This is a genomic window from Dongia deserti (assembly GCF_003574735.1).
Classification (GTDB): domain Bacteria; phylum Pseudomonadota; class Alphaproteobacteria; order Dongiales; family Dongiaceae; genus Dongia_A; species Dongia_A deserti.
The window spans coordinates 114,837-170,151 of sequence record NZ_QORW01000010.1; the positions used below are offsets into that span (position 1 = coordinate 114,837).

General features: G+C 64.7%; 58 protein-coding genes (2 of these 58 only partly in view). 34 read left to right on the plus strand and 24 right to left on the minus strand.

The features are described from left to right. The 8 genes from DTX69_RS16960 to DTX69_RS17000 form a co-directional block, all read left to right on the plus strand. Positions 1 to 387, plus strand: the 3' end of a protein-coding gene (locus tag DTX69_RS16960; protein ID WP_119302742.1) for an ABC transporter ATP-binding protein. It extends 390 nt beyond the left edge of the window; only the last 387 of its 777 coding nucleotides appear in the window; the start codon falls outside the window, past its left edge; it ends in the stop codon at positions 385 to 387. 34 nt (positions 388 to 421) lie between these two features. Next, positions 422 to 1,840 carry a DNA repair protein RadA gene (radA, locus tag DTX69_RS16965; RefSeq protein ID WP_119302743.1) on the plus strand — a complete coding sequence of 473 codons (1,419 nt, stop codon included), beginning with the start codon at positions 422 to 424 and terminating at the stop codon, positions 1,838 to 1,840. Between the two features lie 40 nt (positions 1,841 to 1,880). Beyond that, positions 1,881 to 2,618 (plus strand): CvpA family protein, encoded by a 738-nt coding sequence (locus tag DTX69_RS16970; protein ID WP_162917293.1) that lies wholly within the window; start codon positions 1,881 to 1,883, stop codon positions 2,616 to 2,618. Between the two features lie 22 nt (positions 2,619 to 2,640). Continuing rightward, positions 2,641 to 4,095 carry an amidophosphoribosyltransferase gene (gene purF / locus DTX69_RS16975; protein WP_119302745.1) on the plus strand — a complete coding sequence of 485 codons (1,455 nt, stop codon included), beginning with the start codon at positions 2,641 to 2,643 and terminating at the stop codon, positions 4,093 to 4,095. After that, on the plus strand, positions 4,092 to 4,814 hold the full coding sequence (locus DTX69_RS16980; RefSeq protein WP_119302746.1) for an SDR family NAD(P)-dependent oxidoreductase: 723 nt from the start codon (positions 4,092 to 4,094) through the stop codon (positions 4,812 to 4,814). Before purF ends, DTX69_RS16980 begins: the two co-directional genes overlap by 4 nt. Positions 4,815 to 4,821: 7 nt before the next feature. After that, positions 4,822 to 5,379, plus strand: a complete 558-nt coding sequence (locus DTX69_RS16985; RefSeq protein WP_119302747.1) for a cysteine hydrolase family protein — start codon at positions 4,822 to 4,824, stop codon at positions 5,377 to 5,379. Positions 5,380 to 5,508: 129 nt separating this feature from the next. Next, on the plus strand, positions 5,509 to 6,522 hold the full coding sequence (locus DTX69_RS30710; protein ID WP_284735839.1) for a cupin domain-containing protein: 1,014 nt from the start codon (positions 5,509 to 5,511) through the stop codon (positions 6,520 to 6,522). A 330-nt stretch (positions 6,523 to 6,852) separates the two neighbouring features. Beyond that, a complete protein-coding gene (locus DTX69_RS17000; RefSeq protein ID WP_284735840.1) occupies positions 6,853 to 7,914 on the plus strand; it encodes a class I SAM-dependent methyltransferase in 1,062 nt (353 codons plus the stop codon). A 39-nt stretch (positions 7,915 to 7,953) separates the two neighbouring features. Here the strand turns inward: DTX69_RS17000 and DTX69_RS17005 are convergent, their stop codons facing one another. From DTX69_RS17005 to DTX69_RS17030, 4 genes are all read right to left on the minus strand, one after another. Beyond that, positions 7,954 to 8,469, minus strand: coding sequence for a BON domain-containing protein (locus DTX69_RS17005; RefSeq protein ID WP_284735841.1), 516 nt, complete (start codon positions 8,467 to 8,469; stop codon positions 7,954 to 7,956). 174 nt (positions 8,470 to 8,643) lie between these two features. Then, positions 8,644 to 9,777, minus strand: a complete 1,134-nt coding sequence (locus DTX69_RS17010; protein WP_119302749.1) for a fructose-1,6-bisphosphatase — start codon at positions 9,775 to 9,777, stop codon at positions 8,644 to 8,646. A gap of 995 nt (positions 9,778 to 10,772) precedes the next feature. Then, a complete protein-coding gene (locus DTX69_RS17025) occupies positions 10,773 to 11,756 on the minus strand; it encodes a haloalkane dehalogenase (protein ID WP_162917294.1) in 984 nt (327 codons plus the stop codon). Between the two features lie 80 nt (positions 11,757 to 11,836). Further along, complete coding sequence (locus DTX69_RS17030) at positions 11,837 to 12,124, minus strand: DUF1330 domain-containing protein (RefSeq protein ID WP_162917295.1); 288 nt, start codon at positions 12,122 to 12,124, stop codon at positions 11,837 to 11,839. A gap of 153 nt (positions 12,125 to 12,277) precedes the next feature. Between DTX69_RS17030 and DTX69_RS17035 the strand changes: the two genes are divergently transcribed. The 3 genes from DTX69_RS17035 (at position 12,278) to DTX69_RS17045 (ending at position 14,471) form a co-directional block, all read left to right on the plus strand. Continuing rightward, a complete protein-coding gene (locus DTX69_RS17035) occupies positions 12,278 to 12,841 on the plus strand; it encodes a TetR/AcrR family transcriptional regulator (RefSeq protein ID WP_162917296.1) in 564 nt (187 codons plus the stop codon). Further along, positions 12,828 to 13,493 (plus strand): DNA-3-methyladenine glycosylase I, encoded by a 666-nt coding sequence (locus tag DTX69_RS17040; protein ID WP_119302753.1) that lies wholly within the window; start codon positions 12,828 to 12,830, stop codon positions 13,491 to 13,493. Before DTX69_RS17035 ends, DTX69_RS17040 begins: the two co-directional genes overlap by 14 nt. A 192-nt stretch (positions 13,494 to 13,685) precedes the next feature. Next, entirely contained in the window at positions 13,686 to 14,471 is a 786-nt protein-coding gene (locus DTX69_RS17045; RefSeq protein WP_284735842.1) for an agmatinase, read from the plus strand. A 124-nt stretch (positions 14,472 to 14,595) separates the two neighbouring features. Here the strand turns inward: DTX69_RS17045 and der are convergent, their stop codons facing one another. Genes der through DTX69_RS17060 form a run of 3 tightly spaced genes read right to left on the minus strand, consistent with a single transcriptional unit; the run spans position 14,596 to position 18,007 of the window. Continuing rightward, positions 14,596 to 15,984, minus strand: a complete 1,389-nt coding sequence (der, locus tag DTX69_RS17050; protein ID WP_119302754.1) for a ribosome biogenesis GTPase Der — start codon at positions 15,982 to 15,984, stop codon at positions 14,596 to 14,598. 8 nt (positions 15,985 to 15,992) lie between these two features. Continuing rightward, complete coding sequence (locus tag DTX69_RS17055) at positions 15,993 to 17,345, minus strand: PQQ-like beta-propeller repeat protein (RefSeq protein WP_119302755.1); 1,353 nt, start codon at positions 17,343 to 17,345, stop codon at positions 15,993 to 15,995. 17 nt (positions 17,346 to 17,362) lie between these two features. Then, positions 17,363 to 18,007, minus strand: a complete 645-nt coding sequence (locus DTX69_RS17060; protein WP_162917297.1) for a tetratricopeptide repeat protein — start codon at positions 18,005 to 18,007, stop codon at positions 17,363 to 17,365. Positions 18,008 to 18,218: 211 nt separating this feature from the next. Between DTX69_RS17060 and DTX69_RS17065 the strand changes: the two genes are divergently transcribed. The 4 genes from DTX69_RS17065 to DTX69_RS17080 all read left to right on the plus strand — a co-directional run bounded on the left by DTX69_RS17065 (position 18,219) and on the right by DTX69_RS17080 (position 20,366). Further along, positions 18,219 to 18,590: a hypothetical protein gene (locus DTX69_RS17065; RefSeq protein WP_162917298.1), complete on the plus strand. Its 372-nt coding sequence runs from the start codon at positions 18,219 to 18,221 to the stop codon at positions 18,588 to 18,590. A gap of 120 nt (positions 18,591 to 18,710) precedes the next feature. Further along, complete coding sequence (locus tag DTX69_RS17070) at positions 18,711 to 19,046, plus strand: DUF2794 domain-containing protein (protein ID WP_119302758.1); 336 nt, start codon at positions 18,711 to 18,713, stop codon at positions 19,044 to 19,046. Between the two features lie 199 nt (positions 19,047 to 19,245). After that, positions 19,246 to 19,737 carry a GcrA family cell cycle regulator gene (locus DTX69_RS17075; protein ID WP_119302759.1) on the plus strand — a complete coding sequence of 164 codons (492 nt, stop codon included), beginning with the start codon at positions 19,246 to 19,248 and terminating at the stop codon, positions 19,735 to 19,737. Positions 19,738 to 19,814: 77 nt separating this feature from the next. Further along, positions 19,815 to 20,366 carry a GNAT family N-acetyltransferase gene (locus tag DTX69_RS17080; RefSeq protein WP_119302760.1) on the plus strand — a complete coding sequence of 184 codons (552 nt, stop codon included), beginning with the start codon at positions 19,815 to 19,817 and terminating at the stop codon, positions 20,364 to 20,366. Between the two features lie 6 nt (positions 20,367 to 20,372). Here DTX69_RS17080 and DTX69_RS17085 read toward each other — a convergent pair whose 3' ends face one another. Then, positions 20,373 to 21,728: a class I SAM-dependent methyltransferase gene (locus DTX69_RS17085; RefSeq protein ID WP_162917299.1), complete on the minus strand. Its 1,356-nt coding sequence runs from the start codon at positions 21,726 to 21,728 to the stop codon at positions 20,373 to 20,375. Positions 21,729 to 21,883: 155 nt separating this feature from the next. On the opposite strand from DTX69_RS17085, the gene DTX69_RS17090 reads away from it, so the two are divergent. From DTX69_RS17090 to DTX69_RS17105, 4 genes are read left to right on the plus strand one after another with little or no spacing between them, the layout of a single operon-like run. After that, positions 21,884 to 22,234, plus strand: a complete 351-nt coding sequence (locus DTX69_RS17090) for an ArsR/SmtB family transcription factor (protein ID WP_119302867.1) — start codon at positions 21,884 to 21,886, stop codon at positions 22,232 to 22,234. A gap of 29 nt (positions 22,235 to 22,263) precedes the next feature. Beyond that, positions 22,264 to 22,914, plus strand: a complete 651-nt coding sequence (locus DTX69_RS17095) for a glutathione S-transferase family protein (RefSeq protein ID WP_284735843.1) — start codon at positions 22,264 to 22,266, stop codon at positions 22,912 to 22,914. A 39-nt stretch (positions 22,915 to 22,953) separates the two neighbouring features. After that, complete coding sequence (locus DTX69_RS17100; protein WP_119302762.1) at positions 22,954 to 23,412, plus strand: SRPBCC family protein; 459 nt, start codon at positions 22,954 to 22,956, stop codon at positions 23,410 to 23,412. Continuing rightward, positions 23,409 to 23,867 carry an SRPBCC family protein gene (locus tag DTX69_RS17105; RefSeq protein WP_119302763.1) on the plus strand — a complete coding sequence of 153 codons (459 nt, stop codon included), beginning with the start codon at positions 23,409 to 23,411 and terminating at the stop codon, positions 23,865 to 23,867. Before DTX69_RS17100 ends, DTX69_RS17105 begins: the two co-directional genes overlap by 4 nt. On the opposite strand, the gene DTX69_RS17110 is transcribed toward DTX69_RS17105, so the two are convergent. From DTX69_RS17110 to DTX69_RS17120, 3 genes are read right to left on the minus strand one after another with little or no spacing between them, the layout of a single operon-like run. Continuing rightward, positions 23,864 to 24,730, minus strand: a complete 867-nt coding sequence (locus tag DTX69_RS17110) for an NAD(P)H-binding protein (RefSeq protein ID WP_119302764.1) — start codon at positions 24,728 to 24,730, stop codon at positions 23,864 to 23,866. The two genes, DTX69_RS17105 and DTX69_RS17110, sit on opposite strands and share 4 nt — an antisense overlap. Before the next feature lie 2 nt (positions 24,731 to 24,732). Next, positions 24,733 to 25,602, minus strand: coding sequence for an SDR family oxidoreductase (locus tag DTX69_RS17115; protein WP_119302765.1), 870 nt, complete (start codon positions 25,600 to 25,602; stop codon positions 24,733 to 24,735). Between the two features lie 11 nt (positions 25,603 to 25,613). Beyond that, positions 25,614 to 26,360: an SDR family oxidoreductase gene (locus DTX69_RS17120; protein WP_119302766.1), complete on the minus strand. Its 747-nt coding sequence runs from the start codon at positions 26,358 to 26,360 to the stop codon at positions 25,614 to 25,616. Here DTX69_RS17120 and DTX69_RS17125 point away from each other — a divergent pair. Continuing rightward, positions 26,359 to 27,081 carry a TetR/AcrR family transcriptional regulator gene (locus DTX69_RS17125; RefSeq protein WP_284735844.1) on the plus strand — a complete coding sequence of 241 codons (723 nt, stop codon included), beginning with the start codon at positions 26,359 to 26,361 and terminating at the stop codon, positions 27,079 to 27,081. The genes DTX69_RS17120 and DTX69_RS17125 overlap by 2 nt on opposite strands. A 119-nt stretch (positions 27,082 to 27,200) precedes the next feature. Beyond that, entirely contained in the window at positions 27,201 to 27,566 is a 366-nt protein-coding gene (locus DTX69_RS17130; protein ID WP_119302768.1) for a YciI family protein, read from the plus strand. A gap of 211 nt (positions 27,567 to 27,777) precedes the next feature. Here the strand turns inward: DTX69_RS17130 and DTX69_RS17135 are convergent, their stop codons facing one another. Together DTX69_RS17135 and DTX69_RS17140 are read right to left on the minus strand one after the other, a co-directional pair. Then, a complete protein-coding gene (locus DTX69_RS17135) occupies positions 27,778 to 28,356 on the minus strand; it encodes a 2'-5' RNA ligase family protein (protein ID WP_119302769.1) in 579 nt (192 codons plus the stop codon). Positions 28,357 to 28,416: 60 nt separating this feature from the next. After that, entirely contained in the window at positions 28,417 to 28,863 is a 447-nt protein-coding gene (locus tag DTX69_RS17140) for a MarR family winged helix-turn-helix transcriptional regulator (RefSeq protein ID WP_284735845.1), read from the minus strand. Between the two features lie 57 nt (positions 28,864 to 28,920). Between DTX69_RS17140 and DTX69_RS17145 the strand changes: the two genes are divergently transcribed. Both DTX69_RS17145 and DTX69_RS17150 read left to right on the plus strand, forming a co-directional pair. Then, on the plus strand, positions 28,921 to 29,304 hold the full coding sequence (locus DTX69_RS17145; protein ID WP_119302771.1) for a DUF488 domain-containing protein: 384 nt from the start codon (positions 28,921 to 28,923) through the stop codon (positions 29,302 to 29,304). A 2-nt stretch (positions 29,305 to 29,306) separates the two neighbouring features. After that, the gene (locus tag DTX69_RS17150; protein WP_119302772.1) at positions 29,307 to 30,251 is read left to right on the plus strand and encodes a PLP-dependent cysteine synthase family protein; all 945 of its coding nucleotides are present in this window, start codon (positions 29,307 to 29,309) and stop codon (positions 30,249 to 30,251) included. A gap of 60 nt (positions 30,252 to 30,311) precedes the next feature. On the opposite strand, the gene DTX69_RS17155 is transcribed toward DTX69_RS17150, so the two are convergent. Beyond that, complete coding sequence (locus DTX69_RS17155) at positions 30,312 to 31,694, minus strand: FAD-binding oxidoreductase (RefSeq protein WP_119302773.1); 1,383 nt, start codon at positions 31,692 to 31,694, stop codon at positions 30,312 to 30,314. A 220-nt stretch (positions 31,695 to 31,914) separates the two neighbouring features. Between DTX69_RS17155 and DTX69_RS17160 the strand changes: the two genes are divergently transcribed. The 6 genes from DTX69_RS17160 (at position 31,915) to DTX69_RS17185 (ending at position 40,345) form a co-directional block, all read left to right on the plus strand. Next, positions 31,915 to 32,856, plus strand: a complete 942-nt coding sequence (locus DTX69_RS17160) for an AraC family transcriptional regulator (protein ID WP_119302774.1) — start codon at positions 31,915 to 31,917, stop codon at positions 32,854 to 32,856. A gap of 216 nt (positions 32,857 to 33,072) precedes the next feature. Beyond that, a complete protein-coding gene (locus DTX69_RS17165) occupies positions 33,073 to 34,437 on the plus strand; it encodes an SWIM zinc finger family protein (RefSeq protein WP_119302775.1) in 1,365 nt (454 codons plus the stop codon). Between the two features lie 37 nt (positions 34,438 to 34,474). Then, positions 34,475 to 35,854: a DUF5691 domain-containing protein gene (locus DTX69_RS17170; protein ID WP_119302776.1), complete on the plus strand. Its 1,380-nt coding sequence runs from the start codon at positions 34,475 to 34,477 to the stop codon at positions 35,852 to 35,854. Further along, the gene (locus DTX69_RS17175; protein WP_119302777.1) at positions 35,851 to 36,930 is read left to right on the plus strand and encodes an ATP-binding protein; all 1,080 of its coding nucleotides are present in this window, start codon (positions 35,851 to 35,853) and stop codon (positions 36,928 to 36,930) included. Before DTX69_RS17170 ends, DTX69_RS17175 begins: the two co-directional genes overlap by 4 nt. Positions 36,931 to 36,933: 3 nt before the next feature. Further along, on the plus strand, positions 36,934 to 39,195 hold the full coding sequence (locus DTX69_RS17180) for a DUF5682 family protein (RefSeq protein ID WP_119302778.1): 2,262 nt from the start codon (positions 36,934 to 36,936) through the stop codon (positions 39,193 to 39,195). Then, on the plus strand, positions 39,188 to 40,345 hold the full coding sequence (locus DTX69_RS17185; RefSeq protein ID WP_119302779.1) for a VWA domain-containing protein: 1,158 nt from the start codon (positions 39,188 to 39,190) through the stop codon (positions 40,343 to 40,345). Before DTX69_RS17180 ends, DTX69_RS17185 begins: the two co-directional genes overlap by 8 nt. On the opposite strand, the gene DTX69_RS17190 is transcribed toward DTX69_RS17185, so the two are convergent. The 10 genes from DTX69_RS17190 to DTX69_RS17240 form a co-directional block, all read right to left on the minus strand. Beyond that, positions 40,320 to 40,682 (minus strand): YdhR family protein, encoded by a 363-nt coding sequence (locus DTX69_RS17190; protein ID WP_162917300.1) that lies wholly within the window; start codon positions 40,680 to 40,682, stop codon positions 40,320 to 40,322. The two genes, DTX69_RS17185 and DTX69_RS17190, sit on opposite strands and share 26 nt — an antisense overlap. A gap of 127 nt (positions 40,683 to 40,809) precedes the next feature. Beyond that, positions 40,810 to 41,733 carry a DMT family transporter gene (locus tag DTX69_RS17195; protein WP_119302869.1) on the minus strand — a complete coding sequence of 308 codons (924 nt, stop codon included), beginning with the start codon at positions 41,731 to 41,733 and terminating at the stop codon, positions 40,810 to 40,812. Positions 41,734 to 41,857: 124 nt separating this feature from the next. Next, complete coding sequence (locus tag DTX69_RS17200; RefSeq protein WP_119302781.1) at positions 41,858 to 42,775, minus strand: LysR family transcriptional regulator; 918 nt, start codon at positions 42,773 to 42,775, stop codon at positions 41,858 to 41,860. Positions 42,776 to 43,279: 504 nt separating this feature from the next. Continuing rightward, positions 43,280 to 44,536 (minus strand): DUF445 domain-containing protein, encoded by a 1,257-nt coding sequence (locus DTX69_RS17210; protein ID WP_162917301.1) that lies wholly within the window; start codon positions 44,534 to 44,536, stop codon positions 43,280 to 43,282. Between the two features lie 141 nt (positions 44,537 to 44,677). After that, positions 44,678 to 45,703, minus strand: a complete 1,026-nt coding sequence (locus DTX69_RS17215) for a DMT family transporter (protein WP_119302784.1) — start codon at positions 45,701 to 45,703, stop codon at positions 44,678 to 44,680. Between the two features lie 122 nt (positions 45,704 to 45,825). After that, on the minus strand, positions 45,826 to 46,308 hold the full coding sequence (locus DTX69_RS17220) for a GNAT family N-acetyltransferase (RefSeq protein ID WP_119302870.1): 483 nt from the start codon (positions 46,306 to 46,308) through the stop codon (positions 45,826 to 45,828). 15 nt (positions 46,309 to 46,323) lie between these two features. Further along, a complete protein-coding gene (locus tag DTX69_RS17225) occupies positions 46,324 to 46,995 on the minus strand; it encodes an RraA family protein (RefSeq protein WP_119302785.1) in 672 nt (223 codons plus the stop codon). A 34-nt stretch (positions 46,996 to 47,029) separates the two neighbouring features. After that, positions 47,030 to 47,260, minus strand: coding sequence for a hypothetical protein (locus tag DTX69_RS17230; RefSeq protein ID WP_162917303.1), 231 nt, complete (start codon positions 47,258 to 47,260; stop codon positions 47,030 to 47,032). Positions 47,261 to 47,284: 24 nt separating this feature from the next. Next, a complete protein-coding gene (locus tag DTX69_RS17235) occupies positions 47,285 to 48,271 on the minus strand; it encodes an aminotransferase-like domain-containing protein (protein WP_162917304.1) in 987 nt (328 codons plus the stop codon). Positions 48,272 to 48,353: 82 nt separating this feature from the next. Beyond that, the gene (locus DTX69_RS17240) at positions 48,354 to 49,985 is read right to left on the minus strand and encodes an AMP-binding protein (protein WP_119302788.1); all 1,632 of its coding nucleotides are present in this window, start codon (positions 49,983 to 49,985) and stop codon (positions 48,354 to 48,356) included. A gap of 89 nt (positions 49,986 to 50,074) precedes the next feature. On the opposite strand from DTX69_RS17240, the gene DTX69_RS17245 reads away from it, so the two are divergent. The 5 genes from DTX69_RS17245 to DTX69_RS17265 form a co-directional block, all read left to right on the plus strand. Further along, positions 50,075 to 50,605 (plus strand): MarR family winged helix-turn-helix transcriptional regulator, encoded by a 531-nt coding sequence (locus DTX69_RS17245; RefSeq protein WP_119302789.1) that lies wholly within the window; start codon positions 50,075 to 50,077, stop codon positions 50,603 to 50,605. A gap of 4 nt (positions 50,606 to 50,609) precedes the next feature. After that, positions 50,610 to 51,431 carry an alpha/beta hydrolase gene (locus DTX69_RS17250; RefSeq protein WP_119302790.1) on the plus strand — a complete coding sequence of 274 codons (822 nt, stop codon included), beginning with the start codon at positions 50,610 to 50,612 and terminating at the stop codon, positions 51,429 to 51,431. A gap of 79 nt (positions 51,432 to 51,510) precedes the next feature. Beyond that, complete coding sequence (locus tag DTX69_RS17255; RefSeq protein ID WP_119302791.1) at positions 51,511 to 53,835, plus strand: bifunctional salicylyl-CoA 5-hydroxylase/oxidoreductase; 2,325 nt, start codon at positions 51,511 to 51,513, stop codon at positions 53,833 to 53,835. Continuing rightward, a complete protein-coding gene (locus tag DTX69_RS17260; RefSeq protein WP_119302792.1) occupies positions 53,832 to 54,614 on the plus strand; it encodes an SDR family NAD(P)-dependent oxidoreductase in 783 nt (260 codons plus the stop codon). The genes DTX69_RS17255 and DTX69_RS17260 overlap by 4 nt, the downstream gene beginning before the upstream one ends. After that, positions 54,611 to 55,315, plus strand: partial view of an enoyl-CoA hydratase family protein gene (locus tag DTX69_RS17265; protein ID WP_119302793.1) — the 5' portion only. Its footprint extends 129 nt past the window's final position; the window shows 705 of its 834 coding nt (coding positions 1-705); it begins with the start codon at positions 54,611 to 54,613; its stop codon lies beyond the right edge, outside the window. The genes DTX69_RS17260 and DTX69_RS17265 overlap by 4 nt, the downstream gene beginning before the upstream one ends.

Consider the following 55,315-nt stretch of genomic DNA (forward strand, 5'->3'; position numbering starts at 1 on the left):
GGCCTCGGCTCTGACGTCGCGCAGCTTTACCCTTCGGAGCTTTCTGGCGGCATGCAGAAGCGCGTATCGCTTGCCCGCGCCATCGCGACCGAGCCGGAGATCATCTTCTTCGACGAGCCGACCACCGGGCTCGACCCGATCATGAGCCAGGTGATCAACGAGCTGATCAAGAAGTGCGTCGAGGATCTGGGCGCCACGGCGTTGTCCATCACCCATGACATGCATTCGCTCAGGGTGATCGGCGATAACGCCGCCATGATCTATGATGGGCGAATCATCTGGAACGGCGCGGCCCAGGACATCGACCGGTCCGGCAATTCCCTCGTCGACCAATTCGTGCAGGGGAAGGCCGAAGGGCCGATCAAGATGCCGGTTCGGCCGCTTTAGAGGCTGACCGCTCCGACAGCGGAGACCATCGCTGATGGCGAAGTCGAATACGCGCTATGTCTGCCAGAGTTGCGGCGCCAGCTTTCCCCGCTGGATGGGACGCTGCGAGTCCTGCAGCGCCTGGAACAGCATCGTCGAAGAAGCGGCGCGCGAGGAGATGCCCAAGGGCCTCTCCCGCGGCAAGGGCAAGTCGATCGAGTTCGTCGCTTTGGACGGCCACGCGCCGGAGGCGTTGCGGCGCGCTACCGGCAATGCCGAGTTTGACCGCGTCACCGGCGGCGGTCTGGTGCGCGGCTCCGCCATCCTGATCGGCGGCGACCCGGGCATCGGCAAGTCGACCCTGCTGCTGCAGATCGTGACCGCCGTCGCGGGTGGTGCAAAACCGATGCGCTCTGCCTACATCTCCGGCGAAGAAGCAGTCGAGCAGGTGCAGCTGCGCGCCAAGCGGCTTGGCCAGCAGTCTCATGCGGTGCAGATCGCCGCCGCGACCAACGTGCGCGACATCATCGCCAGCCTGGACAAATCGGATCCGCCCGACTTGGTGGTGATCGACTCCATCCAGACCATGTATCTCGACAATCTGGATTCCGCTCCCGGTACCGTGGCGCAGGTGAGGAGCGCTGCCGCCGAGCTGATCCGCCTTGCCAAGCAGCGCGGCTTCGTCCTGATGCTGGTCGGGCACGTCACCAAGGAGGGCCAGATCGCCGGCCCGCGCGTGCTGGAGCACATGGTCGATACCGTGCTCTATTTCGAGGGCGAGCGCGGCCACCATTTCCGCCTGCTGCGCGCGGTGAAGAACCGCTTCGGCCCGGCCAACGAGATTGGCGTGTTCGAGATGACGGAGAGCGGGCTGCAGGAAGTGCCGAACCCCTCTGCTCTCTTCCTGGCCGAGCGCCGCGGCAGCGTCAGCGGGACTACCGTGTTCGCCGGCATCGAGGGCACGCGGCCGGTCCTGGTCGAGATCCAGGCCCTGGTCTCCCCCTCCCCGCTCGCCACGCCGCGGCGCGCCGTCGTCGGTTGGGACTCCAGCCGCCTTGCCATGCTGCTCGCGGTCCTCGAAACGCGCTGTGAGCTGGCATTTGCCGGCAACGAGGTCTATCTGAACGTCGCCGGCGGCTTGCGCATCGGGGAGCCCGCCGCCGATCTTGCGGTGGCGCTGGCGCTCATCAGCGCCCTCACCGATCGGCCGGTGCCGGAAGATGTGGCTGCGTTCGGCGAGATCGGCTTGAGCGGCGAAGTGCGCATGGTTTCGCAGCCGGAACTGCGCCTGCGCGAGGCCGGCAAGCTCGGCTTCCGCCGGGTGCTGATGCCGCGCCGACGGGATTCCAAAAAGGAACGCGGCAGCGTTTCGGGTATAGAGGTCCTCGAAATCGGCCACCTGCAGGACGTCCTGGATTGGCTGTATAATGAAGTGCGTTCGTTGAGCGCCGGCAAACGAGTCCTATCGCAATAGTTTATCGGAGCACAGTTCAGTGAATTTTGTCGACATCGTGGTGCTGGCGATCATCGCGCTCTCCACGCTGCTGGCCCTGGGCCGCGGATTCGTGAAAGAGGTGCTGTCGATCTTCGGCTGGATCGGCGCCGCCATCGGCACGTTCGTCATCTTCTTCTATGTCCCGCAGGTGCGCCAATTCGCCAACCAGCAGATTGCCGAGCCGCTGCTGGCGGACATCGCCGCTGCTGTCAGCCTGTTCGTGATCCTGCTGATCGTCCTCGGCTTCTTTAATCACGCCATTTCCTCACGTGTGCATGCAAGCTCGCTCGGGCCGCTCGACAAGTCGCTAGGGCTGGTGTTCGGGCTGGCGCGCGGCATCGTGCTGGTTGCGCTTGCCCATATGGCGATGGCCGACTGGCTGTTGCCCAGCGCGCAGCAACGGCCTGAGGTGATCAGACAAGCCCGCACTGAACCCTATGTGGCGATGGCCGCCACCTTCATCAAAGACCTGATCCCGCAGGACCTGAAGGACCGCGCCAGCGCCATCCTGGATGAGGGGTCCAAGGCGGTGGAACAGGGCCAGCAGCTCAACGACACCATTCAGAAACTCAGCCCGCAGGTGCCCCAGCCAGGCGGCCAGCCAGCCGGCGAATCGCCGGGCGACTCGAGGCAGAACGGCGGGCAGGGAACGCAACGCAGCCCTGCTGGAAATCAAGATGGACAAGGAGAACAATCCGGGTATAAGGACGCCGAGCGCAAGGACCTGGAACGGCTGATTCAGGGCCAGTCGCAATAACTCAAAAGGAAAAACGGGGCCGATGCTGACGACCCATCCTTTCGATGACGATCATCTGAAGGAGGAGTGCGGCGTTGTTGGAATCTACGGCGTCGAGGAAGCCGCAACCCGCTGCGTGCTGGGACTTCACGCCCTGCAACATCGCGGCCAGGAGGCGGCCGGTATCGTCTCATTCGACGGCAGCCGGTTCAACGCCCACCGCGCCCAAGGTTATGTTGCCGACAATTTCTCGCAGCACTCCGTCGTCGGTAAGCTGACCGGCCACGCCGCGATCGGCCATACCCGGTACTCCACCACCGGCGAGAATTCTCTGCGCAACGTGCAGCCGCTGTTCGGCGATCTGCATTTCGGCGGGTTCGCGGTCGGCCATAACGGCAACCTCACCAACGCGCAGATGGTCCGGCAGGAGCTGGTGAAGCGTGGCTCGATGTTCCAGTCGACCAGCGACACCGAAGTCATCCTGCATCTGATGGCGACGCATCTGCGCGGCAGCGTGATCGATCGCCTGATCAACGCGCTGCACCAGGTCGAAGGCGCCTATTCGCTCGTCTGCATCGCAAAGGACATGGTGATCGGCGTGCGCGATCCGCTCGGTGTGCGTCCGCTGGTGCTGGGCAAGCTCGGCGACGGCTGGATGCTCGCCTCCGAGACCTGCGCGCTCGATATCGTCGGTGCGGATTATGTGCGCGATGTCGAAGCCGGTGAACTCATCATCCTCGACAAGCGCGGCGTCACCTCCATGAAGCCGTTCGGCGCGCAGCCGAAGCGTTTCTGCATCTTCGAGTATGTGTATTTCGCCCGGCCCGACAGCGTGGTGGACGGCAAGAGCGTCTACGAATCGCGCAAGCTCATCGGCGCGGAGCTGGCGAAGGAAGCACCGGCCGGCGCCGACGTCGTGATTCCGGTGCCGGATTCCGGCGTTCCGGCCGCGCTCGGCTACGCCGCCGCCTCCGGCATTCCGTTCGAATATGGCATCATCCGCAACCACTATGTCGGCCGCACCTTCATCGAGCCGACCGATCAGATCCGCCATCTCGGCGTCAAGCTGAAGCACAATGCCAACCGCGCCTATGTCGCGGGCAAGCGCATCGTGCTGGTGGATGACAGCATCGTGCGCGGCACCACCTCCAAAAAGATCGTGGAGATGATGCGCAACGCCGGCGCGACCGAGGTGCATATGCGCATCTCCTCGCCCCCGACCGCGCACCCCTGCTTCTATGGCATCGACACCCCGGAACGGAAAAAGCTGCTCGCCGCCAACTACAGCGTCGACGAGATGCGGGACTTCATCGGCGCGGACTCGCTCGCCTTCATCTCGATCGACGGCCTCTATCGCGCGGTGGGCCTCCCCGCGCGCGACAGTCGCCGGCCGCAATATTGCGATGCCTGCTTCACCGGCGATTATCCGACCGCACTCAGTGACCAGGAGGGCGGCATGGTCTCGGCCCAGCTGTCTTTGCTGGCCCAGCCGGCATGAGCGCAACGACCGGAGTTCTCGCCGGCCGCATCGCCCTTGTGACCGGAGCCAGCCGCGGCATTGGCCGCGCCATCGCGAAGCGCTACGCGCAGGAAGGCGCCGACCTCATCCTCTCCGCCCGCACCGTCGGCGCGCTCGAGGAGCTGGACGACGAAATCCGCGCCATCAACGGCAAGACCTCGCTGCTGGTGCCAATGGACCTGCGCAACTTCGACACCATCGACCAACTGGGCGCCGGACTCTACGAGCGCTACGGCAAGCTCGACGTGCTGGTGGCCAATGCCGGCGTGCTCGGCCAGATGTCGCCCCTCGCGCATATCGATCCGAAGGCGTGGCAGGAAGTCATCGACGTCAACCTCACCGCCAACTGGCGCCTGATCCGCAGCCTCGATCCGCTGCTGCGCCAGTCCGCCGCCGGCCGGGCGATGTTCGTCTCGAGCGGCGTCGCGCGCGACGTGCGGGCCTATTGGGGCGCCTATGCCGTCAGCAAGGCCGCGCTCGAGATGCTGGTCGGCATCTACGCCAAGGAGATCCAGCAGAGTAACGTGCGCGCCAACCTGATCGATCCAGGCCGCACCCGCACCCGCATGCGCGCCACCGCCTATCCCGGCGAAGACCCGCAGACCCTGCGCACGCCGGAGGAGATCACCGAACCCTTCGTGCGCCTCGCGTGCGCGGACTACATGGGCAACGGCGAGACGATCAAGGCCCAAGGCTAGGCCAGCCATGTCGATGGCGCTTGTCATTATCGACGTCCAGAACGCCATCCTGCACGGCAAGGGCACGGCTGCGCGCCAAGCGGCGATCGACGCAGCCCTGGATGAGGCGGTGGCGCGGCTCGCCGCGCTCCACCGCCTCGCGCGCAGCAAGGACGTTCCGGCCATCCCGGTGCAGCATGACGGCGATCCATCGCACCGCCTGGCGTGCGGCAGCGAGGGCTGGCAGATCCGCGCCGAGCTGGCGCCGGCTGCTGGCGATGTCGTTGTACACAAGACCAGCTGCGACTCCTTCTTCGAAACCGATCTCCAGGACCGCCTCGCAGAGCGAGGCGTGAACAGCCTGGTGGTGGGCGGCTGCATGACCCAGTTCTGCGTCGACACCATGTGCCGCCGTGCGGTGTCGCTGGGCTACGACGTCACGCTGATCGCCGACGGCCACATGACGGCGGACATGGGGGATTTGACCTTCTCCCAGATCATCGCCCACCACAACGCCGTGCTCGACGGCTTCGATGCCGGACGCGCCACGATCAAAGTGACGGCCGCGCGTGACGTTCGGTTCTAGGCCCGTTCCGGCGGAACATCGCAGACGGCTCCCCGTTCATGGGTGAAGCTCACCACGGTTCATGCTCCTGTCATCGCTTGGCAGCGGCATGAACAATGCTGACGACGAGAGCCTGCGAGGAGCACCAGGATGCCGAGCCAACAGCCCCGCCCCGATTTCATCCGCCACTGGACCGAGCTCGAAGGGCCGGATGATTCGCACTATACGAACAGCGACGAACTCCTGAGCATCGGCGCACCGTTGGCGCGCAGCCTCGGCCTCAAGGCAATCGGCATTCATCACGAACGGTTGCTGCCCGGCCGGCGAACCTCCTACCCGCACGCCGAGAGCATGGAGGAGGAGTTCGTGTTCGTCATCGAAGGCGAGCCGGATGTCTGGATCGACGGGCATCTGCATCGCCTGGAGCCGGGCGATGCGGTCGGTTTCTCGGCCGGCACCGGGCTCTGCCACACCTTCCTCAACAACACCACCGACGCGGTGCGGCTGCTGGTGGTGGGCGAAACGCCGAAGGTGGACAACAAGGTCTATTACCCTTGCAATCCGGAGCTGATGGCGATCCGGAAGGATTGGTGGCACGACGTGCCGCACCGCCCGAGGGGCCCGCACCACGGCAGGCCCGGCGAGCGCACCACCGGACCCACGATGGCGGAGCATCGCCCCGATTGCATCCTCCACTATCGCAGCCAGGAGGGCGAGCCGGACTGCCCCTATGACGGCGATCCCGAGCCGATGAAGATCGGCGTCGATTTCAGCACGCTCTTCGGATTGACGCGCATCGGCATCCATCACCAGAGGCTGCTGCCCGGCCATCGCTCCTGCTATCCGCACGCGGAGAGCAAGGAAGAGGAGTTCGTCTTCATCCTCGAAGGCGAGGCCGACGCCTGGATCGATGGCTGGTTGCACCGCGTGAAAGAGGGCGAGGCCGTCGGTTTTCCCGCCGGCACCGGCGTTTGCCACAATCTCATCAACAACGGCGACGCCGATGTCCGCCTGATGGTGATCGGCCAGAGGAGTGTGCCGGGCAACCAGCTCTTCTATCCGCGCCACGTGCAGTACTGCGCACGCTGGGGCGACGATTGGTGGGCGGATGCGCCGCAGCGCCCGCTGGGGCCGCATGATGGTTTGCCGGATCGGCGGCGCTGATCACCGGGCGGGTCGGAGCACTGGCGCGCCCGCCTAGCGACCGCTTTCCGCCATCATGCGGTGGGCAGACCTGCCCGGATGCAGGACGGTTTGGAATCATCGCGGATAGGGCGCAGGCATACGCGGGTGTCTTCGTGCCGGCTCGTCCTTGCACCTCCCATCATGATGATGTTCCGCCGTCGATCCTGTGAGCCGCTTCACATGCTGGCTCAAAAGACCCGGTTATGTCCCATCTGCCACTCGCGGCTGCCGTCGGAATTTGGGCAGTTTCGGCGGCTAACGCAGATAGGAAGAGGAGGTTGGTCATGTCCTTGTCGCTAGCCCGGAACGATGCATTCGACCAGCAGGCGGCCGAAGCCTTCCGGACGCGCTGGCGAGATCATCAATGCCGGCGCCATCGCCGCGATGATGTCGATCGGCCATCGCCTCGGCCTGTTCCGTGTCATGGCGGAATTGCCGCCGGCTACCAGCGCCGAGATCGCTGCGGCGGCGAAGCTCAACGAACGCTACGTGCGTGAATGGCTCGCCGTGATGGTGACCGGCGGTGTGGTCACCTACGATGCCGGCCGCGCAACCTATACCCTTCCGCGCGAGCATGCCGCCTGCCTCACGCCGGGAGCCCAGCTCGGCAACCTCGCGGTCTACGCCCAGGCCGTCGTCCTCATGGGCGCGGTGCAGGAGCGGATTCTCGGCTGCTTCCGGAGCGGCGCGGGCATGGCCTATGAGGACTATCCATGCTTTCACCAGATCATGGCGGAAGACAGCGGCCAGACCGTGGTGGATCATCTGTTCACCATCCTATTGCCGCTGGCGGACGGGCTGACGACGCGCCTGGAGCGCGGCATCGACGTGCTCGACGCCGGCTGCGGGGCTGGCCGTGCGCTGATCGCGATGGCCGAGCGCTATCCGAACAGCGGCTTCACCGGCTACGATCTGTGCGGCGATGCGATCGAAAGCGCCCAGCAGGCAGCGGCGGAGCGCGGCTTGAGCAACGTCCGGTTCGAGCAGCGAGATTTGACGGAGTTCTCGGAGACGGAGCGCTACGACCTCATCACGAGCTTTGACGCCGTGCACGACCAGAAGGAACCGGCCGAGCTGCTGGTTCGCCTATACCGCGCGTTGCGCCTGGGCGGCATCTACCTGATGCAGGACATCGGCGGATCGGCACGGCTGGAGAACAATGTCCCCTTGCCGATGGCGGCCTTCCTCTACGCCATCTCGTGCACCCATTGCATGCCGGTCTCACTTGGGCAGGGCGGCGCCGGGCTCGGCACCATGTGGGGCTGGGAAACCGCGCAGGCCTTCTTGCAGCGCGCAGGCTTCGCGAACGTGCAGCGCCACGTGCTGCCGCACGATCCGCTCAATGTCTGGTTCGTGTCGGTGAAGCAGTAATCCGCGACCATGGCCGCGTCGCCCCGCCGGGCGGCGCGGTCAGATCGCGGTGCGGCGCCCGCCTACACCCTGCGGCTCGCTCGTATTCCGCGGCGCTCGCTCAGCAAGATCGCGAATCTGCAGGTTGTTGTTGACGTCGCGCACGCCAGAAACCGTGTCGACGCAATCCTCCGCCAGGCGCTTCTCAGCTCGGTTTTCGACCGTGCCATTCAGCGTCACGATACCTTCCGCCACCAAGACCTCGATATCCGTGGCATCGACGTATGGATCGGCGGTCAGCTGCTCGTTCACGTTCTCCCGAATGCGTTCATCCGAGCGGACGTAGCCGCGCGGACCGCGACCGCGATAGCCAAAAGACCTAGGCATGAGACGTCGCCGCATCTGGTTGAAGCTATCGTGCAGGAGACGCATGCGGGCCTCCCGCTCGTCCGCGCCTTCTATATTGGAGGCGACGTCGTCGGCGATACTGCTGATCCAGCGCCGGTACCAGCCGTCATCATAGGGATCATCGCGCCGTCGGCCCAGTACCGGCGGGCTGTCATCGTTGCGGGCCATGCGTGGTTCCTCTCGCTCAAACACCATGGATCGCCGGCAGGGATCCTGAACTCTCACAATGAGAACCGGTGCTTTTCGAGAAGGTTCCGGCACCTAACGGCGCGGTATAAGGAGACGGGCGCGCATCAGCATCGCCGGTGTGCGCCCGTCGAGGCGGTATTGCGGCCGAGGCTCCTAGGCCGCCTGGTCCGCCTGCACTTTGAACTGCTTCACCAGGCCGGTCACCGTGTCTCGGAAGCCGCTATATTCAAGCTCGGCATATGGCAGCATCGCGGCACCCGACCAGCCTTGGCTGCGCATCTCGATCGCCTTCTCTTGCGCCCGCCGCCGCACTTCGTCCCACGCCGGGTTGGCGAAGAAGTCGATCTCGGCATCGGCGAACCGTCCGTCGCGATCGATGGAGAAACCGGCGCAAGAGACGATCGGTAGACAATACATGCCGGTGACGGCGGTGTTGAGCGGCACCGGCATCAGCGGCATCACGTGAGAGCCGCGGGCGTCACCGCCGACATAGTGCGCCTTGGCGAACGGCGACAGCAGCTCCTCTGGCGCCGGGAAGATGCCCTGGTTGCGCACGATGGCGACCGGGTCGTCCTTGCCGGTGTATTTGCCCGCGATCGCGTGCAGGCGCTGGGCCGAGACCGCGACCGCCTGCTCGCCGTAGGTCCGGGAGAAGATGCCGTCGATTCCGAAGCGCTCATTGTCGCGCAGCAGGGCGGCGATCTCGTAAGCGTGGTCCGGCGCGTCCAGATCGATCGTGCTGTCGCCGGTCGTGTTGTCCATGTCGATGATGCGGAAGCGGAAGCCCTTGATCATCGGCGGCAGCATCAGGCCGGCGCAATACATCGGATCAGCAAAGGCTAGGAACAGTGGCAGGTTATAGGCGCCAGGTCCGCATTTGTCCGCCATCAGGACCAGGAAGGATTCCGCCGGGCGGCGTCCGGCCAGTTCATGATCGAACTCGATCTCCGCGACACCGGGGCCGGCGCCGCGCAGATTGCCCGAGGGCGCATCCGCCAGCAGGTCCTGGCCGGCGCCATAGAGGCCGAATTGCTTGGCGATCTGTGTCCCTTTCGTGAAGACGTTCCAGGCGAATTTGTGGATCTCCGGATGGCCCTTGCCGCGCCCGTGGCTCATCACGAGGGCAATGTCGTCACCGGTGTGGGCGACGTAGCCGTCGACGAGGAGTCCTTTCCCCACCGCCTCCGCCACGGCTTGGCGCGCAACATCGAGCATGCGATGCGACGGCTTGGTATGGCCGCCGATAGAGCCGACATCTGCTTTAATGACCGAGAGCGTGAGTCTCATGATGCCTCTCCTAGATCCTGCCTGGTGAGACGAGCGCGGCTGCTGGCCCGGAGCGACAAAAACGCTTCTGGGCGCTGCCTCGCACAGCGAGCAGCGTCCGGCCGCGTCATGTACAATTGAATATGTGCTGACCTAATTCAGCCAGGGCAGCTGAAGCACTAACGCATAGGCGCGCAATCTGTTCCAAAAATACCCCTCGAGCGCACGCCGAAGTCGTGACCGAACGCATCTAAGCCGCAAGCAGCGGCGTCACGAGATGAAATCAGGACCGTCAGCACGTCCTGGGTGATGGTCGCGACCGGCCCGGTGCCGAACACCGAGTCTATATGCAGATGGGAAAGGGCCCAGGGCAGCATCAGCCCGATCGAGCTGGCCAACGTGCCGGCGAGCAGGACGCGGCGTAGGACATCCGCCCCACGCGCTGCAGCACTGTTGCACGCTTTCGGTTTCGATCGACGAAGGAAATGATCGAACGGCCAGGTGCCCCGCCGATTCCATGATGTGATAGTGCAGGATATCGCCCGGGCTCGGTTCGTTGCTCATTGGACCAGCTCCCCAGCTTCCCTCGGTGGATCGTTGCGGCGGCGTAAGCGTCCGGTCTCGACCGCATTGCGCTGACGGCAATCTTCCCTGAAGTCTGCTCGTCCCGGACTCTCCTTCTGGAGGACGCGCACGATCGGTCGAAGAGGACAGGGCGACACGATCGGAGAACAGGTCAGCATGCAGACTCGCCGCGAACGGAGCGCGCACCTCGGTATCGCGCCATCGTGCGGGTGGCGAGCCAGGCCAGCAAGGCCGCCGACTGCCTGCTGGCCTTTCTCCCCGAGGACGAGCTGCGGGCCGAGGCGCTGGCTCTCGACGATGATGAGCGGGAGGCGGCGTAATGAGTGCTCCCCTTGAGACTTGCGCCGACACCCGGGCGGGCGGCCACAATTGGCCTGCGGGGACTCAACCCCAGCACCGGCCACGGCGCAGGCCGTCTCAACGACGAAATTTCACTTCCTGCGCAGCCAGTCGGCAAGTGCGCGGCCGATTGCGACGGGTTGGTCTTCCTGAATGAAGTGCAAGCCCTGACCGACGAAGGCCGTTTCCAAATTTTGGATCAAACCCGTGTAGAAGGGCACGGCTAGCGGCGGGACAAGCACACCCGGTTCGGCATAGGCGAGGAGGACAGGCATCCGAGTCTCAGCCATAAAGGATTGGATGTCGGTCATCAGCGTCACGCTGGACGCGGGCTCTCCCTCGATCGGCACTTCACGAGGCCAAGCCCAGGTGGGCAGGCGATCCTCGACCTGACGATAGGGTAGGCCATATTCGCTTCGGGCCATATCGCCCAGCGGACGGTTGATCATCATCGGCAGGATCTGCTCGACGAACTTATTGTTCTCCATGATCGTCCGGTGTCCTTCTTGCGGATCCCGCATGGCACGGAACATGCCGCCCATCTCTTCGCCCATCGCTTCGTAGGAAGGCTGCGGGAAGGCGGGTGGCAGGACGCCCTCCATGAAGGCCAGCCGCACGACCTCGTCCGGGTGGCGGCGGGCGAAATCCCAGGCCAGCGCCGCGCCCCAGTCATGGCCAACCAGCGTGATCCGCTCCAGCCCCATCGCCTCGACGAACGCGTCGAGATAACGGGCATGATCGGCGAATCTGTACTCGATGTCAGGCTTGCCCGAATGACCCATGCCGATCAGATCGACCGCAATGGTGCGATGGTTTTCGGAGACGAAGGGCATGACGTTGCGCCACAAATAGGCCGCGCTCGGGTTCCCGTGCAGAAACAACACCACCTCGCCCTCTCCCTGTTCGAGATAGGACATGGTGCTGTCGAGCACCGCTATCTCATGGCGGGGGATGCTGAGTTCTTCGTTGATCGGAGGAGCGGGGAGCTTGTGGGCAACGTCCTGGGCGATGGTGGGCTGCGGCGCCATCAGGGAGGTGGATGCGACGAACGCCGCACGTGTCAGGGTCTTGAGCATAGACATCTCCTATCCGGCGCGCCGGTCGCGGCCGGAGGTTTGAGGGTCCAAGGGGGTGCTGGGAGAGTGATCGGTGGCGCTTACAGCGCTTCGTATACGAGGAATTCCATCTCGCCCGCGGCCTCACGCAGATCAGTCAGCGCCCGGTATTCGGGTGACCCAAACCAGGCGTGGATGGCTGCGAGATCGGGAAACCGGATCACACCCGTAGCGTGGGGTGCGCCCGTCCCAAGTAGAGCCTCGGCAAAGTTTCCGCGAGCAAGCACCTCGCCGCCGTGCGCCGCGACGGTGGGCGCCGCGGCAGCGCCATAGGCCTTCATCTGTGCGGGGTCGCGCACCTTGATGCGTGAGACGAGAAATGCGCTCATCCAGGGCCTCCTTCTTGACGCGCAAGGTTTTGAACAGGTATGTACAAAACATACTTGGACTATTTTGTCCATAGATGTATAAAACTTTCTGGAAGGATGCCGCTCTTGGCTCGACCCTCGAAATTCGACCGGGATGCCGCGATTGAGACGGTGATGCAGGAGATCTGGCGCTCCGGTTACGAAGCCAGCTCTGTCAAGGCGATCTCCGAAAAGCTCGGCATCACCCGATCGAGCTACTACAACAGCTTCGGCACGCGCGAGGACTTGTTCAGGGCAGTGCTCGCAGCCTATTTCGCGCAGTCCCCGGACCGGGCGCTCCATGAAAGCATCCCGGATCAATCGGTCAGACTTTTGATCTCGGACACGTTCCGGAAGGTCTGCGCGGCCCGTGGATGCGATCCGGAAGGTCGCGGATGTCTGGCGATCAACAGCCTGTGCGAGCTTGCCGGCGGTCCGCAAGCGAAACTCAGTACCATGCTGATCGAGGCCGTGCTCACCAGTGCCGCGCGGTTCGAGATGCTACTTGAACTCGCTGTCGCCCGCGGCGAACTCGACGCGGACACCGACGTGCATGGCAAGGCCCTGGCACTGCAATCGCTGCTGATCGGTATCAACACGCTGTCGAAGGCAGTGCGTAACGAGGAGGAACTCTGGCTCGCCGCGCGCACCAGCCTGGAGGCGCTTGGCGTTTACGAGGGAGAAGATGCGTCGCTTTGACGAAATTTACGCGATCGCGGCCGAACGCAAGGGTGGGACCAAAGCGCTGGAAGCCCTGCTCGACAGGCCACTGCCGCGCGATGAAATCGCAGCCATTGCAGATGACCGCTGGCTGTCGTCAATGGCACGTAGCCTTTTCGAGGCGGGTTTCAACTGGAAGGTCATCGACGCCAAATGGGAGGGCTTCGAAGCTGCTTTCGAAGGATTCGATCCCCGGCGCATCGCCTACTATCACGACGAAGACGTCGACCGACTCGTGATGGACAGCAGGATCGTGCGCAACGGCGCCAAGATCATGGCGGTCATCGATAACGCCCGCTTCGCCTGCGATCTGGCTTCGGAGCACGGCTCGGCGGGCAGGTTCTTCGCCGATTGGCCGGACACGAATTTCGTCGGCCTCTTGGAGGTCCTGACCAGGCACGGCGCACGATTGGGCGGTGTGACGGGCCAACGAATGCTGCGTCGGCTTGGATACTCCAGCTTCATCCTGTCGCCCGATGTTGTTGCCCGTCTCATCGCCGAGGGCGTGATAGAGGGTGCGCCAAGCGGCAGACGCGCCATGCAGGCGGTGCAGGACGCCTTCAACGAATGGATCGGGCAATCCGGGCGAAGCCTAACCGAGATCAGCCGCATCCTGGCGATGAGCATGTAGCCGTGGACACCGAACGGCGCCCACAACACCGAAATTTCAGCCAAGCCATCATCAGGACCATCGAGAAATGACCACTGCGCCTCGCTTCCTCGGCTTTCCCGATCGCCTCGCCGATGGCCGCGTGCCCCGTGCGGTGATCTTCGGAGCCGGTCACGGCAGCACCTACCCCGGCAAGGACAGCAGCGGCCATGCTTGGCCGCCGACGCCATCCGCGCTGCGAGCCAGGAGGATGCCGCGCTTGTCGAGCACTGGGATTTCGATCTCGGCGGCCCGCTGTTCGACGGCAAGCCGGTCTGCTGCATCGACGCCGGCGACATCCCGACCATCATGCATGACAATGCCGGCAACCGGGTCCGGATCGAGGCGAAGACGCGCGAGGTTCTGGCGTTGCCGGCTGTACCGATCCTGCTCGGCGGCGACGATTCCGTGCCCATCCCCTTCCTCGCCGGCTTTGCGGATCATGGGCCGATCTGGATCCTGCAGATCGACGCCCATATCGACTGGCGCGACGAGGTGCACGGCGAACGCTACGGCTATTCGAACCCGATGCGCCGGGCGAGCGAGATGCCGCATGTCGCCGGCATGGTGCAGGTCGGCCTCCGCAGCGTCGGCAGCGCACGCCTCGCCGAAATCGAAGCGGCACGGCACTATGGCAGCCGCTTCGTGACCGCCCGCGAGGTCCACGCCCAGGGCGTCGAAGCCGCTCTCCGGCATATTCCGGAAGGAGCGCGCGTTGTCGTCACCCTCGACTGCGACGGAATCGATCCCGGCATCATGCCGGGCGTGGCGGCGCGCACGCCCGGCGGTCTCACCTACACGCAGGTGATCGACCTGATCGTGGGCCTGGGCAGGCGAGCCAGGATCGCAGGATTCGACCTGGTCGAGCTCTATCCTCCCGCCGACATTGACGGCCTGTCGGCCCTGACCGCCGCGCGCCTTCTTGTCAATGTGATCGGCACCATCGTCCGGCAAGTTTGAAATCCGGCTTTCCGTCTTCACCAGACAGCGCGCCGAGCAACCGCCTTTACGCAAAAATTTTGCTTAATTCTGGTCTCATCGATACCACGATTCTGGCGCTCTCCATGGAACCAGAATTGTCGAACTACGCCTTTTCCACGAACGGATTATCCGTGCGCCGGAGATAGAGCCGGATCGGCGTGCCTTTGAGGTCGAAGCGCTCGCGGATGCCGTTGACGAGGTAGCGCGCATAGGCGTCCGGCAGCTCGTCCGCCTTCGCCGCGAACAACGTGAAGGTCGGCGGCCGGGTCTTGATCTGGGTCATGTAGCGCAGCTTGATGCGGCGCCCGCGCACCAGCGGTGGCGGATGCGCGACGGTCGCGGCCTCCAGGTAGCGGTTGAGCTGCGCGGTCGGCACCCGCTTGCTCCACTCGTCGTAGATCTTCAGCACCGCCTGCATCAGCTTGTCGAGATTGCGCCCGGAGCGCGCCGACAAGGTCACGATCGGAACGCCGGCCACCTGAGGCAGCGATTTCTCCACCCGCTCCTTCAGCCTCTTGAGCGCTTCGGTCTTGTCTTCGATCGCATCCCACTTGTTGGCGGCGATCACCAGCGCGCGCCCTTCTTCGACCACATGGCGCGCGATGGTGAGGTCCTGCTTTTCCAGCATGTCGTTGGCGTCCAGCACCAGCACGACCACGTGCGCGTAGCGCACCGCGCGATCGGTATCGGCGCCGGACAGGCGTTCCAGTTTCTCCACCACGCGCGCGCGGCGGCGCAGGCCCGCGGTGTCGATGAGGCGGATCGGTGTCCCCTTCCACTCCCAATCGATAGCGATGGCATCGCGCGTGATGCCGGCCTCCGGTCCGGTCAGCAGGCGCTCCTCGCCGAGTAGCGCGTTCGCCAGGGTCGACTTGCCGACATTGGGCCGGCCCACGATGGCGAGCTGCAGCACCTTCGGCGCCTCGGCTTCGTCCTCTGGCAGCGCCTCCAATTCCGCGTCGGGATCGGCCGCAACGTCCTCGAGCTGGGCCTCCTTCCGGTCCGCCACCGCGCGCAGCGCGTCATAGAGCTCGCCCATCCCTTCGCCATGCTCGGCGGAGATCGCGATCGGCGCACCGAGGCCGAGGCGGAAGGCTTCGCCCAGGCCCGCCTCCGCCGCCCTGCTTTCGCATTTGTTGGCGATCAACAGGATCGGCGTCCGGGTCTTGCGCAGGCGCCTGGCGAAATGCTCGTCGAGCGGCGTGATGCCGGCGCGCGCATCGATAAGCAGCAGCGCGACGTCGGCGTGGCGGATCGCTTCCTCCGTCTGCTCGCGCATGCGCGCTTCAAGGGATTCGTCGAATACATCCTCGAGGCCCGCGGTGTCGACCGCGGTGAAGTCGAGATCACCCAGGTGCCCCGCGCCGAAGCGCCGGTCGCGCGTGACACCCGGCTGGTCATCCACCAAGGCCAGCCTCTTGCCCACCAGGCGATTGAACAGGGTCGATTTGCCGACATTCGGTCGGCCGACGATGGCAACGGTGAACGCCATGGGGCTCGCTATTTCAACGCGATCAGCCGCGCGTCATCGGACAGGATATAGATGGTTTCGTTGGCGACGACCGGTGGCAGGTGCGAGGAATCGGGCAGCGTCTGTTTGCCGATGATACTGCCGTCATAGGGCGAGAGGGCGACGGCCATGCCGCTGGAGCCAGTCACCAGCAAACGATCGCTGACCAGCACCGGGCCGGACCAATAGATGCGGTCCTCTTTCTCCTGCGGATTCTCAAATTGCGGCAGAGCGGTGATCCATTTGATGCGGCCGTCCTGGCGCGACAGGCACACGACCTCGCTGTCGTTGGTCAGCACGAAGACGAAGTCGCCTGCGACCCAGGGCATCTGCGTGCCGCCGAGGCCATTGTCCCACACGCGGCCGCCGCGCTCCTTGTCGATCGCGGCCATGACGCCGCCATTGCCGATCGCGACGACAAAATCGCGATCGATCACCGGCCGGCCGCGGATGTCGGTCAACGTCGCGATGGCGTTGCCGCGCGCGCCGCCGGCGAGCGATTCAGTCCAGATCGAACGTCCGTCCGTCACATCGAATGCCAGCAATTCGCCCGAGGTGTAGGCCGCGATGACGATGTCGCCGTCCACCGCCGGCGTCGTGCCGCCGAGCAGACCGGCTGCTTCTTCGACACCGGCGTTGGACCACAGCTTGCGACCGTCATCCAGCGCATAGACCAGCAGCTGATTGTCGATGGTGATGACGAACACGCGCCCGTCGCTGACCGCGGGGGCGGAGCGCATCGGCGCCGGTGCCGTTGCTTCCCACTTCACCTCGCCGGTCTTGGCATCGAGCAGGAATACGCGTGCGAAGGGCGTCGAAATCACGACGCCGGCTTCGGACCAGGCGATCCCGCCGCCGAACAGGTCATCATCTTCATCGTCCGGCGTCAGATCCTTACGCCAGATTTGCCTGCCGCTGGCGGCATCGAGGGCGCTGACAATCGAATTCGCGTCCATCGCGTATACAACGCCATCGGCGACGATGGGCTCGGCCAGCAGGCGGTTGTCGGAGCTGGCCGAAGCGCCGATATCGACCGACCACACCTGCTGCAGCGCACCTGAATTCGCCTTCAAGTGATACATGGCGTGCGTCTGGTTCCCGCCTGCCTGGGCCCACGCATTGTTCACATACGGCTCCGGCAGGATGACATCGGTGCCCGCCAGCTCCGGATCGACATTCAATTGCCTGTTGAGCTGGAGTGCCGAAACGCGCTCACCGGGCAAGGGCGGCTTCTCGCTGTCGCCGAACCAGCCGCACCCGCCGAGCAGAAAGAGTGTGCTCAACACCATCACCGATGCAGCGCTGCGGCGCACAGCGCGTGCCGTTTCCCGAAACCCGCTCATGATTTCCCCCACGCCGCTCAGTTGCCGAGCCGATCGAGCAGCTGGTCTGCCCGCTGCGCGAAGCCAGCACCCAGTACGGCTTCTTCCTCCGCAGTCTTCTTCACGGCTTCGAAACTCGCCTTGGCCTTCTCCTTGTCGCCCGCCGCGAGGGCGGCGAGCCCCGTGATCTCCAGCGCGGACAGGCGATAGCTTTCGCCCTCCTTCATCAGGTCCTTGACCAGCTCCGCGGCGTTTTCCGGCTTGCCGATCTCGAGTTCCAGCAGCGCCGCCTGGATCGCTGCCAGATCGCGCAGTGGCTTGTCGGTGCCTTGGTCCTTGGCGATCTCGCCCAGGATGCCGCGGGCCTTGTCCTTATCGCCGGCCTCGATCGCGGTTTCCGCCAGGCGGAAGCGCGCCAGCGCGCCATAGATGCCGCCCTCGGCCGCGACAGTGGAAAGGGCTGCCTCGCGCTGCTTGAGATCGCTCGCCGCGGCTGCGGCGAGGAAATCCGCCGACGCCTGCAGCTGCTGGCGGGTCGAATATTCCCTCCAGCCCCAATGCGCAGCCACCGCCAGCACGAGTACCAGCGCCACCCCGATGATGAAATTGCCGTACTTCTTCCAGATCGCGGCCGCTTGGTCGCGACGGAGATCCTCCTCGATCTCGTGGAAAATGTCTGCCACGCGTGATGTCTCCGCTGTCCCGCTCTGCTCCCTGGCCGTCGCTTCGTTCCGTCGACGTGCGCAACCCACGGGATCGATTAACAAAATGGGCCGTAACATAGCGGCTGACCCCGGCGATGGCAAACTGTGTAAAGGGCTTTTTTGCCGCGGTTAACCAGTTGGAACGCTTCTTGCTGAAAGATCGGCAGGACAGACTGGAAAGCTGAAATCCATGCCTATTCGGGACACACTTTGGCGCTCCCTCGCCCCTCTGGCTGGCTTTGCCTTGCTGGCCTGTCTGAGCGGCTGCACCGCACTCGCCCTTACCCCGGCAGCTGCGGTTTATGCCGGCGTGGAAGGAGTCGCCCTCAACCAGACCGGCAAGCTGGCCTCGGACCACGCGGTCTCTGCCATCACCGGACAGGACTGCAGTTTCCTGAGATACAAGGATACCGGCAATTATTGCCGGAGCGCCGCCGAAATTGCCGCCCAGGAAGCGCGGGAGCGCCGCGACCTGGCCGGTTATTGCTATCGCCGGCTCGGGCTCGTGACCTGCTACGAGAGGCCCGATCCTACCGCCACCGACGAGATCCGCGTGCACTAGAAACGCTTCGGAACATCTGGACGAAAGCGTGGGTTTGCGGTGAACTTTCGTCAGCGAGAGGCGTTTGCCCGAGTCGAGAAGGCCTGTCGGAGGCGCAATGAACAATGTTGTGCAGGAGCAATGCCGCAGCCGGTCCTGCTGAGTGACTACCGGCCCCGCGCCGGCAAGGTCTTCTTCGACCGCGCCGATCTCATGCGCATTCTCTCCGTGTATAGCCGTCAGGTGTCGCGCGGTTTGTGGCGCGATTACGCAATCGACCATCGCAGCAACATGGCGGTGTTCTCGATCTACCGCCGCTCCCAGGAACAGCCCCTGTTTGCCATCACGAAGGTGCTGCTGCGCGGTGACCGCGACCCCAAATATATTCTGCAGTCGCGCAACGGTCAGCTGGCCTCCAGCCGATCCCTCAAAGACATTCTCGACGTGCTGAGCAGGCAACTCATTGCTGTTAACTAAACGTTAACCGACTGCTGGCAGAAGCCCCGAAATCGCCTTAATCGGGCTGTACCGTTCCGGTTCTGTCCTAGATATTGCGGGCGAATGACGTCTATCCACAAGATTTTGAGAAAACGCCCTTGCCACTCAAGGTCTTGTGGTGGGAAGATGACAAAAGCTCAAGATCTCGGGGCGATCTGTGGACTTGTCGGAGGCGGGCATGGAATGGACCGAACAGAGAATTGAAATGTTGCGGCGGCTTTGGGGGCAAGGCCAGACCGCCAGCCAAATTGCGGTAGCCCTTGGCGGCGTTACGCGGAATGCGGTTATCGGCAAGGCCCATCGCCTTGGGCTCACCGGCCGGCCGTCGCCGATCAAGCGCGACGCCAGCGGCAGCGCGACGCCGAAACGCCGGCCGGTTCCGCGCCGCGCCCTGGCGCCGCAGCCGAAGCCGATGATGACCCTGCAGCGGGCCCTGCCGGCGCAGCCGCAGGAGAGCGGCGCGACGGCGAGCCAGCCGCCTGCGCCCCGCGAGCAGACGCGCAGCTATCCGCCGGTGCGCGCGCATGGCGGGACCAAGAGCTGCTCCTGGCCGATGGGCGATCCGAAGCAGCCGGGCTTCCATTTCTGCGGCGAGCCGTCGGAGCCGGGCCGGCCTTATTGCGCGCATCATTGCCAGCAGGCCTATCAGCGGAAGTCGGAGGCGGCGTAACTCCCGCGCCGCATTTCTCGGGGGTTGCGGCCGGCCACGAGGGGGTGCCCGGCCGCTTTTTTGTACGGTTGTGATCGATGAGGAAAGCCAAGCGCATCACGATCGACGTGCGTGCCGCGGAGGTCGCGGACGTTGATGCGCTCACGCGGCTCTTCACCCATCGCAACGCCTATGCGCAGACCCTGCAGCTGCCGCTGCAGAGCACGGAGCTCTGGCGCAAGCGCCTGGCGGAGCCAAGCGACAATCACCACGCCTTGGTCGCGACGGTGAACGGCGAGCTGGTCGGCAATCTCGGCCTCACGCGTTTCACCCGCCCGCGCCGCGCGCATGTGGGAGAGATCGGCATGGCCGTGCGCGACGACTGGCAGGGCAAAGGCGTCGGCTCGGCCCTGATGAAGGCGGCTCTCGAGCTCGCCGATAATTGGCTCGGCCTGCGGCGCTTGGAGCTCAACGTGTATGCCGACAACGAACGCGCGATCGCGCTCTATCGCAAGTTCGGCTTCGAGATCGAGGGCACGCACCGTGCCTATTCGATCCGGAACGGAGCGTATGTCGATTCTTTGTCCATGGCGCGCCTGATCGAAGGCCCCCGCATGCCTACAGACAAGCGCCGCAAATCAGATCGTTAACGTGGCTCAGCGCCTGCCGTTGGCGAGCGGGGGCTTGGCGGTCGAGGGGCTGATGGTGCGGTTCTCGTAGCGGCCCTTCTGGAGATAATGGACCAGCGGATTGGTCTTCATCACACGCACGTCGGGATAGGCCTCGAGATAGGCCTGCGACGAGAACATCGGCGAAGGGTCGCGGCCTTCGAACCCGCCATAGAGCACGTAATGCAACGCCGGCGGGATGCCGACTGCCGCCACGTCGGGATATTGGCGGAGATACCACGCCTCGTGCATCAGGCCGCTCCTCAGCACCAGCTTGGCATGGCGGTACGGCTTCATCTGCTTCTTCATGCGGGCGAAGCGGAAGGTCGTGATCCAATAGGCGCACATCGCCCATTGCCGCATGTTGTAGATGGCCCAGCGGTGATTCTTGACCAGCCGCCGCGCCGGCTTGGTGATGCGCCACCAGATGCTTTCCTCGACCTTGCGCAGGCGCTTCAGCGTCTTCACGTGATCGACGCGCGCCGCGGCCAGGGCGTCCTTCGCCGCGCTCAGCGCGGACTCAAGCTTGGCCACCTGGTCGCTGTCGAGGGCCGCATGCAAGCGGCGGCGGACGTCGGTCAGCTCGGCCTGGATGGCGACCATGCCGCCCAGCCGCGCGAACATCTCGCGCACTTCCAGCGCCCGCGTGGCTGTCGCATCGAGTGAGAAGAGATGCTGCAGGGCGGGCGGCAGATCCTCGCCGATGCCGAGGACGCCGAGACCGCCGCCATGCACGAATTCGAAATGCGGGTATTTCTCCGCAAGCACGTGCCACAGCTCGAGCGTCTCTGTCGCGATCGCCGGATCGTCGATGCCGTGGACCAGCATGATCGCGCTCTTGGAGAGCTTCGGCAGCCAGGCGCGATAGTGCTGCGCCAGCGCTCCGCGCTCCATCGCATCGATGCTAATGAGATCGATGGTGCCGTCCTCGCAACGCTCGAACATCTGCTCGGCTGGCAGGAACTGCGAGAACTGCGCATAGCGTGCATTGTGATACTGCGTGCGCTCGTCGCGGCTCGTGCCGCTACCGGAAATTGCGTAGCAGCGCGTCGGCAAGCGTAACCGGCTGACCGCCTGGCAAAGGCCCAGATAGGACGCGGACGGCGCCTCGACCAGTTCCACCAGCGCCATGGGGCGCAGGGCATCCACCAGCCAGAACAGGAACGGCACATGCTCCGAGCGCGGCACGGCATCGACCCGATCGGGCGCCCAGAACATCGCGGGCGTGACAAAGCCGCCGCCGAGCCGCGACCACCAATTACCCAATTCGATTGGAACGCCGGTTGCGCCTGCGGCCTCACCTAACGCGATCTTTTCAGCGCCGATCGGCGTCTCTTTTGTCAAAGGCCACACCCCCCAGAAGCAGCCTGCCAAGGAATCAGGAAAAACTTCAGGAAAGCAAGTCCGGAGAAGAACCAGGAGGATTTCCAGCCACTTGCTGTTGCTCCCGTGCTGCAACGGCCCCTTGCAAAGCCGAGTCGCTGATGATACTTAAGCACATGCTTAACCAATCGGTCGCGCTCGATTTCATGTTCCAAGCGCTCGCCGACCCCAGCAGGCGGGTAATGGTGGAGCGGCTGACCCGCGGACCGGCGTCGGTGAGCGAGTTGGCGAAGCCCCTCGCCATGTCCCTGCCGGCGGTCGTGCAGCACCTACAGGTGCTCGAGGCGAGCGGTTTGGTCCGATCGGAGAAGGTGGGTCGCGTGCGCACCTGTCACCTCGAACCAAAGGCGCTGCGGACCGCGGAGCAATGGATTGCGGAGCGGCGCACGATCTGGGAGCGCCGCCTCGACCGGCTCGGCGAGATTCTCGCCGCCGAGCAAGAGGAGACGGACAAGAGCAGCGCGTAGAGAACGACTTAGTTCATTTCCGGAAACGAATGATGGTCATGTCGCTGAAGCTCTATTTCCATCCCCTCTCTTCTTTCTGTCATAAGGTGCTGATCGCGCTCTACGAGACCGCGACGCCGTTCGAGCCCTGCATCGTCGACCTACTCGGCGATGCGCAAGAATTCAAGGCGATCTGGCCGATCGGAACGATCCCGGTGCTGCGCGACGAAGCGAAGGACCGGACGATCCCGGAGACCAGCATCATCATCGAGTATCTGGCGCAGTATTTTCCGGGCCAGACGCAGCTGTTCCCCGCGGATCGCGACCTGTGCCGGCAGATGCGCCTGCGCGACCGCTTCCATGATCTCTACGTCAATGCGCCGATGCAGAAGATCGTGACGGACCGGCTGCGGCCCGAGGGCAGGAACGACGCGCATGGCGTCGAAGAGGCCCGTAATCTGCTGAAAGTCTCGCTCGGCATGATCGAGGAGGACATGGCGCACAATCGCTGGGCCATGGGCGATCAGTTCACCATGGCCGATTGCGCCGCCGCGCCGGCCTTATTCTACGCCGATATGGTGGCGCCGTTCCGTGACACGCACAGGAACACGGCGGCCTATCTCGACCGCTTGATGGAGCGGCCGTCCTACGCCCGTGTCCTCAAGGAAGCAGAGCCGTATTTCTCGATGGTGCCGAAGTAGGGCGCCACTTGTTTCAGCGAGCAACATGAGGAGATCAGAATGACCGAGCGATCGGTGACCCATGCGACTTTCACGCTCGAGCAGACCTATGATGCGCCGCCGGCGAAAGTGTTCAACGCATTTGCCGATCCGGCGATCAAGCGACGCTGGTACGTCGAAGGCGAAGGATGGCAAGTCGAGGAGTTCACCGGCGAATTCAAGGTCGGCGGCTATGAGCGCAGCCGATTTCGCTTTCGTGGCGGCGAACTCATCCGCAACGACACCACCTATCACGACATCGTGCCGAACGAGCGAATCATCTTCGCCTACACCATGACCATCGGCGAGAATCGCATCTCTGCCTCGCTCACGACTTTCGAATTCAAGCCAGCGGGCGCCGGCACGAAGCTCATTTGCACCGAGCAGGGTGCCTTTCTCGATGGTTACGACAACGTGGAGGCGCGCGAAGGCGGCTGGGGCCACCTGCTCGAAGCGCTTGGCCGGGCGCTGCAATCATGAGCGGGCGATCGGCGACCCACGGCACCTTCACGCTCGAGCGTGTCTACGACGCGGCGCCGGCACGCGTGTTCAGGGCTTGGTCCGATGTGGCGATCAAGGCACGCTGGTTTGTCGGGCCGGCGGATTGGCACCTCATCGAACGGGCGATGGATTTCCGCGTCGGCGGCAAGGAGCGGCTCCGCGGCCGGAAGGGAAGCGGTGTCGTCTCCACCTTCGACAGCGTCTATCTCGACATCGTGGCGGGTGAGCGCATCATCTACAGCTACGACATGCGCCTCGACGACCGGCACATCTCCGTCTCCCTGGCGACGGTCGAGTTGAAGCCGGAGGGCGCCGGCACGCGCCTCACCATCACCGAGCAGGGCGTCTTCCTCGACGGCTACGACGATGCCGGCAGCCGCGAGCGCGGCACGCGCATCCTGCTGGATCAGCTCGGCGCGGAATTGCGGCGTTAGCTGCTGACTTGATCTGCAAGGCGCGCCAGGTTGTCCTGAAGCCAGGTTGCATAGCGACGCGGCGCCCTTCCCAGCAGCTCGCCAAGGGTCGACGTCTCGTACCAACGGCCTTCCCGCAACGTGCGGAAGTAGAACAGTATCTTTTCCACGATCGAAGCAGGAAATCCTGAGCGCAGCAGGTCGTCGCGGGTTTCCTGCTCGCCGGCGTCGACGAAGGTGATCGCTTTCCCAAGCGCGGTTGACAGACACTGCGCCATCTCATCGCCGGTCAAAGCGTCGCCGACAAGCTCGTAGGTCTTGCCTTCGTGTCCCATCTGCGTGAGCGCGACCACGGCCGCAGCCGCAATGTCACGAGGATCAATCATGGTAACTTTGCGGCCGCCGTGTGGTTCGATCAGCAGCCCCCGGTCACGGACCGATGCCCAACCGTACGGCGTGTTGGTCATGAAGCGCACCGGCCGCAGGATCGTCCAACTCATGGGTGACTCCCGCAGGCGCTGTTCGTTCGCGCCGTGTGCTTGCCAGAGATCCTCCGCGAAAGAGCCGGCGCCGAAATTCGAAAGATAGACGATGTGCCTGACGCCCGTTTCGCGGGCAGCCGTGAAGGCGTTGGCTTCGAGCGCTTCGAGCTCGGGGACCGGCGGCGCGAGGACGAAAACCCGCTCGATCCCCGCAAACGCCTTGGTAAGTGTCTGGGGCTTCGCAAGGTCCCCGACCACGACGTCAATCCTATCGCTGAAGCTCGCCTTGGCCGGGTCACGAACCAGAGCGCGTACTCTATATTCGCCATCAGCGAGTTGGCCGACGAGTTCGGATCCCACCGTTCCGGTGGCGCCTATCACCAGGATCAGCGGTCGATCCATTCTTATAATCCTTCCTTCAGGATTGCCGCATTGTCACGTAACCACTCATCGAAGGTACGCGCTGCTCGGCCGAGCAGACGGGAGGTGGTGTCAGTCACGTAGGCGCGTCCCGCTCGTGTGGCCGCGAAGTGCCCGAGAAGCGATTCGACGAAAGCGGCCGGTATTCCTAGCGACAGGAAGCGCCTGCGCGCTTCCTCCTCTGTCACGTCAACGTGCTTTAACGGCTTGCCGAGTACGGCGCTGACCTTCGCCGTCATCTCGCTGAAGCTGAGCAGCGCGGGGCCGGTGAGCAGATACACTTCACCGTCATGGGCCTCTTCCGTCACTACCTTGACACCCACCGAGGCGATGTCGCGCGGGTCGATCGGAGCTTCCCTTCCATGGCCACTCGGAAGGAAGGCGCCCGCCTGCAGGTCAATGATGAAAGGCAACCGGGTATTGGATGCGAAATAGCTGGGCCTCAAGAGCGTCCAAGGAATGCCGCAGGCGCGGAGGTGCTGTTCCGCCTCCAGATGCCATTGGCCGAGCGGCGTCGCGGCCAGCTCCGGAAACTCTATCTCCAGCGCGGACACCCGCACGATATGCTTGATGCCTTCCGACGCCGCGGCCTTGTATAGATTTGGCTCCAGCCGAATGCCTGGTCCATTGGAGACCACAAAGACCTTATCCGCACCCGCACACGCCGCAACCAAGGTATCAGGTTCGGCAAGATCGGCTTGAAGGATCTCAATGCCACTTCCGAATCCCGCGGCGGCCTTGCCTGGATCGCGGACCGCGACTCGCACGCGTTGCCCGCGCCCCGCAAGCTGCGGCACCAGCTCGCGGCCGATCGTGCCGGTTGCACCAATGATCAAGATCAACGGAGTCGTCATGTCGCTGCCTCTCAACTCGCTGCCATGCCGCCGTCGACCCGAAGATCGATGCCATTGACGAAGCTGGCGGCGGAGGAGGCGAGGAACGCGACGGCTCCGGCAATCTCCTCGTCCAGGCCGAAGCGCCCAAGAGGCACGCGCTCAGGCACGAGCTTACGGAATGCTGACATTGTCTCCGGCGGCAAGCCGAGCTTTTGAAAGGCGGCGTTGTCGATCGGTCCCGGGCTTACGGAATTGACGCGGATGCCGCGCGGCGCCAGCTCGACAGCGAGCGCGCGCACCATCGCCATGAGCGCACCTTTAGTCGCGGTATAGACGGACCAATTCGGAACGCCTTTGTACGCGCCAACCGCACAGTTGAAGATTACCGACCCGCCGGCGCTCATCAGCGGCAGGATCTTTTGCAGTAAAAAGAACTGGCCCTTCACGTTGACGGCAAAGTGCTCATCGAATGTCGCTTCGTCGACCGCTTCGATTGGCAGCATCTTTCCAATACCGGCATTAAGGAAAGCGGTGTCGAGCTTGCCGAAACGCGCCCGCAGCTCCGCTACCGTCTTGTCCGCATCGGCCAGCGACCGGGCATCCGCCCGGATCACCACGATCTCTTTCGGAAGAGCGCGCTGCGCGGCCGCAATGGTCTCCGGGTTGTTTCCGGTGACGAGTACGTCGAGGCCTCGTTCGTGAAGAACCCGCGCCGTCGCAAGACCGATTCCGGTGGTACCACCGGTAATGAGCGCGACGGACCGTGACGATGTCATGATCAGCTCCCGAGCGAAGGGTTACGATTTATGTAGTTTATACTATACAATAGAGTTGCGCTTGCATCCGGCTGTCAAGAATTTTATAGTCATTGCTATAGAAAGGTTATTGATGCCCAGGCGAGGCCGGCCCGCCACCTTCGACAGAGAAGAAGCGCTCCATCGTGCGATGGAGCTGTTCTGGGCGCATGGCTACGAGGGCGCGACGCTGGAAGCGCTGCAAAGGGCCATGGGCGGGATTAGTCCGCCGAGCTTCTATCACGCCTTCGGATCGAAGGAGGAACTCTTCGAGGAAGCGGTCGACCTCTATGTTGCTACGATCGGCGATCCGGCTGTGCGGGCGCTGCACGACGCAAAAACCGCGCGCGAGGGCGTTGAAGCGATGCTGCGGCTAACGGCGGAATCGTTCTCGCGTCCGGGCAAGCCACACGGCTGCCTGCTCGTCGTTGGTGCGACCAACTGCTCGCCCGCGAACAAAGGCGCGCAGGATTATGTGAAGGCGATCCGGCAGCGCGCAGCGGAGGTGATCAAACAGCGCCTCGAACGCGCAGTGACGGATGGCGAACTTCCGCCCGGACTCGACGTGGGCGGCATAGCGGCATTCTATACGACCGTTGTGCACGGGCTTGGCGTGCGAGCCTGGGACGGAGCGTCGCGTTCTGCCCTAATGGCAGCCGTGGATGGTGCGATGGCGGCGTGGCAAACGCTGACGCGAAACTAGATCCAGCGCGTCCGAAAAATTTCATTTCTCTGTCGGCTTTCGACGACGGCGTTCGTCGTCCAGATAGAAGGTGCGTTCCGCCCTTCCCCGCAGATCCATTTTCAACAGGAGATAAGTCCATGAAAGTCATGGTGATTGTGAAAGCGAGCAAGGCTTCCGAGGCCGGCGAAATGCCGAGCCAGCAGCTGCTGGCCGATATGGGCAAGTATAACGAGGAACTGCAGAAGGCCGGGATCATGCTGGATGGCGCGGGCCTGCATCCGAGTTCCAAGGGCAAGCGCGTGCGCTTTGCCGGGCAGAACCGCACCGTGATCGACGGGCCGTTCGCCGAGACCAAGGAATTGATCGCCGGCTATTGGCTCTGGGAGGTCAAGTCCATGGACGACGCGGTCGAATGGCTGAAGCGCTGCCCTAATCCGCACCCCGAAGTGACCGACGTCGAGATCAGGCCGCTCTTTACGGCCGAAGATTTCGCGAACGCCTGATCACGCGAGGGGTGAGCGCTTCGGCATGGAACAACACTCATCTGCTGCAAGGCGACACGGTGACAGGAGTGGCCAAGCCGAAGAAGGAGCTACACGGCGGCATCCTGGTCCATGGCAGCCGCACGCTGGCCACCGCGCTGAAACCGCGTGGTGCGGCAATGAGCGCACGCAGTTTGTGCACCTCACATCCATACTCCGCGGCAACCTGCTCTCACCCGCGCAACGGCCAGCGCGCGAGCGGAATGTAGCGATTGCGGCCGAGCAGGCTGTGCACGAGCGCGAACTCGCGGACGGTCCAACTTACCGGCTCGATCGCCTGTTCTTCGACCTCTCGGCTGCCATAGAGCAGGGTGAGATGCGGAAGCCAGCTCGGCCCGATCCAGCGTCCAAGACCGGCGCGCTCCATCGCCGGGCCGAGCTTGTGCTGAAACTGTACCAGCCCGACGAGGCCATCGCCGCCGGCGAGGACCAAGGGCCGGTCGCGCCGGTTGCCGCGCAGGCTCTTCACGCGATCGAAGGCAACGCGGAATGGCGGCATTTCGATTGTGGAGACGACGTCGCTCGCCTCAACAACCACGTTCGCGGAAACATGAGAGGCAACGTAGTGCAGAGAGACATGGAAGCGCCACACTGCGAGCGGCCGGCCAGTCAGCTTGTGCTTGTCACGCACGCGGCGTGCGATCTGCGCGATGCGCACGGACGCTTCCTCGTCCGGAAGAATCGCCACGAACACGCTCTCCGTCGGCAGCGGCGAGGCTTCGAAACCCGCGAAGGACAGTTGCTCCGGCATCGTTGGCCCTCCGGCACGGCCTTACATCAGCTTCCTACCCGCCCGCCGAAGGTGCAACACTCAGCTGTCGATAAGCGCTTCAGCCTGATTTGCGAGGCGCCGCGGAAGGTCGGGTGAGAGGAGCTTCGCCAACCTGGCGTGCGCCTTGCGCCACAGGGGGACCGCAGCTTCCAGCCGTCGCGCGCCGGCTTCGGTCAGCCACACCGCACGGCGCCGGAGATCGCTCTCCACCACGGCGATCTCGATCAGCCCCTGCCCTTCGAGGGTGCGCAGATTGCGCGACAAGGTGGATTGCTCGAGGCCCGTGCTGCGCGCCAGGGCGCCCAGCGTATCGTCCCCGGCCGAGGCGATCTGCGCCATGAGGCCGAGCTGGGCCACGGACAGGCCGCTGTCCGCCAGCTCGCGGTCCAGGAACTGGGTGATGCGCCGGGCAGCCAGCCGGCTGTTCCAGCCGGCACAGCTCTCCACCAGGGCGCGGGCATCGGTGCGCAAGGTCTTGCGCTGCATTGACGAGGTCATGATTCATGTATATACATTATTTGTATCTACATAGATAGCGTTCTCATGACGAAGGCACGCATCGGATTGAAGCGAGTCTACGAGAAGCCGGCGGCGGATGACGGCATGCGCATCCTGGTCGACCGGCTGTGGCCGCGCGGCATCCCGAAGGACAAGGCGAAGGTCGATCTCTGGCTCAAGGACATTGCGCCGAGCCACGCGCTGCGCAAGCGCTTCCATGGCAAGCCGGCGGACTGGGACGCGTTCTGCGCCGCCTATGGCGCCGAACTGGAGAACGCAGCGATGGAACACGCAGTGAAGGAGCTGCGCAGTCATCTGCGCAAGAGAAGGGTGACCCTGCTCTATGCGGCGCGTGATGAGGAGCACAACAACGCCGTGGCCCTCCTGCAATGGATGAGGAAGGGGAAAGCAGGCCAGAAAGGCGGATAATCATGCATGCAAGCAGCAGTGTATTGGAAGCGATCGGCAACACGGCGCTGGTGGAACTGCGCAGAGTGCTGCCGCCGGATTGTGCCAGGATCTTCGTAAAGGTCGAGGGACAGAATCCGACCGGCAGCATGAAGGATCGCATGGCGCAGGCAATGATAGCACGAGCGGAGGCTGACGGAAGGCTGAAGCCCGGTGACACCGTTGTCGAATATACCGGCGGCAGCACGGGCGCATCCCTGGCCCTGGTTTGTGCTGCCAAGGGCTACCGACTACGCATCGTTACCTCCCGCGCGTTCAGCGAGGAGAAGCTCTCCCAGATGGCGGCGTTCGGCGCGGAATTGACACTGATCGAAAGCGAAGGGGGCCTCTTCACCAGGAAGCTGTTCTACGACATGATCGCGGCCGCGAAGGAGATCAGCAGAGAGCCCCGCACATACTGGACGGACCAACTCAATAATGCGGACAGCATCGCCGGCTATTATCCGATGGGCGAGGAGATCTGGATGCAGACCGGGGGCAAGGTCGACGCCTTCGTTCAATCCATCGGCACGACGGCTTCCTTGAGGGGCGTCGCCACCGTGCTGAGGCGCAACAATCCGGTGGTCAAGATCGTGGCCGTCGAGCCCGCCGAATCCGCCGTCCTATCCGGTGGGCAACCCGGCGCTCACAAGATCGAGGGAATCGGCATCGGCTACGCGCCGCCGCTATGGGACCGGAGCCTGGTGGACGATATCATCCCCGTGTCGACAGCCGACGGCGAAGCAATGGCGCGGCGGCTGGCGCGTGAGGAAGGGCTTTTCACCGGCACGTCATCGGGCGCGAACGTGGTTGCCGCCATCCAACTCGGTCGCCGGCTGGGGCCCGGCGCAACCATTGCCACACTGCTGGTAGATTCCGGGCTGAAGTATCTCAGCACAGATATCTACAAGCGGCGCGAAGCTGCCTGATCCGGCCGTCCGTACGGCTGCGGCAGGCGGCCCGGTTTGCGGTCCGCCTGCCGCAGAGTCTTAGGGCCTGATGTTCTGGTTGACGCGAAACAGGTTGAGCGGGTCGTACTCGCCCTTGATCGCCACCAACCGGTCGTAGTTCGCGCCGTAGGACGCGCGCACGCGCTCCTCGCCCTCGTCATCCATCATGAAGTTGATGTAGGCACCGCCATGCTTGTTGTGCCTGTGGATCGCAGCCCAATAGTCCCTGGCCCACTGCTTGAGCGCGGGCGCCTTGGCGGGATCCGGATCAATGCCGGCGATCACCATGGACCAGCGTGCCCGCCGGGCGCCCCAAGCTGTGGCGTCCGGTGCCGCCTCCTGCACGGCGCCGTCGATTGGATAGAGATGCATCAGCGAGAGTTCGCTCGGGCTCTTCGAGCCATGCTCGATGTGCGTCGCGATGGCAGCGTCGGGCAACTCGTCGACATAGTCGCCCTTCCAGTACCATTGCAGCCCCTTGGGAAGCAGCGGATCGAACATGGCCTGCAGGCTGACGAACGGCATCTGTGCCACGCCGTCCAGCAGCGGCGCGGGCAAGGCCTCCCGTACCGGACGCATCGCCTCCTTGCCCGCGGACTCGCTGCCGTTGTAGCAGCAGATCAGGGCGCAGATCCGGCGCCCCCAGATCTCCTTCGGGAACGGCTCGCACGATGGCACCATCTTCAGGCCGAAGAAGACGGCAAGCTCGCGCGGCGCCGTGGGCAGGAAGTCACGGTACCAGTGCATGATTTCCGCGGCATGAGCGATGTCATAGAGAATCGGGCCGGCATACACATCGCCGACGGGGTGCGCGCGATAGGTGAAGCTGGTCACCACGCCGAAATTGCCGCCACCGCCGCGCAGCGCCCAGAACAAATCGCCATTCTCCTTTTCGCTTGCCGTGACCAGCCGGCCATCCGCCAACACCACCTCCGCCGAAACCAGATTGTCGATGGTGAGGCCGTGCTTGCGCGTGAGATAGCCGGTGCCGCCCCCCAGCGTCAGGCCCGCAATGCCGGTGGTCGACACGATGCCCGCCGGAACGGCAAGGCCATGCTTGCTGGCCGCCGCGTCGACCTCGCCCTGGGTGCAGCCGGCCTGGACCGGGACGATACGGGACTTGGGGTCGATGTGGATGCGCTTCATCGGCGACAGGTCGATGACCAGCCCGCCATCGCAGCTGCCGAGGCCGGCGCCGTTGTGGCCGCCGCCGCGGATGGCCAGCAGCAGGTCATGGGTGCGCGCGTGGTTGACCGCGGCGATGACATCCTCCACGTCGGCGCAGGGCACGATCCAGGCGGGGCGCTTGTCGATCATCCCGTTGTAGAGCGCGCGCGCCGCGTCGTAGTCGGGGTGATCCTGGCTGATGAGGCGGTCCCGCAGGCGGTGCGGGAAATCGGATGAATTGAACGAGCCGTGCATGAAGTTCCTCACTTTCTGCGTCGATATGGGCTTTCGAGGCGCGCGAGGGTAGATTTCCCGGTCAAATCGGGCTATGCCGGTCCATCGGAACTCAATTGCAGATCGTCTTGAATCCAACGCCGAGTTGATCTCGCGTCCGGATTCATTTGCAGTTCGTCCTGCGCGTTAAGGGAGCCGCCCATGGACGTACTATCGGATGTACTGAAGGCCGTGCGGCTGGATGGAGCCGTTTTTCTTCAATGTGCGCGCCAGCGAACCAGTGCGCGCCCATACCCCCAACATGGCGCTGGTCGGACATCGCCTGATGCCCGGCGCAGCCAATGTCATACCGTTTCACATCATGCTGGCCGGGCGATGCTGGGTGGAGTCGATCGATGGCGATGATCCATCCGCCGAGTTCTGCGAGGGCGACATCGTCATCTATCCCCATGGGCACGGCCACATCTTCGTGACGAATCGTGGCGAGCGGGAGGAGCCGAGATTGGAGGCCTACCACCGGTACGACGGCCAACCGCTTCCCATCATGATGCATCTTGGCGATGAACCGGAGCAGCTCCACTTTGTCTGCGGCTATTTCGGATGCGATGCGACACCTTTCAATCCGCTGCTCGAGGCACTGCCTTCTCAGGTGTTGGCGAAGCGACCGCCGGAAGGCAACCATATCGAAGTGGACCTGATCCACAATGCGATCGCCGAGTTCGAGCACAATCGCGCCGGAAGCGAGACCATCCTGGCGCGGCTGAGCGAGTTGCTGTTCGTGCGGGTGTTACGGCGCTACATCGAGCAGTTGCCGGAACATTCGAGCGGCTGGCTCGCGGGGCTGCGCGACCCGCAGATCGGCAAGTCGCTGCAGCTCATCCACGCGCAGCCGGCGCGCGACTGGACGCTCGAGAAGCTAGCGCGCGAGAGCGGCATGTCGCGCGCGATCTTCGCCGAGCGCTTCGCAAGATGCGTCGGCGAGACGCCGATGCGTTATCTCGCCAAGTGGCGCATGCAGCTCGCAGCGCATGCGCTGAAGCAGCCGGGTGCGACCGTCGAGATCGTCGCAGAGAAGGTCGGCTACCAGTCCGAGGCAGCCTTCAATCGCGCCTTCAAGAGCATCGTCGGCATGCCGCCAGGCAGCTGGCGCCGCTCAACCACCGGCGCGCTAGCGCGCGATTGACGCAGTTCCGGTTTGGGGGCGGCCGCTAATCAGACGAAAGGTGATGCGGCGGCCTGATCCGTTTACAAAACCGTAACCTGTTGATTTGTAAAACGGTACACGGATATCTTCCGTACACTGCCATCAAAATAGACTTGGGCGATTGGTTTTCATCTGGATGCAGCCGTCAAGCGCGGCGGCCATACGCGTTGCAGTGAGTGATCGGGGGAGCGGCGCATGGCACTGACTCGCGGCGCAATCGAGGCGATGGCTCCGGACCAGAGCGCGCTTGCCGCCGCATCGAAATTGCTGCAGCCCGCGAAATGGCCGGCGCGCGGCCGATCCGGCGGACTGATCTGGGGCGAATGCCAAGGCTCCGGCGCCAATCCCTACCGCGTGGTCGCCGACACCGCTGATCCGGGGTCGAAATGCACCTGCCCCTCGCGCAAGTTTCCGTGCAAGCACGCCTTGGCCCTGATGTGGATGTTCGTCGAGGACGAATCCGCCTTCAAAGCCGGCGACGTACCGGATTGGGTCAATGACTGGATGGGCCGGCGCCGGAAGAGCGGCGGCGGCGCTGCTCAATCCGGCGGTGCCAAGAGCCTGGATGCCGCGCGCGCGGAAGCCGCCGAAAGCGCTCCCGATCCGGAAGCGGAGGTACGGAGGAAGGCAGCGTCCGAAAAGCGCGCCCAGGATACGCGGCGATCGGTTCTTGCCGCGACCGAGGAGCTCGAAATCTGGATCGCCGACCAGCTTCGCACCGGTCTCACCAGCTTTCTCGGCGATCTCGGCGGTCGATGCCGGCGCATTGCCGCGCGGCTGGTGGACGCGAAGGCCAACGCCCTCGCCAGCCGCGTCGACGAGATGCCGTCCCGGCTGCTGAGCCTGTCAGCGGAGGAGCGTGTCGACGCTGCGATTCAGGAACTGGGCAAGCTGGTGCTTCTTGTCCGCGCGTGGCGCGCCAATCCCGATGAGCCGGAGCTGCGCCGCGAGGTCATCGCATCGGAGACGCGGGATGACGTGCTGGCCAATGCCGAGTCACTGCGCGTGACATCGCGGTGGGAGGTCCTGGGCGAACGCATTGCCACGCGGCGCGACGGATTGGTGAGCCAGACGACGTGGCTCATGAACGTGGGCCCCGGGCCGCAGCGTTTTGCCATGCTGCTCGACTTCTTCCCCGCGTCCGCGGGTCGCCGCGCAGGCGCATTCGTGGCCGGCGAGCGATTCAGCGCGGAGCTCGCCTTCTATCCCGCCAAGGCGCCACTGCGCGCCGTGATCGCGTCGCGCGGCGATCCGGAAAAAGCGTCCGCTGACTGGCCGACGGCGGGCGACGATCCGTTTGCGGACCATGCCGAGCAGATGCTGGTTGCGCCATGGCGGATCGACGCGCCGCTGCTGTTGCCGGAGGGCCGGATCTGCGCGGACGCAGCGGGCCGTGCGTGGTGGCGGTCAAATAGCGATATGTGGGCGCCGTTGCGCGACGTGCCGCCGGCACTCGCGCTGGGTGCGTCGATCGAGAGCGCGGCCGGCATCTGGGACGGCGCGCGGCTCTCGCTGATCGCCGCGCAGACGAATTGGGGGACGCTGGGCTTCGATGCGTGACATCGACTCATCCCTTGCACGAATCCGCAACGCGTGGATGGCCGGACGTTCGGCGCTGGAGCATTGCCCGGTCGCTTGGCGCGACGGCACGTCGGGCGATGGCGGAGAATGCGCGCTCATCGCGCTCACCGGCCACGCAACTGCGGTGCTGTTCCGGCCGGCGCCACCCGCGCCCATCGCACCACGCCCGCTCCTGCCGGCCCTCGCCTTTCCGACTGTACCCGAGGGCGCGCGGCCGCGGCTGCGCCGGTTGCTGGCGCGGAAGAACGGCGCCTCGCTGGAACGGTCGCTGATCGATCTGGTCACCGCGCGCGGCTTCGCCATGCATCCCGCTGATTGGATGCCTTCGCCACGCGACGATTGGGCGCCCGATCTCTACGCCCCGTGGCTCGACTGGGTGCGTGCCGAAAGCAAGGCGGCGCCGGCCTCCGACCTCACGCTCGAGAACTATGACCAGTGGTCGTGGGCCGAGCGGCGCGTCGAGCTCGCCGCCTTGCGTCAGCGCGATCCCGCAGCGGCGCGCGCCATCATTGCCGCGAAGGCGGCGACGGAAGCGGCCGAACGGCGCGTGAAGCTAATCGAAATCCTGGAAAACAACCTGTCGGCGGACGACGCGGAGTTCCTCGCGACGCTGGCGAAGGATCGGTCCGAACGCGTGCAGGCCTTGGCCTCCGCCTATCTCGCACGGCTCGGCCGTCACTCCGACTCCGATGCGCTGGCAAAGGAGTTGGCGGAGATGCTGGAGGTCGGCAAAGTCGGACTGGTCACGCGGCGCACACAGCTGGTGATTAAGCCGCTCAAGAACGCGACGCAGAACACGCGGCGGCGGGAGCTGTTCAAGCTCGTGAGCTTTTCCAACCTCGCGCAAGCGCTTGGGCTCAGCGAACAGCAGTTGCTCGAGAGCGCGCCCGCCGGTGTCGAGGACGGCATCGCTGAGTTCGTGCAGATGATCGGCGCGACCGGGTCGGATGAGGCACGCCGCTTGCTGCTGGACCGCATGGTGCATGACACTGACTTCCCGTTCGCGCATGCGCGCTGGCTCGGTCCGCGGCTGACACCAACGGAACGCCGCGCCGTCCTGTCGCCCGTCTTGGTGCGCGATCCGAACCTGTTCGAAACGACCGTGGTCCTGATGGGTAGCACCCTGGGCGAGGCGCCGATATCGGCACTAGAGAAGTCGCCCGGCTATGCCGCTCTGGAGAGCTCCATCGCAAGCGTTCTGGAGGCCGACGACAAGACGCGCACGACGATCGAGCCCATGCTGGAATCAACGCTCAATCGCGTCGCCTTGCTGGCGGATGCGCGTGCCGCAGCCGAGCTGATCAGCCGCGTCACATCCAGGGGTCTCTCGCCCGCCGATCCGAGACTCGAGCTCTTGCACCTCAATGCCGCTTTGACACAGGAGACCAAGCCTTGACCGAAGCACTGCGCCTTCCCGCGGAGAAGATCCATGCTGCCGAACTCGAGGCGCTGAAAGCGGACGACAAGGAGCGCAGGCCACCAGGCTGGGCGCTCTCGCCGCGCGCCGCCGTCACCTATCTGATGGGTGGCAAGGCGGCGAACGGTATGCCGATCAGCGCCAAATACGTTGGCGACAAGCGCCTGATCGAGACGGCGGTCGCGACCCTCGCCACTGATCGCGCGCTACTGCTGCTCGGCGTGCCGGGCACGGCGAAGTCCTGGGTCTCGGAACATCTGGCAGCCGCCGTCAGCGGCGATTCCACCATGGTCATCCAATGCACCGCCGGCACGGATGAGAACCAGGTGCGGTACGGCTGGAACTACGCCCAGTTGCTGGCGCACGGCCCGTCGCGCCAGGCACTGGTTCCGACGCCGCTGTTCCGCGCCATGGAAGCGGGCAAGCTGTGCCGCCTGGAAGAGCTGACGCGCATGGGATCGGATGTGCAGGATACGCTCATCACCGTGCTGTCGGAGAAGATGATGCCGATCCCCGAGCTCAACGAATCCGTCTATGCCGTGCGCGGGTTCAATGTGATCGCCACTGCCAACAACCGCGACAAAGGTGTCAACGAATTGTCGTCGGCCTTGAAGCGCCGCTTCAACGTGGTGGTGCTGCCTCTGCCGGACGACATGGAGCAGGAGATCGCGATCGTGACCAAGCGCGTCGGTGAGATGGCGCAGAGCCTGGACTTGCCGGCGCCGAAGAACGTGAGCGAGGAAGTCGCGCGCGTGGTCGCCATCTTCCGCGAGCTGCGCGGTGGTGCGACCATGGACGGCAAGATCACGCTGAAGACACCCTCCGGCACCTTGTCCACCGCAGAGGCGATCGCCGTCATGATCGGCGGGCTGAGCCAGGCTGCGTTCTTCAACGGCGGCAAGCTCTCGGCCGAGGGTCTCGCGCCTAACATGATTGGCGCGATCGTCAAAGACCCCGTGCAGGACAAGGTAGTGCTGGAGGAATATCTCGAAACCGTGCTGAAGAAGCGGCCGGACTATGCCGATTACTATCACATGCTGAGCGATCTCACCTGATCCATGGCGTCCGAGATCCGCATCTTCGGCATTCGCCATCACGGGCCGGGCTCCGCGCGGCGCCTGGTGGAGGCGCTCGACGAGCTGCGGCCGTCGATGGTGCTGATCGAAGGGCCGAGCGATGCATCGGATCTGCTGCCGATGCTAGCCGATCCGGCGATGGTCCCGCCTGCGGCTTTGCTTACCTATGCTGCGGACGATCCGACGCGCTCGATCTTCTGGCCGTTCGCGACCTATTCGCCGGAATACCAGGCGGCCTGCTGGGCGGTGCGTAGCGGTGCTACGGCGCGTTTCATCGATCTGCCCGCCAGTTGGCGCCTGGCGCCCCCTCCATCGGAGGAAAGCGCCGAGACCGAGGCCGAGGCGACCGATGGCGCACCGGAGGCGGAGCCTGATGCAGAGGTGCAAATGCTCGAGCGCGATCCGGTCGGCGTGCTAGCGAAGGCAGGGGGCTACGAAGACGGCGAAAGCTGGTGGCGCGACATCATCGAGGAGAATCCCAAGCCTGGTCCGGTGTTCGCCGCGATTACCGAGGCGATGACGGCGCTGCGCGAAGCGTCGACGCCGGTGCAAGGCAAGGAGGCTGCGCGCGAGGCGCATATGCGGCTGGAGATCGCCAAGGCAGCGAAGGAGACAGAAGGCGCTATCGCCGTCGTCTGCGGCGCCTGGCACGTGCCGGCGCTGCGGGCGAAAGTCTCCACCACGGCCGATCGCGCACTGCTCAAGGGCGCGCCCAGGCAGAAGATCATGGCGACCTGGGCGCCATGGACCTCGCCACGCCTGGCCTTCGCGAGCGGCTATGGCGCCGGCGTCGCCGCGCCCGGTTGGTGCGCGCATCTGTGGGTAGCACCGCGCCACGAGATCGCCACGCGCTGGCTGGCGCGGATCGCCGGCGCCCTGCGCGACGAAGGGCATCTGGTCTCTACCGCTTCCGTGATCGAGGCGGAGCGGCTGGCCGTCAGCATCGCCGCCTTGCGCGGCCGTCCGGCACCCGGTTTCGAGGAGCTGCGCGAGGCGGCGATCGCGTGCCTCTGTTTCGGCGAGAGCCTGGTCTGGCAGACCATCGCCCAGCACTTGCTGATCGGCGGGGAGGTCGGACGGATTCCGGACAATGTGCCGCTGGCGCCGCTGCTCGAGGATCTGCAGCGCGAGCAGAAGCGCGTGCGCCTCAAGCCCGAAGCGCTCGACCGCGAGCTGGCCATCGATCTGCGGAGCGAGAGCGGGGTCGACCGTTCGACGCTGCTGCATCGCCTCACCTTGCTCGGCGTGCCGTGGGGCAAGCTGGCGGACGCGGGGCGCAGCCGCGGCACGTTCCGCGAGCGCTGGGTGCTGCGCTGGGAGCCGGAGTTCGCGGTTCGCCTGGTCGAAAACCTGGTCTATGGCCCCACCATCGCCCAGGCGGCGGCCGGGCGCATCAGCGCCGAGTTCGACAAGGCGAGCGATCTGAAGGCGCTCGCCAACCTGGTCTTCTCCGCTCTCACCGCGCGGCTACCTGATGCAGTCGAGCGTGGCATTGCGCTCATCGAGCAGCGGGCGGCGCAGACCTCGGACTGCCTGGAGCTGCTCGCGGCATTGCCGCCCTTGGCCGACACCGTGCGCTACGGCCAGGCGCGCCCGACCGATGCCGACCAGCTTGCGTTTCTGCTGACCCGCATCCTGGTTCAGGGCGCGCTGGCCTTGCCGTACGCGGCACGCGGGCTGGATCAGGGCGCGGCGGCGACGATGCGCGGTGTCATCCTAAGTGCCGACGGCGCCGTGACGCTCGCGGAGATCGGCGGTGACGAGCAGAAGGCCTGGCGCCAAGCGCTGCGCGCGCTGATCGAGGATACGCAGGTGGCGCCACTGATCGCCGGTGCGTCGGCGCGCCTGCTCTACGAGGCCGAGGAGCTGTCGCCCGACGATGCCGCAATGCTGCTTGGCCGCGCCTTGTCGCCCGGCCGCGCAGTGGCCGATGCCGCCGGCTTCTTCGAGGGCTTTTTCGAGGGCGGCGGCGAGCGCCTGATTCATGACAGGGGTCTGCGCGATGCCGTCGATCGCTGGATGCAGAGCCTGGACGAGCAGCATTTCACCGAACACCTGCCGCTGTTCCGCCGTGCCTTTTCCAATCTCGATCGCATGCAGCGCAGGCGCCTGCTCGATGCCTTGTTCGGCCGCGCCAGTGCCGGCCTGCCCGGCCGCACGCTCGCGCCCAATGTGGAAGAGATCTGGCCAAGGCACCTGGAAAGACTCACTGCAATCCTGACTGCGGGGCCGGCCAATGAGTGAACAGAGCGAGCGGCGCTGGCGCCTGGCCCTGGGTGGCGAGGATGAGCAGCTGTCGTCGCAAGACCAGCGCCTGTCCGCCGCGCTCACGGCGCTCTACGGCGAAGGCGACGACGATCAGAAGAAGAAGCGCGGTGGGTTGGGCAGCTCGGCGCCGAACGTCGCGCGCTGGATGACCGACATCCGCCAATACTTCCCCGCGCCGGTGGTGCAGATCGTCCAGAAGGATGCGTTCGAACGGCTCGGCCTCAAGCGCATGCTGCTGGAGCCGGAGTTCCTCGCCGCGGTGGAGGCGGACGTCAACCTGGTCGCCAATCTGATCGCGCTGCGCAACGTGATGCCGGAGAAAACGAAGGATACGGCGCGCCAAGTCATCGCCAAGGTGATCGCTCAGCTGATGGAGCGGCTCGAGCGCAAGACCGCCGAGGCGCTGCGTGGTGCTGTGGACCGATCTCGCCGCACCAATCGGCCACGCTTCGCCGATATCGACTGGCCGCGCACCATCCGCGCCAACCTGCGCCACTACCAGCGGGATCAGCGCACGATCGTGCCGGAGCGCCTGGTCGGCTTCATGCGGCAGCAGCGGCGGCTGGTCGACCTGGACGAGGTCGTTCTCTGCGTCGACCAGTCCGGTTCGATGGCGAGCTCGGTGGTCTACGCCTCGATCTTTGCGGCGGTCATGGCCTCGCTGCCGGTCGTGAAGACCAAGCTGGTGTGCTTCGACACGGTCGTCCTGGATCTGACCGAAGAGCTGGCTGACCCTGTCGAGGTGCTGTTTGGCGTCCAGCTTGGTGGCGGCACCGACATCAACCAAGCCATCGCCTATTGCGCGGACCGGATCGAACGCCCGAGCAAGGCGCACCTGGTGCTGATCTCGGATCTCTTCGAGGGCGGCTATGCGGAGGAGATGGTCGCGCGCATCGCCCGCCTGATCGGCCTGGGCGTGAATGTCATCGTGCTGCTGGCGCTGAGCGACACGGGGCGACCCGCGTACAATCCCGAGCTCGCGGGCCGCGTCGCCGCGCTGGGCGCGCCGGTCTTCGCCTGCACGCCCGACCAGTTCCCAAGCCTGATGGCCGCGGCGCTGCGCCGGCAGGATCTCCACGCCTGGGCCGCGACCGAGGACATCAAGCTGGTGCGCCCGCCGGAGTGATTGCTGCGCCGGTCGGAACGGCCGCAAGCGCGCGGGTCGCGCCGGTGATCGCCGACAAGCCCCGATCCACCGGCGCGATATCGAATGTCACCTCCGTCACGTCGGGACGATTGCGCAGGCGCTCGAGCACCGGCCCGGCGAGGAACGCGCGCGCAGCCGGTTCGCTCTCGAACAGATAGGCACTGACGCCGGCGCCGCGATCCTGGTCGAAGCCCCAGATCTTCCAGGCGAGGCCGGGCAGTTCCGCGATCATGGCGGCGGCCTTCGACATGTCGTGGCGGAAATGGGCGTGGTTGCCCGCCACCCGATAGCGGACCGTAATCAGCATGTGTTGCATGACATTCCCTTCGTCGACGCAAAACGCCACCGTTTGGTGGCGTTTCACTCTCACGCCTCGGTAATAGGGCCAAAGACGCGATCTGGATGTGACCCGCATCACGTCCTGTCTTGGCCGGCGTACATCATCAGAAGATCTGGATGAGGGCGACGCCGATCAACAGCAACCCGACGCCAGCGTACCGCAGGCGCGAGATCTCACGCTTTGGCAGGCGGAACCAGCCGTGCCGGTCGACGAACAGGGATGCGATTTGCTGGCCGGCGACCGTGAGTCCGACTGCGGCCGCCGTGCCGATCACCGGGATCGCGGTGAACACGGTCGTCACATAGGTGGCGCCGCAGAACGCGCCGAGCCAGCCCCACCACGGCATCTTCGCGAGCCCGCCGAGCTGCGGCTTTGGCGCACTGGCCAGGCCGAGCGTGATCAGCAGCACCAGGACCATTGCCAACGTGGCAACGGCGAAGCTGACCGCGCCCACGGCGAAGGGAGCGCCGATGTCGCTGCGCAGAAGCCCATTGATAGCGCCCTGGGCCGGCAACACCGCACCGGCCAGAAGTGCCAGCAGGATCCAGCCGAGCTTCTTAATGGAGAGCTCAACGGCGGCGCTCTTCTGGCCCAGGACGATCGCGCTTGCGCCAACCAGCACGGCGAGCGTGCCCAGGAGCGTGGCGATCGCCAGCGGCTGCCGCGGTACTCCGAGCACGCCGAGCACGTCGAGTCCCAGCGACGTCAGCATCTGGCCCGCGATGAAAAGCCCAACGGTCACCACCGCGCCCAATCGCGGAAAGAGGAGAATCGTCGAGGCAACATAGATCGCCGTCGCAATGCCGCCGATCGCATGCCACCACGGGACGCCCGGCAGGCTGCCGAGCGCGAACACGGTCCCGGTCACGGCGGCCACAATCAGCAAGAGGGTGCCGGCAATGCTGACCTGGATCGTTGTCGCGGCGACCGGACTGCCCGTCGCCTTCGAGAGTTGGGTGTTGGCCCCCGCCTGCACCGCCAGCAACCCGCCGGCGAGCAAGGAGAGCGGTACGAACACTGCTTCCATGACAAGAACCTCCATCGTTCGGTTGTCATGGAGATAGGCCGTGTTCACACGCACCGCGATCTGCGCATTCGCCCGCTGGCATTGCGTGAATGCACAGCCAGAAAGGGGCTGCGCTGTTGCACGATCATCGCTGATGTTTGGATGGCCGCGCCCGCTCGCCCTCCAGCAGCGGCCGTCGGCGCGCGAATGCGTGCGCCGCAAACTCCGTGAAGGTCCGAATGCGGGCGGTATGCCTGAGGTCCTCGTGCGTCAGGACCCAGAGCGCTGTGTCCATCGCCTTGATGGGCGGGTGCACGCGAACCAAATCGCGCGAAAGGTCTCCGAGATAGCAGGGAAGCGCGGCGAGCCCGAGCCCCGCTTGCGCTGCCTGGCGCATCGCGACGAAGGAGTCGGCCCTGAGCGCGATGTCGCCTCCGTTCAGCTCCGAGCGCATCCAGCGGGCGACCGACGTTGCCGCCAGACTGTCATCGGGCGCCACCCAGCGCTCTGTATGCAGGTCCACCTTCTTCTGGCGCTTGACCAGGCAGTCGCGGCTGCCGTAGATCGCGAACGCGACCTTGCCGATCCGGCGGCCGACCAGTGTCTCAGGCGGATTGCCGACGGGCCGGATTGCCACGTCCGCATCGCGCTTGCTGAGGTTCAGCATCGTGTTCGTAACGGCAACCTCGATCTGAATGCCCGGATGCGCCTGATGGAATTCGGACAGGATCTCCGGCAGGACCGATGCCATCAGCGTGTCGGTCGTGGTGAGGCGAATGACTCCAGACAGCCGCAGATCCTGACCGGCGAGCTTCCGCTCGAGCCTCGTCACCGTGTCTTCGATGTGGCGCGCAGCGGCGATGAGTTCCTCGCCGCCGGCCGTGAGCACATAGCCGGCCGGCCGTCGCTCGAACAGCCGGAGGCCGAGCCGCCGCTCGAACGCCGACACGCGGCGGAACACGGTCGTATGATTGACGCCAAGCGTACGTGCCGCCCCCGCCAGAGACTTCGCGTCGGCGACGGCCAGAACGTAGCGCAGATCGTCCCAATCAAACCCAGCCATGGCGGCATAGCCTATGCATTTCCACGAGACAGTATCGTACTGTTATTTTGTGCGCGATGGCGCGGACGAAACACAGAGCACCCAGCCCGGCCTACAGGCTGTTCGCACAAGCCATGGCGGAGCGCAGGCAGATCCTCTGCCTTCATCATGGGCGCAAGCGCGAGCTCTGCCCAATTGTCCTCGATCACAGTGGCGGGCGAGAGGTCGCGCTGACCTACCAGTTTGCCGGCGAGAGCGAGAAGGGCCTGCCGCCGGGAGGAGCTTGGAGGTGCCTCTATCTGGCCGAGACGAGCGACGTCCAGCTGCGCGATGGTCCCTGGCACGCAGGCGCGAGCCATGAGCGACCGCAAACTTGCGTCGACATTGTCGATCTGGACGTTAACCCGTCAAGCCCGTACAACCCGCGCCGCCGCCTTGCCGCGCCGGGCCGCCTTTCCCGCCGGTCCCTTCGGAGGCAGGCGAAGTGATCGCTCCTGCAGCCGCTCACCCGAGGCAAACAGCCCCTCACCGAAGCAGCTCGGAGATCGCGAAGATCGCGCAGCCGACCGCGGCACCGACCAGGGTGCCGTTCACGCGGATGTATTGCAGGTCCTTTCCGACCGCCAGCTCAACCCGATCGACGATCGTGCTCGTCTCCCAGCTTCGCACCACGTCGGCGACAAAGTGTCCGATCTCCTTGCGCCAAGGCACGATCAGGGTCATGACGACTTCCTCCACGCGCCTGTCCATACGCGCTTGCACCTCCGGGTCGTCTGCGATGGCAGTTCCGATCGATCGCAGCACGCCGGAGAGCGCCTGGCTGAATCGCGAGTTCGGCTGAGCGAGCTCGTCCTCGACCTTGCCCCTTAGCCCCTGCCATAGCGTCGCGAAGTACGCGTTCACCTGGGGTGCGGCGAGAATGCGATCGCGAACGTCGTTGATCTTCGCGCGATAGGCCGGCTCTTGCCGGAGGTCGGCGATGAACCGCTCTATCGCGGCATCAAAGCTCGCGCGCGCCTCATGGCTGCGATTCTGGAGATCATCGATATAGGCGATCAGCCCATCCGCAATCTCCTTGGCCACCCTCCGGTCGACGCGGCGTGGCACCCACCATCGGCTCCGCTCCTCCACGATCTCCAGGATCCGGTCTTCGTTCATCGAGATGTAGTGCCGCACGGCACCCAGCGCATAATCGAAGAGCTGCTGGTGCGTACCGTTCTGTCGCAAGACGGCCAGCAACGTGGCAAGCGCGGGCGCCAGCTCGACCTCGCGTATCTGGCGGCGAAGCATCATCTGCATGAGGCGTTGCAGTTTCTGGTCGTTGAGCGAGCGGAAGACGAAGGAGCTGATGACGACCAGGCGATCGCTGACGAGGTCGGCGTTCCGGCGATCGGCGAGCCATGCGCCGAGACGGCGGCTGATGCCGGCGGCGCGCAGGCGCGCGGCCACCAGCTCCGGCTCCAGGAAGTGCCGCTCGATGAAGCTTCCCAGCCCCAGGCCGATGCGCTCCTTGCTGTTCGGGATGACGGCCGTGTGCGGGATCGGCAGGCCCAACGGCCTGCGGAACAAGGCGGTGACCGCGAACCAGTCGGCCAGGCCGCCCACCAACGCCGCTTCCGTGCCCGCCTGGAACAGCTCCATCCAGTAGCCGGTGAAGCCCGATCGGAGTGCCGCGACATAGCCGATGCCCATGACGACCAGGAGTGCGGTCGCATAAGTCCGATGCCGGCGAAGGCTCCGGCGCTGATCGATCGCTGCTGCTGTCGCTGAGATGTCGGCCACGGTGATCCTCCTGTCGCAGACAGCAGCATGATCACGGTCTGCCCCGGAGTGGCAAGTTCTTGATTGCCGCGCAACCTTCGATCCCATCTGCGGGGAGCGGCTGCGTTTAACTGCAATCGCGGTCCTGCCCGCCGAACCGCTCTATTTTCCTTGGATGGAGTGAGGCTCAGGCACCTGTGCCACGCGGCTCTTGAGACAAACCGCCATTGATGCCGCGACAACAACAGATGTTGCGGCGAACGACCACGTGATCTGCTCGCCCAGCAAGGCCGCTGACCACAGCAGCGCAAGCATCGGCTGGGCGAGATTCAGCTGGCCGATCCGAGCGATACCACCCGCCGCCAGACCCCGGTACCAGGCCACAGATGCGAAGAACATGCTGATCGCAGCCGCATACCAGAACCCGATCCATGCCGACGATGGAATCGCTCCCCACGGGAGAGTCTGAACATTCAGAACAATCGGCACCGCAGCAAATGGCGCGAGGAAGATCATCGCCCAACACAAGGTCGCCGTGCCGCCGAGATCGCGGGACACGCGCCCACCCTCCACGTAAGCAACGCCTACGCTCAGCATGGCGGCGAGGAGCCAGCCATCGGCTGGCACCAATTGTCCTCCGCCCTGCTGAATGGCAAAGAATGCCACCGCAAGGAACCCGGTGCAGCATCCGATCCAGAATCGCTTCGGAGGCCTTTCGCCGGTGCGGAGCACCGCAATGACTGCGGTCGCGGCGGGAGCAAGCCCGATGATCACCGCACCGTGCGCCGACGGTACGTGCTCAAGGGCCAATGCGATAAAGAACGGATATCCTACCGCGAGCCCGAGGCCCATCAGCACAATGCCAGGCAGTTCGTCTCGCCTCGGCAGCCGACGCCCGCGCAACACAAGAAGCACGAGCGCACCGAGAATCGCGGCGACCTCGATGCGGCCGCAGGTGAGAACAAGTGGGCCGAACGCGGGTACGGCCAACCGCGTCGCAGGCAGCGTGCCGCTGAAGCCAAGCATTCCCAAGCACCCCATGACCATGCCATTCCACCACCGCTGGGACTCATGGATGGTGGCTGCCGCCAAGAAATGGTCAGCTGGAGGAGCAAGCCTGGCTCGCCGGAAGATGGGTGCCGATCGCTTCATAACTCGATTGTCGAGCAGACGCGACACAACGGCCATGCAATGACGTATGAATTCCCATCGCGACGCATCAGTTCTGAAGGTGAAGTGCGGACATTGTCAGTTGATACGAATGCGGGACCTCGCATGCCTTGCAGGCGCGAATCGACGAAGATTGATGCTCACGTAGAGCAGGTGAGCCTTTTCTCGTAGCGCCACTCTTCCAGCGGGAACGGACCGCGGCTTGTCTCCGCCGGATTGACGACCGTGCCGACCAAGCGCCAGCCGCTCTTCTCGTAGAACCGCGCGGCGCGATGATTGCCGATCGCGCACACGAGCCATGCCGTCTCGACGCCGCGCTCGACGAGCCGCACCTCCGCGTCGGTAATCAGCGCTGCGGCGACGCCCGCGCCGCGTGCTTCGGGCGACACGAAAAGCTGATACAACTCGTCACCCCTGAGGACGCAGAAGCCGATCGGCGCGCCGCGCGCGCCGGCAACGCGGATGTCCGGAAGCACGGCCTGTAGCCGCTCGCGAAAGCTCTCGAGGGTGCGGAGGCGAATCAGCTCCGGCGGCTGCAGGGGTGCGTGCGTTTCGTGCCAGACGTCGTGCCACAACCGCGCGAGACGATCGATCTCGGCGGCGTCGGCGGATCTGACCTGCATCGCCGCTATCTTCACTCAGACTTCCATTGGTTCCGGAACGGCAAATGTCTCCAGGGTCGTGGCACCCTTGGCCAGGGCCGCTTCCCATCGCTTCTCTGCCTCGACGCGCGCCAGGCAAGAGTCCAGCGCTCGCTGGGCGAGAGCGTGAGGCACGAACACGATACCATCATCATCAGCCACCACAAGATCCAGCGGCGAAACGATGACATCGCCGAAGACGACCGGCTCGTTGACGCTGCCCTGCTCCATCGACGACGGCCCGCGCGGCGTGATCCAACGCGTGAAGACGGGAAAGTCGGTCCATTGCGCGAGCGTGCCGACATCCCTGACAGCGCCGTCGACCACAACGCCGGCAATGCCTTTCAGGCGGGCCGCGCCGCCGAGCAGTTCGCCGATCATGGCCGCATCGCGGCGTCCACCGGCGGCCACCACGAGCACGTCGCCCGGCTGTGCCAGCGCGATCGCATGATGCACCGGGCCGTAATCCGCGGGCTCGCACCAAGCCGTCACCGCGCTGCCTACCAGGCTTGCACCAGGCGCAAAGGGCCGGATGGGCCGGATCCGGGCATCGGCGTGTCCGCGCCCATTGAGCTGGTCGGCAATGATGGCGCTCGGCACCGCGCGCCAGGCATCGATCACGGACTTCTGCAGTGGGGTGGCGGCAGGACGAGCAGTTCGCGTCGGCATGGCTTGACCTCTTCGAGGAGATGCAGGTTTGAAATCATACCCGAACTTTGGATGCGGCGAGATACGCCAGCACCGCGCGACGCAGCCGTTGCACTCCTTCCAATAGGCGCTCGGGCGTGTTGCGCGTGAAATTGAGACGCATGGCCGAGGTCAATGTGCCATCCGGATCGAATACGCTGCTCGGCACAAAAGCGACCTTCTCCTTCAGCGCAAAGCTGTAGAGCGTGTTGGTGTCGATGGTGCGCGATCTGGCGCGCGCCCACATGAACATGCCGCCGGGCGGCAGCTCTCATTCGAACCATTCACTCAGCAGTGCCTGCGCGGCGGCGCACAGCGCATCGCGCCGCTGGCGGTAGCAGGCGACGGTGCGCGAAACGAGCTCAGCCTCCGCCCCGCTTTCCAAGTATTCCAACGCGACCGCCTGGCTGAACATGCTGCTGCTGAGGTCGGAGCACTGTTTCGCGAGGGCAAGCAACTGGATCATCTTTGGTTCCGCGACGATCCAGCCGACGCGAAGCCCCGGCGCGACGCTCTTCGACAGCGTGCCGAGATAGATCACCGGTCCGTCATAGGTCCCGCATTCCCTGGTTGCCGCGTCGGCTGCCAGAATGCTTGATCCCGCGCTCCCGTCCAGCTGCAATGGCAGGTAGGGATCGTCCTCCACCAGCCATGTCTTGGCGGCGATCGCACGAGAGAGCAAGGCGCCACGCGCGTTCTGATTGACCAGCGCCCCCGTCGGATTGGAGTAGTTCGGAACGCAGTAAACGAACTTGGCTGCGCGCATCGCGGCAGGCAGATCCGGATCGTCGAGATTCCAGGTGAGCTTTCGATAGACCGGCTGGCGCGTGCGCCAAGCGTCAAGCGCTCCGAGATAGGTCGGGAACTGGGCAACGATCAAATCACCGGGGTCGATGAGGACCTTTCCGATCAGGTCCAGGCCCTGCATTGCGCCGGTTGTCAGCAGAATGTTTTCGGCATCGAACCGGCAGGCATGCTCTCTCGACATGCGCTCGGCAATGGCGGCCCGGAGTGCCGGAAGACCTTCCACCGGCCCATATTCCAGGGCCGCCGCCCCCCAGCGGTCGAGCGCGCGGACGGAGGCCTGCTTGATCGCCTCGACGGGATAGAGCTCGTCGGCTGGAAGGCCGCCGGCCAAGCTTATGATATCCGGCTGTCCGCCGATCGAAAGGAACTGCTGCGTGATGTTGTTGCTCGACCGGATCCACGCGGAATATTGCGGCCGATCCGTGGTCAAATCGGCTTGCGACAGGGACATCGGCATTCCTCAGGATCAGGGCTCTTCCATTGCGTGGCTAGCCGCCCAGTCGAATGGATGAAGGGCATAGAATGACTGGCAGTCAGTGCTGGTTCTGGTGCTGCTCCCGCAACCGGAAGCGCTGCAGCTTCCCTGTTTGTGTCTTTGGCAAAGCCGTGACGAACTTCACCGATCGCGGGTACTTATAGGGTGCGATCACCTTTTTCACATGATCCTGCAGCCGCTTGACCGTCAGCGCATCGGGCGCAATACCGGCGGCCAGCACCACGTGCGCCTCCACGATCTGGCCGCGGTCCGGATCGGGGGCACCGATGACACCGCATTCGACCACGTCGGGATGGGATAGCAGAGCCGCTTCCACTTCCGGACCGGCGATGTTGTAGCCGGAGGAAATGATCATATCGTCGGATCGCGCCGCGAAGTGGAAGATCCCCTCTTCGTCCTGGATGAAGCTGTCGCCGGTCAGGTTCCAGCCATCGCGCACATAGTTCGCCTGCCGCTCATCGGCCAGGTACCGGCAACCGGTGGGGCCGCGCACCGCCAGCTTGCCGATGGTGCCGCGCGGGACCTCTTTCATGCTGTCATCCACAATCTTGGCTTCATAGCCGGTCACGGGCCGGCCCGTCGCGCCCGGGCGCCGGTCGTCCAGGCGATTGGAGATGAAGATGTGCAGCAGCTCGGTCGCGCCGATGCCATCGAGGATCGGCTTCCCGACCTTCTCCTCCCAGCTCTTGTAGACGGGTGCCGGCAAAGTCTCGCCGGCCGAGACCGCGATGCGCAGGTTGGACACATCGGCGCCTTCGTCCACTGCGCGCAGCATCGCAAGGTAGGCCGTGGGCGCGGTGAAGCAGATAGTCGCCTTGTAGGTCTCGATGATCTTCAACATGTTGGGCGGCGATGCCGTCTCGAGCAGGGTCGCCGTCGCGCCGAAACGCAGCGGGAAGATCGCGAGCCCGCCGAGCCCGAACGTGAACGCGAGCGGCGGCGAGCCGACGAAGATGTCGTCGGGCGTAACCCCCAGCACCTCCTTGGCGTAGCCGTCGGCGATGATGAGCAAGTCGCGATGGAAATGCATCGTCCCCTTCGGATTGCCCGTCGTGCCGGAGGTGAAGGCGAGGAGCGCTACGTCATCGCGCCCGGTATTCACCGCCTGGAAGCGCACGTCCTTGTCGAGCGCGATCCTGTCGAGCTCGGAATCGTGATTGGCCGTGCCGTCGAACCCCATCACCTTCTTGAGGAACTTACTGGTGGAGGCGCAGGCGACGAGGTCATCCATGATGCGCGTGTCGCACAAAGCGAACTCGATCTCCGCCTTGTCGACGATCTGCGTCAGTTCGCCCGGCCGCAGCATCGGCATGGTGTTGACGACGACAGCGCCGGCCTTCGTGGCAGCGAGCCACGCCGCCACCATGGCCGGGTTGTTGGCCGAGCGGATGAGCACCCGGTTGCCAGGCTTCACGCCGTAATTCTCCACCAGCGCATGGGCCAAGCGGTTGCTCCAGTCCGCCAGCTCCTTATACGTGCGGCGGCGGCCATTGCCGATCAGCGCCACGTGGTCGCCGAAACCGCGCTCCACCATGCGGTCGGTCAGTTCGACGGCGGCGTTCAGGCGTTCGGGATACTGGAATTGGTCGAGGAGGAAATCCGGCTGCATCGCGGCGGGAGGCAGATTGTCCCGCGTAAACGTATCGACGTGCGCTGTCGGTCCGAGCATGGCAGGCCTCCCGATCAAGGCAGCTGCACGATCATAATTCCGCCGTAAACTCCTTTCAACTTGAAACTTTCAATGTTAAACTATTTGCCATGACTTCGAAGCTCCTGAAGCGCCGCACTGCGCGAAAGGCCAAGCCCGCCATCGGAAAGGCGAAGTCCCGCGCGGGCACGCCCGACGGACATGCCGACCTCCGCTTGTGGCTACGCCTGCTGTTCTGCGCGAGCCATATCGAATCCGTCGTGCAAAGCCGGATCATGAACGAATTCGACATCTCGCTCGCGCGATTCGACCTGATGTCGCAGCTCGAGCGCGTAGGCGGCGGGCTCACCATGAGCGAAGTGTCGCGCCGGATGATGGTCTCCAACGGCGCCACCACCAGCTTGGTGGACAAGCTGGTGGAGGATGGACTGGTCCAGCGCGAGGCGCATCCGGAGGACCGGCGCACAACCCTGCTGCACCTGACGGAACAGGGCCGCGCTCGTTTTCTGGCCATGGCGCGCGAGCATGAGCAGTGGATCATCAAGCTGCTGGCCGGGCTGGATGCCTCCGCCAAGCAGAGCCTGTTGAGCGGCCTCGGCGCCCTCAAGCAGCACCTGGAGAAACTAGACGCCGAGGCTTGAGCCGATGGACACCGCCTATTGGGACGATGCCTATTCCAACGGTGCCTACATCCCCGGCGGAGATCGGTATCCAGCCAAGTGGACGAATCAAGCGTCCGAGTTCCGCCAATCCATGACACGGCAAGGCCGCGCGCAGCTAGATGAGCCCTACGGGGCCAAGCCGCGCGCGCGGTTCGATCTGTTGCTCCCGCAAGACCAAGCGAAAGGCCTGTTCGTTTTCGTGCATGGCGGCTACTGGATGGCGTTCGACAAATCGAGCTGGTCGCATCTGGCGGCGAGTGCCCTTGATCGGGGCTGGGCCGTTGCTCTGCCGAGCTATCCGCTATGTCCGGACGCGCGCATTTCAGAGATAACGGCTGAGGTCGCTCAGGCCATCACGACGATCTCGGAGCGAGTGGCCGGTCCGATCGTGCTGGCGGGACATTCGGCCGGGGGACATCTAGTAACCCGCATGGCGTGCGCGGGCGCTCCGTTGTCGAACGCCGTGCGAGAACGTCTGCAGCACATCGTTTCCATCAGCGGTTTGCACGATCTCAGGCCATTGCTGAACACATCGATGAATCGGACCCTGTGCATGGACGAGGCCGAGGCGTCCCGCGAAAGTCCGGCGCTGCTGCGACCGAGAGCTGGCGTCCGGGTGACCTGCTGGGTCGGGTCCAGGGAACGGCCGGAGTTCCTGCGCCAGAATGCGCTGCTGGCCAATATCTGGACGGGGCTCGGCGCACGCATGACCGAGCACCAGGCCGAAGGGCGCCATCATTTTGATGTCATTGAGGATTTGGCCGATCCAGGATCGGCCCTAGTGGCCACTCTGCTTGACGCATGAGCGGCCAGCAGATATTTTAAGTATCAAACTTTTAATCTTGAACTTGTTAGCGTAGGCGATCCCAGCGGAGGATCAGGGCATGCGCATCGTGTGCATTGGCGGCGGACCGGCGGGTCTCTATTTCGGGCTTCTCATGAAGAAGCTCCACCCGGCCCATACGGTTACGGTGGCGGAGCGCAACCGCCCCTACGACACCTTCGGCTGGGGCGTGGTGTTCTCCGACGCCACCATGGAATCGATGAAGGCCTGGGACCCGGAAACCGCCGCCGAGATCCAGGACGCCTTCAACCATTGGGATGACATCGAGGTCTGGTTCAAAGGCACCAAGCAGCGCACGACCGGTCATGGCTTCGTCGGCATCGGGCGCAAGAAGCTGCTCAACATCCTGCAGGCACGCTGCGAGCAGCTTGGTGTCGAGCTGGTGTTCGAGCGCGAGGTCGAATCAGATCTCGAGTTTCCCGACGCCGATCTCATCATCGCCTCAGACGGGCTGAACTCGAAAATCCGCAACCGCTATCCCGAGGCGTTCCAGCCGGACCTCATTGTGCGGCCGAACCGCTATATCTGGCTGGGCACCGACAAGTCCTACGACGCCTTCACCTTCGATTTCCGCCGGACCGAGCATGGCTGGTTCCAGGCGCACATCTACAAGTTCGACAGCACCACATCGACCTTCATCGTGGAAACCACGGAGGAAGCGTTCGAGGCGCACGGACTTGGCAAGCTCGACCAGGAAGGTTCGATCGCGTTCTGCGAGCGGCTGTTCGCCGACGTGCTGGGCGGCGCCAAGCTGATGACCAACGCGCGGCATCTGCGCGGCTCTGCCTGGCTCAACTTCCAGCGCCTGATCTGTGGGCGCTGGAGCCATTTCAACGGGCACTCCCAGGTGGTCCTGATGGGCGATGCCGCGCATACCGCGCATTTTGCCATCGGCTCCGGCACCAAGCTCGCGATCGACGATGCGATCGAGCTGACGCGGCAGTTCGAAATCCATGGCCATCGCGCGGACCAGATCCCGGCCGTGCTCGCCACCTATGAAGCGATCCGCCGTGTCGACGTTGCGCGCATCCAGAACGCGGCGCGCAATGCCATGGAGTGGTTCGAGGTCGTCGGCCGGCGCTATGCCGACACGCTGGAGCCAGAGCAGTTCATGTACTCCATGCTCACCCGCTCCCAGCGCATCAGTCACGAGAACCTGCGTCTCCGCGACAAGGCCTGGCTCGAAAACTACGAGCGGTGGTTTGCGCGCCGCGCAGGGTTGAACGTGCCGGAGAATGGGCGCACGCTGCCGCCCATGTTCACGCCTTATGTCGTGCGCGGCGTCACGCTGCCCAACCGAATCGTGGTCTCGCCGATGGCGATGTATTCCGCGGCCGATGGCGAGCCGAACGACTTTCACCTGGTTCATCTCGGTGCGCGCGCCATGGGCGGCGCGGGCCTGGTCTTCGGGGAGATGACGTGCGTGTCGCCCGATGCGCGCATCACGCCGGGCTGCCTCGGCCTGTGGAACGAGAAGCAGGCGGCCGGCTGGAAGCGGATTGTGGATTTCGTCCATGGCAACTCCGCCGCCAAGTTCGGAATCCAGCTGGGCCACGCGGGCCGCAAGGGCTCGACCAAGGTTGCCTGGGAAGGGATGGACCGGCCGCTGGACAGCGGGAACTGGCCGCTGATCTCCGCGTCCGCGATTCCCTACCTCGAAGAGAGCCAAGTCCCGAAGGCCATGGACCGCGACGACATGGTGCGCGTGCTGAGCGATTTCGTTCGGGCGACCGAGCTTGCCATCCACACCGGCGCGGATTGGCTGGAGCTCCACTGCGCGCATGGATACCTGCTGTCGAGCTTCCTGTCGCCGCTCACCAACAGACGTACCGACGAATATGGCGGCGATCATGAGGGCCGTGCGCGTTTCCCATTGGACGTGTTCAGCGCCATGCGCGCCGCTTGGCCGGCGGACAGACCGATGTCCGTCCGAATCTCCTGCCATGACTGGACCGACGGCGGGAACACGCCGGAGGACGCCGCCGTCTTCGCCGCACTGTTCAAGGAAGCGGGCGCCGACCTGATCGACTGCTCGTCCGGCCAGGTGACCACGGACGCCAGGCCGGTCTATGGCCGCATGTACCAGACCCCGTTCTCCGACAAGGTCCGCAACGAGATTTGCATTCCGACCATGGCAGTCGGCGCCATTTCGGAGGCGGATCATGCCAACTCGATCATAGCCGCCGGTCGCGCCGATCTCTGCGCCATCGCTCGTCCTCATCTCGCCGATGCTGCCTGGACCTTGCATGAAGCCGCAAAGGTCGGCGTTGCCGAGATCCAGTGGCCCAAGCAGTACCTGACGGCAAGGATGCAATATGAGACCAACCTGGCGCGCGCCGCCGCGGCGCAAGGTGGCGCCGGATGAGTGCGCTGCTGTCCGGGCGGCATGCCTTGGTGACTGGCGCCGGCAGCGGCATCGGTGCCGCGATCGCGACTGCGCTGGCGGGCGCCGGAGCGTCAGTCTCGCTCGCTGGCCGGCAGCGCGCGCCTTTGGAGCAGGTCGCAAGCACCCTTGGAGGGCGTATTGCGATCCTTGACGAATTCGATATCACGGATGCTGCGGCGATCGAACGCGGCGTCGCAGCGGCGCGCGGGAAGCTGGGACCCATCCACATCCTCGTGAACAATGCTGGCGAGGCGCCGAGCGCCCCGTTCGACAAGACCGAGCTCGACCTCTGGTCGCGCGTGATCGCTACCGACCTGACCGGTGCGTTCCTCCTGACCAAGGCCGTTCTTTCGGATCTGAAGAACCACGCTACGGGCGCACGTATCATCAACATCGCCTCGACTGCAGGCCTTTCCGGCTATCCCTATGTGTCGGCTTATTGCGCAGCCAAGCACGGGCTGGTCGGGCTCACGCGCTCGCTCGCCCTCGAACTGGCCAAGACCGGAATCACCGTGAACGCCGTCTGCCCCGGTTTCACGGACACGCCGCTGCTGCGGAAAGCGGCCGAGACAATCAGAACCAAGACTGGTCGCACAGAAGATGAGGCGCTCGCCAATCTCGCGAGCGCCAACCCGCAGGGCCGGCTGGTCACGCCGAAAGAGGTCGCTGACACCGTGCTGTGGTTGGCATCTCCCGGCTCCTCTGCAATCAACGGCCAGGCGATCGTGGTCGCCGGCGGAGAGGTGATGGCAGGATGAGCGATACCAACCTACGCCCCTTCAAGGACTACAAGGCGCGCCATTTCCTGTGGGAGCCGAGCGCGGATGGCCGGGTCGCGACCCTGCGCCTGAACCGGCCGGAGAAGAAGAACCCCCTCACCTTCGAATCCTATGCCGAGCTGCGCGATCTGTTCCGCGATCTTGTCTATGCTTCCGACGTGCGCGCGATCGTGCTGACCGGAGCCGGCGGCAATTTCAGCTCCGGCGGCGATGTGTTCGAGATCATCGAGCCGCTGACCCGGATGAAGATGCCCGACCTGCTCGCCTTCACGCGCATGACGGGCGACGTGGTCAAGATGATGCGCAAGTGCCCGCAGCTGATCGTCGCGGCGGTGGACGGGGTGTGCGCCGGGGCGGGCGCGATTCTTGCCATGGCGTCCGACCTCCGGCTCGCCACCCCGGGGGCCAAGACCGCGTTTCTGTTCACGCGCGTGGGGCTGTCCGGCGCGGACATGGGCGCCTGCGGGATCCTGCCGCGGATCATCGGCCAGGGCCGTGCAACGGAACTGCTGCTGACCGGTCGCACCATGAGCGCCGAGGAAGGCCACGATTGGGGATTCTATAATGCGCTGCATCCCGCGACCGATCTCGAGCCGCGGGCGCTCGCGCTCGCCCGATCGCTCGCGGACGGCCCCTACTTCGCGCACAGGATGACCAAGACCATGCTCAACCAGGCCTGG

Bases quoted from the DNA above. Each gene is read 5' to 3' on its own strand.
- radA (WP_119302743.1), top strand. From the start codon at position 422: ATGGCGAAGTCGAATACGCGCTATGTCTGCCAGAGTTGCGGCGCCAGC.
- purF (WP_119302745.1), top strand. From the start codon at position 2,641: ATGCTGACGACCCATCCTTTCGATGACGATCATCTGAAGGAGGAGTGC.
- DTX69_RS16980 (WP_119302746.1), top strand. From the start codon at position 4,092: ATGAGCGCAACGACCGGAGTTCTCGCCGGCCGCATCGCCCTTGTGACC.
- DTX69_RS16985 (WP_119302747.1), top strand. From the start codon at position 4,822: ATGTCGATGGCGCTTGTCATTATCGACGTCCAGAACGCCATCCTGCAC.
- DTX69_RS30710 (WP_284735839.1), top strand. From the start codon at position 5,509: ATGCCGAGCCAACAGCCCCGCCCCGATTTCATCCGCCACTGGACCGAG.
- DTX69_RS17000 (WP_284735840.1), top strand. From the start codon at position 6,853: ATGCATTCGACCAGCAGGCGGCCGAAGCCTTCCGGACGCGCTGGCGAG.
- DTX69_RS17005 (WP_284735841.1), bottom strand. From the start codon at position 8,469: ATGGCCCGCAACGATGACAGCCCGCCGGTACTGGGCCGACGGCGCGAT.
- DTX69_RS17010 (WP_119302749.1), bottom strand. From the start codon at position 9,777: ATGAGACTCACGCTCTCGGTCATTAAAGCAGATGTCGGCTCTATCGGC.
- DTX69_RS17025 (WP_162917294.1), bottom strand. From the start codon at position 11,756: ATGCTCAAGACCCTGACACGTGCGGCGTTCGTCGCATCCACCTCCCTG.
- DTX69_RS17030 (WP_162917295.1), bottom strand. From the start codon at position 12,124: ATGAGCGCATTTCTCGTCTCACGCATCAAGGTGCGCGACCCCGCACAG.
- DTX69_RS17035 (WP_162917296.1), top strand. From the start codon at position 12,278: ATGCAGGAGATCTGGCGCTCCGGTTACGAAGCCAGCTCTGTCAAGGCG.
- DTX69_RS17040 (WP_119302753.1), top strand. From the start codon at position 12,828: ATGCGTCGCTTTGACGAAATTTACGCGATCGCGGCCGAACGCAAGGGT.
- der (WP_119302754.1), bottom strand. From the start codon at position 15,984: ATGGCGTTCACCGTTGCCATCGTCGGCCGACCGAATGTCGGCAAATCG.
- DTX69_RS17055 (WP_119302755.1), bottom strand. From the start codon at position 17,345: ATGAGCGGGTTTCGGGAAACGGCACGCGCTGTGCGCCGCAGCGCTGCA.
- DTX69_RS17065 (WP_162917298.1), top strand. From the start codon at position 18,219: ATGCCTATTCGGGACACACTTTGGCGCTCCCTCGCCCCTCTGGCTGGC.
- DTX69_RS17070 (WP_119302758.1), top strand. From the start codon at position 18,711: ATGCCGCAGCCGGTCCTGCTGAGTGACTACCGGCCCCGCGCCGGCAAG.
- DTX69_RS17075 (WP_119302759.1), top strand. From the start codon at position 19,246: ATGGAATGGACCGAACAGAGAATTGAAATGTTGCGGCGGCTTTGGGGG.
- DTX69_RS17080 (WP_119302760.1), top strand. From the start codon at position 19,815: ATGAGGAAAGCCAAGCGCATCACGATCGACGTGCGTGCCGCGGAGGTC.
- DTX69_RS17090 (WP_119302867.1), top strand. From the start codon at position 21,884: ATGCTTAACCAATCGGTCGCGCTCGATTTCATGTTCCAAGCGCTCGCC.
- DTX69_RS17095 (WP_284735843.1), top strand. From the start codon at position 22,264: ATGATGGTCATGTCGCTGAAGCTCTATTTCCATCCCCTCTCTTCTTTC.
- DTX69_RS17100 (WP_119302762.1), top strand. From the start codon at position 22,954: ATGACCGAGCGATCGGTGACCCATGCGACTTTCACGCTCGAGCAGACC.
- DTX69_RS17105 (WP_119302763.1), top strand. From the start codon at position 23,409: ATGAGCGGGCGATCGGCGACCCACGGCACCTTCACGCTCGAGCGTGTC.
- DTX69_RS17110 (WP_119302764.1), bottom strand. From the start codon at position 24,730: ATGGATCGACCGCTGATCCTGGTGATAGGCGCCACCGGAACGGTGGGA.
- DTX69_RS17115 (WP_119302765.1), bottom strand. From the start codon at position 25,602: ATGACGACTCCGTTGATCTTGATCATTGGTGCAACCGGCACGATCGGC.
- DTX69_RS17125 (WP_284735844.1), top strand. From the start codon at position 26,359: ATGATCAGCTCCCGAGCGAAGGGTTACGATTTATGTAGTTTATACTAT.
- DTX69_RS17120 (WP_119302766.1), bottom strand. From the start codon at position 26,360: ATGACATCGTCACGGTCCGTCGCGCTCATTACCGGTGGTACCACCGGA.
- DTX69_RS17130 (WP_119302768.1), top strand. From the start codon at position 27,201: ATGAAAGTCATGGTGATTGTGAAAGCGAGCAAGGCTTCCGAGGCCGGC.
- DTX69_RS17135 (WP_119302769.1), bottom strand. From the start codon at position 28,356: ATGCCGGAGCAACTGTCCTTCGCGGGTTTCGAAGCCTCGCCGCTGCCG.
- DTX69_RS17140 (WP_284735845.1), bottom strand. From the start codon at position 28,863: ATGCAGCGCAAGACCTTGCGCACCGATGCCCGCGCCCTGGTGGAGAGC.
- DTX69_RS17145 (WP_119302771.1), top strand. From the start codon at position 28,921: ATGACGAAGGCACGCATCGGATTGAAGCGAGTCTACGAGAAGCCGGCG.
- DTX69_RS17150 (WP_119302772.1), top strand. From the start codon at position 29,307: ATGCATGCAAGCAGCAGTGTATTGGAAGCGATCGGCAACACGGCGCTG.
- DTX69_RS17155 (WP_119302773.1), bottom strand. From the start codon at position 31,694: ATGCACGGCTCGTTCAATTCATCCGATTTCCCGCACCGCCTGCGGGAC.
- DTX69_RS17160 (WP_119302774.1), top strand. From the start codon at position 31,915: ATGGAGCCGTTTTTCTTCAATGTGCGCGCCAGCGAACCAGTGCGCGCC.
- DTX69_RS17165 (WP_119302775.1), top strand. From the start codon at position 33,073: ATGGCACTGACTCGCGGCGCAATCGAGGCGATGGCTCCGGACCAGAGC.
- DTX69_RS17170 (WP_119302776.1), top strand. From the start codon at position 34,475: ATGGCCGGACGTTCGGCGCTGGAGCATTGCCCGGTCGCTTGGCGCGAC.
- DTX69_RS17180 (WP_119302778.1), top strand. From the start codon at position 36,934: ATGGCGTCCGAGATCCGCATCTTCGGCATTCGCCATCACGGGCCGGGC.
- DTX69_RS17185 (WP_119302779.1), top strand. From the start codon at position 39,188: ATGAGTGAACAGAGCGAGCGGCGCTGGCGCCTGGCCCTGGGTGGCGAG.
- DTX69_RS17190 (WP_162917300.1), bottom strand. From the start codon at position 40,682: ATGCAACACATGCTGATTACGGTCCGCTATCGGGTGGCGGGCAACCAC.
- DTX69_RS17195 (WP_119302869.1), bottom strand. From the start codon at position 41,733: ATGGAAGCAGTGTTCGTACCGCTCTCCTTGCTCGCCGGCGGGTTGCTG.
- DTX69_RS17200 (WP_119302781.1), bottom strand. From the start codon at position 42,775: ATGGCTGGGTTTGATTGGGACGATCTGCGCTACGTTCTGGCCGTCGCC.
- DTX69_RS17215 (WP_119302784.1), bottom strand. From the start codon at position 45,703: ATGGCCGTTGTGTCGCGTCTGCTCGACAATCGAGTTATGAAGCGATCG.
- DTX69_RS17220 (WP_119302870.1), bottom strand. From the start codon at position 46,308: ATGCAGGTCAGATCCGCCGACGCCGCCGAGATCGATCGTCTCGCGCGG.
- DTX69_RS17225 (WP_119302785.1), bottom strand. From the start codon at position 46,995: ATGCCGACGCGAACTGCTCGTCCTGCCGCCACCCCACTGCAGAAGTCC.
- DTX69_RS17230 (WP_162917303.1), bottom strand. From the start codon at position 47,260: ATGTGGGCGCGCGCCAGATCGCGCACCATCGACACCAACACGCTCTAC.
- DTX69_RS17235 (WP_162917304.1), bottom strand. From the start codon at position 48,271: ATGTCCCTGTCGCAAGCCGATTTGACCACGGATCGGCCGCAATATTCC.
- DTX69_RS17240 (WP_119302788.1), bottom strand. From the start codon at position 49,985: ATGCTCGGACCGACAGCGCACGTCGATACGTTTACGCGGGACAATCTG.
- DTX69_RS17245 (WP_119302789.1), top strand. From the start codon at position 50,075: ATGACTTCGAAGCTCCTGAAGCGCCGCACTGCGCGAAAGGCCAAGCCC.
- DTX69_RS17250 (WP_119302790.1), top strand. From the start codon at position 50,610: ATGGACACCGCCTATTGGGACGATGCCTATTCCAACGGTGCCTACATC.
- DTX69_RS17255 (WP_119302791.1), top strand. From the start codon at position 51,511: ATGCGCATCGTGTGCATTGGCGGCGGACCGGCGGGTCTCTATTTCGGG.
- DTX69_RS17260 (WP_119302792.1), top strand. From the start codon at position 53,832: ATGAGTGCGCTGCTGTCCGGGCGGCATGCCTTGGTGACTGGCGCCGGC.